47 protein-coding genes and 1 riboswitch are annotated in these 48,834 nt (G+C 65.3%); of the genes, 21 read left to right on the top strand and 26 right to left on the bottom strand.

The features are described from left to right. The first annotated feature begins 405 nt into the window (after window positions 1–405). Both CIK75_RS14915 and CIK75_RS14910 read left to right on the top strand, forming a co-directional pair. Window positions 406–1,425, top strand: a complete 1,020-nt coding sequence (locus tag CIK75_RS14915; RefSeq protein WP_086993926.1) for a nitronate monooxygenase — start codon at window positions 406–408, stop codon at window positions 1,423–1,425. 5 nt (window positions 1,426–1,430) lie between these two features. Continuing rightward, window positions 1,431–2,342: an aminoglycoside phosphotransferase family protein gene (locus CIK75_RS14910; protein ID WP_086993929.1), complete on the top strand. Its 912-nt coding sequence runs from the start codon at window positions 1,431–1,433 to the stop codon at window positions 2,340–2,342. Here CIK75_RS14910 and panC read toward each other — a convergent pair. The 14 genes from panC to dacB form a co-directional block, all read right to left on the bottom strand. Beyond that, entirely contained in the window at window positions 2,320–3,195 is an 876-nt protein-coding gene (panC, locus tag CIK75_RS14905) for a pantoate--beta-alanine ligase (protein WP_241895491.1), read from the bottom strand. The genes CIK75_RS14910 and panC overlap by 23 nt on opposite strands. A 125-nt stretch (window positions 3,196–3,320) precedes the next feature. Continuing rightward, on the bottom strand, window positions 3,321–4,196 hold the full coding sequence (locus CIK75_RS14900) for a DUF2520 domain-containing protein (RefSeq protein ID WP_086993935.1): 876 nt from the start codon (window positions 4,194–4,196) through the stop codon (window positions 3,321–3,323). Further along, window positions 4,189–5,691 (bottom strand): PH domain-containing protein, encoded by a 1,503-nt coding sequence (locus CIK75_RS14895; RefSeq protein WP_086993938.1) that lies wholly within the window; start codon window positions 5,689–5,691, stop codon window positions 4,189–4,191. Before CIK75_RS14895 ends, CIK75_RS14900 begins: the two co-directional genes overlap by 8 nt. Continuing rightward, window positions 5,688–6,200, bottom strand: a complete 513-nt coding sequence (locus CIK75_RS14890; protein WP_086993941.1) for a PH domain-containing protein — start codon at window positions 6,198–6,200, stop codon at window positions 5,688–5,690. Before CIK75_RS14890 ends, CIK75_RS14895 begins: the two co-directional genes overlap by 4 nt. Further along, complete coding sequence (locus CIK75_RS14885) at window positions 6,181–6,681, bottom strand: DUF3180 domain-containing protein (RefSeq protein WP_086993944.1); 501 nt, start codon at window positions 6,679–6,681, stop codon at window positions 6,181–6,183. The genes CIK75_RS14890 and CIK75_RS14885 overlap by 20 nt, the downstream gene beginning before the upstream one ends. Window positions 6,682–6,687: 6 nt before the next feature. After that, on the bottom strand, window positions 6,688–7,194 hold the full coding sequence (folK, locus tag CIK75_RS14880) for a 2-amino-4-hydroxy-6-hydroxymethyldihydropteridine diphosphokinase (RefSeq protein ID WP_086993947.1): 507 nt from the start codon (window positions 7,192–7,194) through the stop codon (window positions 6,688–6,690). Beyond that, window positions 7,191–7,595, bottom strand: coding sequence for a dihydroneopterin aldolase (folB, locus tag CIK75_RS14875; protein WP_241895479.1), 405 nt, complete (start codon window positions 7,593–7,595; stop codon window positions 7,191–7,193). Before folB ends, folK begins: the two co-directional genes overlap by 4 nt. Before the next feature lie 2 nt (window positions 7,596–7,597). Further along, a complete protein-coding gene (gene folP / locus CIK75_RS14870; RefSeq protein WP_086993950.1) occupies window positions 7,598–8,539 on the bottom strand; it encodes a dihydropteroate synthase in 942 nt (313 codons plus the stop codon). 6 nt (window positions 8,540–8,545) lie between these two features. After that, the gene (gene folE / locus CIK75_RS14865) at window positions 8,546–9,157 is read right to left on the bottom strand and encodes a GTP cyclohydrolase I FolE (RefSeq protein ID WP_342744333.1); all 612 of its coding nucleotides are present in this window, start codon (window positions 9,155–9,157) and stop codon (window positions 8,546–8,548) included. Window positions 9,158–9,182: 25 nt separating this feature from the next. After that, a complete protein-coding gene (ftsH, locus tag CIK75_RS14860; protein ID WP_086993956.1) occupies window positions 9,183–11,306 on the bottom strand; it encodes an ATP-dependent zinc metalloprotease FtsH in 2,124 nt (707 codons plus the stop codon). A gap of 150 nt (window positions 11,307–11,456) precedes the next feature. Continuing rightward, complete coding sequence (gene hpt / locus CIK75_RS14855) at window positions 11,457–12,008, bottom strand: hypoxanthine phosphoribosyltransferase (protein WP_086993959.1); 552 nt, start codon at window positions 12,006–12,008, stop codon at window positions 11,457–11,459. Between the two features lie 60 nt (window positions 12,009–12,068). Continuing rightward, entirely contained in the window at window positions 12,069–13,025 is a 957-nt protein-coding gene (gene tilS, locus CIK75_RS14850; protein ID WP_241895478.1) for a tRNA lysidine(34) synthetase TilS, read from the bottom strand. A gap of 131 nt (window positions 13,026–13,156) precedes the next feature. Continuing rightward, complete coding sequence (locus CIK75_RS14845; RefSeq protein ID WP_086993965.1) at window positions 13,157–14,302, bottom strand: zinc-dependent metalloprotease; 1,146 nt, start codon at window positions 14,300–14,302, stop codon at window positions 13,157–13,159. Between the two features lie 93 nt (window positions 14,303–14,395). Then, the gene (gene dacB / locus CIK75_RS14840) at window positions 14,396–15,967 is read right to left on the bottom strand and encodes a D-alanyl-D-alanine carboxypeptidase/D-alanyl-D-alanine-endopeptidase (protein ID WP_143269144.1); all 1,572 of its coding nucleotides are present in this window, start codon (window positions 15,965–15,967) and stop codon (window positions 14,396–14,398) included. Window positions 15,968–16,096: 129 nt separating this feature from the next. Between dacB and CIK75_RS14835 the strand changes: the two genes are divergently transcribed. The 3 genes from CIK75_RS14835 to CIK75_RS14825 are packed head-to-tail and all read left to right on the top strand — an operon-like array spanning window position 16,097 to window position 17,935. Beyond that, entirely contained in the window at window positions 16,097–16,585 is a 489-nt protein-coding gene (locus CIK75_RS14835) for an inorganic diphosphatase (protein ID WP_086994147.1), read from the top strand. Between the two features lie 13 nt (window positions 16,586–16,598). Beyond that, entirely contained in the window at window positions 16,599–17,276 is a 678-nt protein-coding gene (locus CIK75_RS14830) for a hypothetical protein (protein ID WP_086993971.1), read from the top strand. A 20-nt stretch (window positions 17,277–17,296) separates the two neighbouring features. Continuing rightward, the gene (locus tag CIK75_RS14825) at window positions 17,297–17,935 is read left to right on the top strand and encodes a hypothetical protein (RefSeq protein ID WP_086994151.1); all 639 of its coding nucleotides are present in this window, start codon (window positions 17,297–17,299) and stop codon (window positions 17,933–17,935) included. Between the two features lie 23 nt (window positions 17,936–17,958). Here CIK75_RS14825 and CIK75_RS14820 read toward each other — a convergent pair whose 3' ends face one another. Beyond that, a complete protein-coding gene (locus CIK75_RS14820) occupies window positions 17,959–18,795 on the bottom strand; it encodes an HAD family hydrolase (protein ID WP_086993974.1) in 837 nt (278 codons plus the stop codon). 149 nt (window positions 18,796–18,944) lie between these two features. Continuing rightward, a complete protein-coding gene (gene serS / locus CIK75_RS14815) occupies window positions 18,945–20,231 on the bottom strand; it encodes a serine--tRNA ligase (protein ID WP_179204192.1) in 1,287 nt (428 codons plus the stop codon). Window positions 20,232–20,271: 40 nt separating this feature from the next. Between serS and CIK75_RS14810 the strand changes: the two genes are divergently transcribed. Further along, window positions 20,272–21,324: a YegS/Rv2252/BmrU family lipid kinase gene (locus tag CIK75_RS14810; protein WP_086993980.1), complete on the top strand. Its 1,053-nt coding sequence runs from the start codon at window positions 20,272–20,274 to the stop codon at window positions 21,322–21,324. A 15-nt stretch (window positions 21,325–21,339) separates the two neighbouring features. Here the strand turns inward: CIK75_RS14810 and pheA are convergent, their stop codons facing one another. Further along, entirely contained in the window at window positions 21,340–22,275 is a 936-nt protein-coding gene (pheA, locus tag CIK75_RS14805; RefSeq protein WP_086993983.1) for a prephenate dehydratase, read from the bottom strand. After that, on the bottom strand, window positions 22,272–22,598 hold the full coding sequence (locus tag CIK75_RS14800; protein ID WP_086993987.1) for a rhodanese-like domain-containing protein: 327 nt from the start codon (window positions 22,596–22,598) through the stop codon (window positions 22,272–22,274). The genes pheA and CIK75_RS14800 overlap by 4 nt, the downstream gene beginning before the upstream one ends. Before the next feature lie 101 nt (window positions 22,599–22,699). On the opposite strand from CIK75_RS14800, the gene CIK75_RS14795 reads away from it, so the two are divergent. The 7 genes from CIK75_RS14795 to CIK75_RS14765 all read left to right on the top strand — a co-directional run bounded on the left by CIK75_RS14795 (window position 22,700) and on the right by CIK75_RS14765 (window position 32,857). Continuing rightward, window positions 22,700–24,733 (top strand): AarF/UbiB family protein, encoded by a 2,034-nt coding sequence (locus tag CIK75_RS14795; RefSeq protein WP_241895477.1) that lies wholly within the window; start codon window positions 22,700–22,702, stop codon window positions 24,731–24,733. Then, complete coding sequence (locus tag CIK75_RS14790; protein ID WP_086993992.1) at window positions 24,730–26,139, top strand: amidase; 1,410 nt, start codon at window positions 24,730–24,732, stop codon at window positions 26,137–26,139. The genes CIK75_RS14795 and CIK75_RS14790 overlap by 4 nt, the downstream gene beginning before the upstream one ends. A 63-nt stretch (window positions 26,140–26,202) precedes the next feature. Further along, on the top strand, window positions 26,203–27,657 hold the full coding sequence (locus CIK75_RS14785) for a peptide MFS transporter (RefSeq protein WP_086993995.1): 1,455 nt from the start codon (window positions 26,203–26,205) through the stop codon (window positions 27,655–27,657). 109 nt (window positions 27,658–27,766) lie between these two features. Further along, on the top strand, window positions 27,767–29,434 hold the full coding sequence (gene pgm / locus CIK75_RS14780; RefSeq protein ID WP_086993999.1) for a phosphoglucomutase (alpha-D-glucose-1,6-bisphosphate-dependent): 1,668 nt from the start codon (window positions 27,767–27,769) through the stop codon (window positions 29,432–29,434). Between the two features lie 316 nt (window positions 29,435–29,750). Beyond that, on the top strand, window positions 29,751–31,046 hold the full coding sequence (locus CIK75_RS14775; protein ID WP_086994002.1) for a glycine betaine/L-proline ABC transporter ATP-binding protein: 1,296 nt from the start codon (window positions 29,751–29,753) through the stop codon (window positions 31,044–31,046). Beyond that, on the top strand, window positions 31,047–31,898 hold the full coding sequence (locus CIK75_RS14770) for a proline/glycine betaine ABC transporter permease (protein ID WP_086994004.1): 852 nt from the start codon (window positions 31,047–31,049) through the stop codon (window positions 31,896–31,898). Between the two features lie 44 nt (window positions 31,899–31,942). After that, entirely contained in the window at window positions 31,943–32,857 is a 915-nt protein-coding gene (locus tag CIK75_RS14765) for a glycine betaine ABC transporter substrate-binding protein (protein ID WP_086994007.1), read from the top strand. A gap of 109 nt (window positions 32,858–32,966) precedes the next feature. Here CIK75_RS14765 and CIK75_RS14760 read toward each other — a convergent pair whose 3' ends face one another. Beyond that, window positions 32,967–34,406, bottom strand: coding sequence for an aldehyde dehydrogenase family protein (locus tag CIK75_RS14760; RefSeq protein WP_086994010.1), 1,440 nt, complete (start codon window positions 34,404–34,406; stop codon window positions 32,967–32,969). 79 nt (window positions 34,407–34,485) lie between these two features. Next, a riboswitch (TPP riboswitch) is annotated at window positions 34,486–34,586 on the top strand. Window positions 34,587–34,642: 56 nt separating this feature from the next. Between CIK75_RS14760 and thiE the strand changes: the two genes are divergently transcribed. From thiE to CIK75_RS14740, 4 genes are all read left to right on the top strand, one after another. Then, window positions 34,643–35,317: a thiamine phosphate synthase gene (gene thiE, locus CIK75_RS14755; protein WP_086994013.1), complete on the top strand. Its 675-nt coding sequence runs from the start codon at window positions 34,643–34,645 to the stop codon at window positions 35,315–35,317. Next, the gene (locus tag CIK75_RS14750) at window positions 35,314–36,813 is read left to right on the top strand and encodes a bifunctional hydroxymethylpyrimidine kinase/phosphomethylpyrimidine kinase (RefSeq protein WP_086994016.1); all 1,500 of its coding nucleotides are present in this window, start codon (window positions 35,314–35,316) and stop codon (window positions 36,811–36,813) included. Before thiE ends, CIK75_RS14750 begins: the two co-directional genes overlap by 4 nt. Window positions 36,814–36,937: 124 nt before the next feature. Then, window positions 36,938–38,254 carry a solute carrier family 23 protein gene (locus CIK75_RS14745; protein ID WP_086994020.1) on the top strand — a complete coding sequence of 439 codons (1,317 nt, stop codon included), beginning with the start codon at window positions 36,938–36,940 and terminating at the stop codon, window positions 38,252–38,254. Window positions 38,255–38,263: 9 nt separating this feature from the next. Next, on the top strand, window positions 38,264–39,262 hold the full coding sequence (locus CIK75_RS14740) for a phosphotransferase (protein ID WP_086994023.1): 999 nt from the start codon (window positions 38,264–38,266) through the stop codon (window positions 39,260–39,262). On the opposite strand, the gene CIK75_RS14735 is transcribed toward CIK75_RS14740, so the two are convergent. Continuing rightward, the gene (locus CIK75_RS14735; protein ID WP_086994026.1) at window positions 39,259–40,104 is read right to left on the bottom strand and encodes a glycerophosphodiester phosphodiesterase; all 846 of its coding nucleotides are present in this window, start codon (window positions 40,102–40,104) and stop codon (window positions 39,259–39,261) included. The genes CIK75_RS14740 and CIK75_RS14735 overlap by 4 nt on opposite strands. Before the next feature lie 32 nt (window positions 40,105–40,136). Here CIK75_RS14735 and CIK75_RS14730 point away from each other — a divergent pair, with 32 nt between their 5' ends. Then, a complete protein-coding gene (locus CIK75_RS14730; RefSeq protein ID WP_143269146.1) occupies window positions 40,137–40,820 on the top strand; it encodes a hypothetical protein in 684 nt (227 codons plus the stop codon). Window positions 40,821–40,860: 40 nt separating this feature from the next. On the opposite strand, the gene CIK75_RS14725 is transcribed toward CIK75_RS14730, so the two are convergent. From CIK75_RS14725 to CIK75_RS14705, 5 genes are all read right to left on the bottom strand, one after another. Then, a complete protein-coding gene (locus tag CIK75_RS14725; RefSeq protein ID WP_086994032.1) occupies window positions 40,861–41,670 on the bottom strand; it encodes a Cof-type HAD-IIB family hydrolase in 810 nt (269 codons plus the stop codon). Between the two features lie 27 nt (window positions 41,671–41,697). Then, window positions 41,698–42,612, bottom strand: a complete 915-nt coding sequence (locus CIK75_RS14720) for a carbohydrate kinase (RefSeq protein ID WP_086994034.1) — start codon at window positions 42,610–42,612, stop codon at window positions 41,698–41,700. Window positions 42,613–42,693: 81 nt separating this feature from the next. Further along, window positions 42,694–43,521, bottom strand: a complete 828-nt coding sequence (locus tag CIK75_RS14715; RefSeq protein WP_086994154.1) for an alpha/beta hydrolase — start codon at window positions 43,519–43,521, stop codon at window positions 42,694–42,696. 3 nt (window positions 43,522–43,524) lie between these two features. After that, entirely contained in the window at window positions 43,525–44,334 is an 810-nt protein-coding gene (locus CIK75_RS14710; protein WP_086994036.1) for an enoyl-CoA hydratase-related protein, read from the bottom strand. Window positions 44,335–44,391: 57 nt separating this feature from the next. Continuing rightward, a complete protein-coding gene (locus CIK75_RS14705) occupies window positions 44,392–45,657 on the bottom strand; it encodes a carbamoyl-phosphate synthase (RefSeq protein ID WP_086994039.1) in 1,266 nt (421 codons plus the stop codon). 179 nt (window positions 45,658–45,836) lie between these two features. Here CIK75_RS14705 and CIK75_RS14700 point away from each other — a divergent pair, with 179 nt between their 5' ends. Together CIK75_RS14700 and CIK75_RS16385 are read left to right on the top strand one after the other, a co-directional pair. Beyond that, on the top strand, window positions 45,837–47,228 hold the full coding sequence (locus CIK75_RS14700; protein ID WP_086994042.1) for an OFA family MFS transporter: 1,392 nt from the start codon (window positions 45,837–45,839) through the stop codon (window positions 47,226–47,228). Further along, window positions 47,225–47,371, top strand: coding sequence for a hypothetical protein (locus CIK75_RS16385; protein WP_179204193.1), 147 nt, complete (start codon window positions 47,225–47,227; stop codon window positions 47,369–47,371). The genes CIK75_RS14700 and CIK75_RS16385 overlap by 4 nt, the downstream gene beginning before the upstream one ends. Window positions 47,372–47,417: 46 nt before the next feature. Here CIK75_RS16385 and CIK75_RS14695 read toward each other — a convergent pair whose 3' ends face one another. Continuing rightward, the gene (locus CIK75_RS14695) at window positions 47,418–48,143 is read right to left on the bottom strand and encodes an FCD domain-containing protein (protein WP_086994044.1); all 726 of its coding nucleotides are present in this window, start codon (window positions 48,141–48,143) and stop codon (window positions 47,418–47,420) included. Window positions 48,144–48,271: 128 nt separating this feature from the next. Between CIK75_RS14695 and CIK75_RS14690 the strand changes: the two genes are divergently transcribed. Further along, window positions 48,272–48,814, top strand: a complete 543-nt coding sequence (locus CIK75_RS14690) for a gluconokinase (RefSeq protein WP_086994047.1) — start codon at window positions 48,272–48,274, stop codon at window positions 48,812–48,814. Window positions 48,815–48,834 lie beyond the last annotated feature (20 nt).

Below are 48,834 nucleotides of genomic sequence, written 5' to 3'. Positions count from 1 at the left end.
CGCTTCCAACTTCCACGATCCCACCTTCCGGCCAACCGCTTCGCTCTGGAGCAACTTGTCTAACTTACCTTACCGCGTGTCGCTCTGCAAATCCATCGTTTCCGGTGTTTCTGCAGTACGCTACGCAATCGATCCAAACTGGGTTCGGGACGCAAAAAATCCCGGTCCATTTCGGACTGATTTTGTTAGGTGGCCGCCTTCCGATCGTCTGCGTTTCCGCTGTACTCGTCTCGGCGACTCAGAAAACTTTACACGGATTCAGCCCCCTCACCAAATCGGAGGGGCTCTCCACCAAAAACCCCGCGATGACGCGGGATTCATGGCCATCCTTGCCCACAACGGTACGGATTCAACGAACCCGGAATTTGAGGCCTGCATCACACCGTTCCTCCTTAGACTGGGAGTATGCCCAGCGATCAAAACACCACGGACCAGCAGGCCCAGTTCACGGCTGCCACCTTTGACCTATCCCACCGGCTGGGTTTGGACCTGCCACTGATCAACGCCCCGATGGCCGGTGCCGCCGGCGGTGCCTTGGCCGCGGCCGTCAGCTCCGCCGGCGCACTGGGCATGATCGGCATTGGCTCCACCGCCAGTCCGGAGTGGATCTCCGAACAGGCCGCGTTGGCCCGGGCCCCCGGACGCGCGTGGGGGGCGGGTTTGATGGCCTGGGTCTTGGAACGTTCCCTCCAGCCCCTGCACGAGGTCCTCAGTCACGGACCGTCGCTGGTGTGTGTCAGTTTTGGCGATCCGGGCCCCGCAGCAATGCTGATCGGCGAAGCTGGAGCCCTGTGTGCGATGCAGGTAGGAAACGAGGCCGACCTGCAGCGGGCCCTCGAACCGGATATCGACGTCGTCGTTTGCCGTGGTGGGGAAGGTGGCGGTCACGGCCGCAATGACGTGGCCACCTTGCCCTTATTGCAGCAGGCACTCGCAGCGACCAATAAACCGGTGATTGCCGCCGGTGGCATCGCCGACTCCCGAGGAGTTGCCGCCGTCCTGGCTGCCGGTGCCCAAGCCGCCTGGGTCGGAACCCGCTTCGCGGCCTCCAGCGAATCCACCAGCCATGATCGGGTCAAAGAAGCGATTGCTGCAGCCGGTTTGGACGACACCGTCTTCACGCAGGTCTTCGATCTAGCCCAACGTATCCCCTGGCCCACCGAATTTGGCGGTCGCGCCCTCCGCAATGACTTCACCGAACAGTGGGCCCAGGATCGTGAAGGACTCATCAATGCCCTGGCCGAAGACCCGTCCCTGACCGAGAGCGTCAACGCGGCACGTGCCCGAGGCGATGTGTCGACGGCCCCTGTCTATGCGGGACAGTCGGCCGCCCTGACAGCCGGACAGGAGACCGCGGCCGATATCGTGGCCGAATTATCTGGTTTCCGTACCCATCTCGGTGCTGCCGCGGCTCGCTGGAGTTGAAGCCCATGACCAAGAGCTGGGGGCATCCTGGGCTTTCGGCCCGGCAACAGGCTCGCCTGGAGCAGCTCTACCCGGGAGCGGACGGCATCGCCGACCACAGTTGGCCCTACGGCATCACCGTCCTGGAATTCACCCATGCCGGACGCAGGCTGCTGCTGAAGGCCTCCCCAGACCGGCACCATCTCGACCGTGAGTCCCAGGCCCACCGCCACTGGCTGCAGCCCCTGGCCTCCGACGTACCGCTAATGCTCGGATACGAAGCCGAGGCCGGGCTCCTGGTGAAAACGTTCATCGACGGGGAATTGGCCCGGGGCACTGCCGACGAGTACAACCCTCTGGTCTTCGAGCAGGCCGGGAAACTGCTGGGGCGCCTGCATCGCGGGAGAGCCCCACGAGTGGATGGGCACTATGAACACTCGATTCTCTCCAAAACGCGTGCCTGGCTGGCCCGGGCTCCGGGACTCGCCCCGCCCGATCAGCTGCACCACGTGCAGGCTTGGTTGAATGCCTTCGTCCCCTCACCCGTCGAGGTGGTCCCCACCCACGGCGATTACCACCCCAGAAATTGGGTCATCCGGCCCGATGGTCGCGTCGCCGTCATTGATTTCGGCCGGGCCGAACTTCGGCCCTGGTACACGGATCTGGTCAGGATGGAACATCACGATTTCGTCAGGACCCCGGAACTGCAGGAGGCCTTCCTGCGGGGCTACCACCCGCAGGAGGCGGCGGGTCGTGATGAAACCGTCGACGCGGGACGCCGACTCGACGAACTCATGCAGGCATTGGGGACGATTGTCTGGGCGCACCAGATGGGCGACCGGTCCTTCGAGGAGCAGGGCAGGGGCATGCTGGGCCGAGCCGTGGACCGGGGCGAAGACCGCCCACCGGGCCATATCAGTCGCGGGCGTCGCCAATAAGCAGGTTGTCGATCAACCGCACCTCGCCCACCTGCGCGGCCACCAGGACCAGCGCGCCTCCGGTGAAGGGGGTTTCCCGGCAGTTGAAGGCCAACGGTTCCAACGTCTCAGGATCCACGATCTCCAGGTAGTCCAACGCCACCAGGGGCTGGCTGTCCACCAGCTCCTCCGCCTCGTCGATCATCAACGCCTCATGGGCCTCGGCACGATCGGCCAGCAGGAACAAGGCCCTGCTCAGGACGAGGGCCGCCTCGGCCTGTTCGGGGGTGAGGAACTGGTTCCGGCTGGATAACGCGAGCCCTTCGGCGGACCGCACGATCGGTACGGCCCGGATGTGCACCGGATAGGACAGGTCGGTGACCATGCGGCGCACGATGGCCAACTGTTGGGCGTCTTTCTGCCCGAAGTACGCGCTGTACTCCACCGGGACCGGGGTCAGGGAGGAGGGCTGGGCGATATGCAGCAATTTGGCGACGACGGCCAGCATGCCATCGAAGTGACCGGGCCGTGAGGCACCTTCGAACTTCTCCCCCAGTTTGCCACTGGACAGGCGCACTAGCGGGGCACCCCCGGGGTAGATTTCTGGTTCCTCGGGAGCAAAAACGATATCCGCTCCGGCCGCGGCCAATAGCGCACAGTCGGCCTCGAGGTCGCGCGGATAGCGTTCGAAGTCGGCAGGATCATCAAACTGCAGGCGGTTCACGAACACCGAGACGACCACGACGTCGTTTTGCGTACGGGCCGCACGCACCAGGTGCTCGTGTCCCGCATGGAGAGCACCCATCGTGGGGACCAGCCCCAAACGTCGGGGCCCGCCGGTGGAGGAAACTTCCGAGAGCAGTCGGGTACTCAGGGTGGCCAGTTCGGCGGCAGTTCGAACTAAAACCGGCCCAGTGGCGTCCGAGGCTCTCACGTCATGGTGGCGTGGTGCTGCAGTATTCACGCGATGAGTCTAACCCCGCGGGCCGGTAATCGGCCTCAGGACAAGGCGTCGAGGATCGTTGCCGCCTGCGTCTCGTTGAGCAGTCCCCGGTCCAGGGCACGCTGGGCGGTGGCCCGCCCCATCGCCAGGTAGGCGTCACGGATGTCGGAGGGGATCTCCCCACCGGCCAGGGCGGCCCGATGCGCGTTGATGGTCCCGGTATCGCCGCGGGCAACCGGCCCGGTCAGGGCTCCCTCCCCCGAGGCCAGCGCGTTTTCCAGCGAACCGCGCATCAGTGGTCCCAGAACGCGTTCGGGCGCCTCAACCCCGATGCGGCGCAGCAGCTCGGCTGATTGGCCGGCCAGGGTGACCAGATGGTTGGAGGCATGGGCGAGGGCAGCATGATAGGTCCCGCGGTCCTCCTCAGCGATCACCGTGGACTCGGCCCCCATCTCCACCACGAGGGCCTGGGCGATCGGTAGGACCATGGCCGCGGCGGTGACCCCGAACATGCATTCGTTCAAACGCACCAGGTCCAGGGACATCCCGGTGAAGCTCATGGCCGGGTGGATGGCCAACGGGATGGCACCTGCCGCCTGGGCGGGGGCGAGGATCCCGGTTCCATAACGCCCTGAGGTATGGACCACCAACTGTCCTGGCTGCCAGTGCCCGGCGTCGGCCAGGCCCTTGACCAACGGGGGCAAGGCATCGTCGGGCACAGCCAGCAACACCAGTTCAGAACGTCGGACGATCTCGGGGATCTCCAAGACGGGAACCCCCGGCAACAGGATGTCGGCTCGATCCCTCGAGGCTTCGGAGACCGCATGGACCCCCACGACGGCGTGTTCGGCCGACCTCAAGGCGGCACCCAGGACAGCACCTACCTTGCCGGCGCCGATAATGCCGACGCCCAAACGTCCGGGTTTACTCATGATTTTCCTCTTCCAGCCAGTGGTCGCGGTCCTTCAGACGGCGCGCGCGGGCCGCCCGGGATGCTTGGGACATGAACAGTTCGCGCCCGGTCTCCAATGACATTTGCTTCACCCTCGGTGAGATCGGTCCGTCGGTGGTGCAGAATTCTATTCCCGTCAGTCCCAGCGGGCGGTTCAGCGGCCCCTGGGTGAGGAAGATGCCCTGGATGCGTTCATGCGGAATGATCACCAGCGAATGGGTGAGCACACCGGCCCGGGAAAGCAGTGCCGTCTCGGTCACGGCGAAGCCCTGCCGGCGGTAGGCGAACGGCGAAAGCCAGCGGGCGCTGCGCGGGGAGGTGATGAAACCCTCCGAACTTCCTGAACCGCCGATTCCCGCCCCGACCAGTTCGGAGGGCCGGTCGGTTCCCGGTTCGGGCAGCACGATGGACAACACGTTGAGCACGTCCTGCCGGGTACCCACGGGCAACAGCGTCGAACGCAGCGAACCTTCCTGGTTGCCGTATCCGGCGACGTTGACGACGACCCGGTACCAACCGAAACGCCGCCAGATAATGCCTTGGGTGACCATGACCGCCTGGACCCTCCCCGGAGGCACCGTCTGGTGGCTGGTCTCCAGCAATCCGTAGCTGAGCCGCAGACCGTCCTCACTCATGGCCGCACGAAAGTTGTAGCCCTGGTTGAACTGTCCCCACAGAACGGGGACGACGCCGATCAGTCCCGGAATCAGGTAGAAAAGGCTGATCTGGCCGTCGGAAGCCACGGTGGCGACGATCATGCTGATAACGAACAGCAGCACAGCCGCCAGCCATGGGGAGAGCAGGGTCGCGGCGATCAGGCGTGGGGGCGGCACCACTGCCACGGTGCGTTCGGGGGCCTCAGGGGACGGTGGCACGGAGGCCACCGGTTCCGCGGCCACCTCCGGTGCTGGTCCTTCGGCGGCGGGGCCGGCCTCACGCTCTTGTTTCAGCCCGGCGGCGCGGGCCAGGATGTCATTGCGGAGGACCTTCGCAGCGGCGATCTTGATATAGGCCAGCCGCATGGCGGTGGATCCGGAGTCGGCGACCTCGAATTTCAGCTCGGCAAGGCCGAAGATGCGGGCCACCAGCGGCTGGACGATGTCGATGGCTTGGACCCTGTCGATCCGGGCCTGGCGTTGTTGGCGGAAGACGACCCCGGAATTCACCTGCACATGCCGATCGGTGACCTGATATTTGGTGAAGTACCACGACAGGAAGAAACCAACCATGATCACCACCAGGATGCCGATCCCGGCGGCGATGACCAGCAGCACGCTGGGGGTGAAGTCCCAGTCCTTTTCGGCCTCGGGAGGAAGTTCACCGGACCCGAAGATATTGTTCAATGCGTTCTGGCCGAAGAAGTAGAGGAACGCCACCACGACGAGCCAGCCCCTGACCATGGGGGAGACCGGGTGGACCCGCCGCCAGGGGGCCGACTCCTCCATCCCGGGCTGCGACGTCTGATCGCCGGTCACAGTCCGGCCAGCCTCGCCTCGCCGCGGGCCGAGAGACGCTCACGCAGGCGGGTCCCTTCGGAGGAGGGCAGGCCGGGAATCTCGGCTTTGGCTGCCGTGGAAGCGGTATGAAGTTGGACCTTGCACAGGCCCAGGGCCCGGTCGATAGGTCCCACCGCAACATCGACATACTGCATGCGCCCGTAGGGGACGACCAGAACCTGCTGGAACATCAGGCCGGAACGGATGAGTAGATCGTCGTCGCGTTCGGCATAGCCAATGGCCCTGACCTGTCGGGGAATAATGGCCATGCGGATCACATCGAAGACGACTGCCACACCGAGCAACCCCCACGCCAGCCAGGCAGGGTACCCGGCCCAGACGCCGGTCAGCATCAGGACCAGCGGCACGGCCAAAACCGCCCACGTCACCAACGCCGAGATGGCCCAGCCAACCAACCGCACCTTGGCATAGGCCGGTGAGACCCGCTGGAACACCAGGCCCTGCGGATCAATTGGTTCCTGCGGCATACCCCTCGTCTTCCTCCCGCTTCCGACTCCCCGACCCGGGGGCCGATGGGTCCTCGGGAGGCAGTTTGCAGAACTGCTCCACAACCCATCCCACGATAACCATCACGAGCGCCCCGACAATCATCACCAGGGATGAGATCACCACCTGGTTCCCCCAACCGGCGCCCAGCACATCCAGCAGCAAGCCGATATGCCAACCGCCGATCAACGAGCCAGCATAGGCGGTGGCCTGGGCCAGGACCAGGGTCCGGGCGGCCTGCAACGGATCGAGGCGGCGTTTGAGTTTGCCCTGGGTATAGCGTCTGACCCGCAGACCGAATCCGAAGGTGATCGCCATGCCGGCGACCATCGTGACCAGTGATGGCCACTGGAGCACCGGGGAGGTGAATCCGTTGGTGGTCAACAGCACCTGGGCGACCCAGCCGACCAGAGCGGATCCCAGACAGATCAGCAGCAACCACATCGGGCGGATGGCGTTCATCACCGCTCAGCCGTCCTCGTCGGCGGTGTAGAGGTCCAGTCCCTGCAGGTCGGCGGCTTCGGCTGCCAGTTCTGCCACCCGGCGGCCACCCAATGTTGCCTCGGGGTCCATCCAAGCCCAGGGCTGCAGGACGAACGCGCGTTCGGCGGCGCGGGGGTGGGGCAGGGTCAGGACTTCGTCGTCGGAGACCACATCGGCATAGGTAATCACGTCGACGTCCAGGGTACGGGCACCCCATCTGACTTCACGCGTACGGTGATGGTTCTGCTCCACCGACTGGCACCAGGCCAGCAGGTCCAGGGGCTCCAGGGTGGTTTCGATCTCCATGACCAGGTTCAGGAAATCGGGTTGTTCCCCGGGCCCACCGACGGGCTTGGTCTGCACGAGCCGCGATACGCGGCATAGCTTCACTGCAGGATCGGCAACCAGTTCGGCGACGGCTTCGGTCAGTGTTGCTGAGCGTTCGCCCAGGTTGCTGCCCAATGCCAACACGGCCCGAACGGGGGAACTCATGCGCGTTCCCGGTGGATGTGGATGCTCACGTCTCCGAAGGGAACCTCGATGGGGGCCTTCGGCTTATGCACGGTGATATCCACCGCGGCGACGTCGAACTCGGCCAACACCATGGTGGCTAGCTTGCCGGCCAGCTTCTCGATCAGGTTGTACGGGCCCGCAGTGATCTCGTCCTTGACCCGCTCGGCGAGCTCGCCGTAATGCGCGGTATCGGTGACCTCGTCCGAGGCTTCGGCGGCACTGATATCCGTATACAGCACCACGTCCACGACGAAGGGTTGGCCGTTGCGTTTCTCGTGTTCGAAGACCCCGTGGTGTCCGATCGCTGTGATCCCACTGAGGCAGATCCGGTCTCGCTGCTCGGCCGGCACCGCCGGCATCAGGGAAGGCCCGCCGCCCATGATCAGGCTCCCGCCGGGGCCGGAGTGGTTCCGGTGGAGGCGGGGTTCGTCCAGGCAGCGGCAACCTTCAACGCGTCCAGCGTCCCTTCGACGTCGTGCACCCTGACGCACCAGGCTCCGGCGGCAGCGGCCAGGGCACTGGTGGCCGCCGTGGCGACATCACGCTCGGCCGGGGGCGCCGGTTTGCCGGCCTCGGCCAGCAGTGCCCCGAGGAACCTCTTGCGTGAGGTCCCGATCAGGACCTTATGTCCCAAGGCCTTCAACTCGGGGATGGCCTGCAAGAGGGCCCAATTGTGCTCCGGGTCCTTGGCGAAGCCCAGTCCCGGATCGATGACGATGTGCTCCGGGGCCACCCCCGCGTCGGTGAACGTGGAGCGTACGGTCTTCAGCTCGTCCACGACCTCGGCGACGACGTCGTCGTAGTTCGCTTCTCCGGCCATCGTCTGCTGGTCCCCCCGGCGGTGCATCAGCACGTAGGGGACCTTGCGTTCGGCCACCAGGGCCGGCATATCGGTTTCGTGGGTCAGCCCGGAGACATCGTTGATGATTTGGGCCCCGGCGTCCAACGCCGCACGGGCCGTGGCGGTATGCATGGTGTCGACGGAGACGATCGCGCCGGCTTTGACCAGGGTGGCAATGACCGGGAGAATGCGCCCCTGTTCGGCGGAAGGGTCCACATAGTCGGCGCCGGGGCGGGTTGATTCCCCGCCGACGTCGATGATGTCAGCCCCTGCGTAGAGCATGCGCAGTCCGTGCTGGATCGCATCATCGGTTTTGAGATATTTGCCGCCATCGCTGAAGGAATCCTGCGTGACGTTGAGGATGCCCATGACCAGCGTGCGGTCCTTGGGAAGCTGGGAGACGTTCTTCGCTGACTTCACGGCACGGATGACCGGCAGCGGGGAGGTGGCGGGACCGGTTCCGGGGATTGCTCCGAGGGACATGGTGACCTACTTTCCGAGAATGAGGCTCATCGCCTCGGCGCGAGTAGCCGGATCGCGCAACTGCCCGCGCATGGCACTGGTGACGGTCTTCGCACCGGGTTTCTGCACACCCCGCATGGACATGCACATATGTTCGCATTCAATGACGACAATGGCACCCCGTGGCTGCAGATGATCCATCAAAGCCATCACGATCTGGGTGGTCAGTCGCTCTTGGACCTGGGGCCGGCGCGCATAGAGTTCGACCAGCCGGGCCAGCTTGCTCAGCCCGGTGACCTTGCCGTCGGGCCCCGGGATGTACCCGATATGGGCACTGCCATGGAAGGGAACCAGGTGGTGCTCGCAGGTGGAATAGAACGGGATGTCCTTGACCAGGACCAGTTCGTCGTGGTCGATGTCGAACGTGGTCGACAGCAGTTCCCCCGCATCACCGTGCAGTCCTGCGAAGAATTCCGTGTAGGCCTTGGCCACCCGTTTCGGGGTGTCCACCAAGCCGTCGCGGTCCGGGTCCTCCCCAATGGCAAAGAGGATCTCCCGCACCGCTCGGGCGATGCGTTCCTGGTCCACGGGGTTGGCGGTTTCGGACACGATGGTGCCTTCTTCCTCTAAGGTGCTCACGATGTCGATCCTAGCCTGAGTGGGCTCAGTCGAGGTTTCCGGGTCCATCCGAACCGGGCAGGCCGGGGGTGGTTCCACCACCGGTTCCGGGACCGAACCCGCCGCCCGCACCGGTGTCGGGGCCAGGGTTTCCGCCGGGCAGGGACGGGCCGGATCCGGGATCGACGACGGCGTCGGCATGCCCTTCATCGTCCTCGGGGCCAGATGACCCTTCATGACGTGTTGCGGCCTGCCGGCGTTCCCGCGGGGAGAGCACGGGACCCTCGGGGTGGACCGGTCGGCTGGACTTGGACAGCCACACCTCACGCTCGGGCTGCTTGACGATATCGGCGAAGACCTCGGCGAGCTCCTTCTGGTTCAGCGTCTCCTTCTCCAGCAGGGCCAACGCCAGACGATCCAGCACGTGGCGGTTCTCGGTGAGCGCCGCATACGCCTCATCGTGGGCTGTGTCGATCAGGGAACGGACCTCTTCGTCGATGACCCGCGCCATCGCATCCGAGTACCCGCGATCCTGGCCGGCATCGCGGCCCATGAACGGTTCCCCGCCCGCGGAACCGAGTTTCACGGCGCCGATGCGTTCGCTCATGCCGTATTCGGTGACCATCTTGCGGGCCGTTCCGGTGGCCTTCTCGATATCGTTCGAAGCACCAGTGGAGGGGTCATGGAAGATGATCTCCTCGGCGACCCGGCCACCCATGGCGTAGGCCATCTGGTCCAACAGCTCGTTGCGGGTGATCGAGTACTTATCGTCCTCGGGCACCACCATCGTGTAGCCCAGCGCCCGTCCACGCGGCAGGATCGTCACCTTCGTCACCGGGGCCGTCTGGCGCATGGCCGCGGCGACCAGGGCGTGACCGCCTTCGTGATAAGCGGTGATTTTGCGTTCATGTTCCTTCATGAGCCGGGAACGTTTCTGCGGTCCCGCCATGACCCGGTCGATCGCCTCGTCCAAGGCCCGGTCGTCGACCAGTTGGGCATTGGAGCGGGCGGTCAGCAGTGCCGCCTCATTGAGCACGTTGGCCAGATCGGCGCCCGTGTACCCGGGGGTCTTCTTCGCCACGGCCTTCAGATCGACGTTATCCGCCATGGGCTTGCCCTGGGCGTGGACGTTGAGGATCTGTTCGCGACCCACCAGGTCGGGGGCCTCCACCGGGATCTGCCGGTCGAAACGGCCAGGACGCAGCAGGGCCGGGTCCAGGACGTCGGGACGGTTGGTGGCGGCGATGAGGATGACGTTGGTGTTGGCGTCGAAGCCGTCCATTTCGACCAGCAACTGGTTCAGCGTCTGTTCGCGTTCGTCGTTGCCACCGCCCACGCCGGCGCCACGATGGCGGCCGACGGCGTCGATCTCGTCGACGAAGATGATGGCCGGTGAATTCGTCTTGGCCTGTTCGAAGAGGTCACGCACCCGGGAGGCGCCGACGCCGACGAACATTTCCACGAAATCCGAACCGGAGATCGAATAGAACGGGACGCCGGCCTCGCCGGCCACTGCCTTGGCCAGCAGCGTCTTACCGGTACCCGGAGGGCCATAGAGCAGCACGCCCTTGGGGATCTTGGCGCCGACCGCCTGGAACTTCGCGGGCTCCTCCAGGAACTCCTTGATTTCGTAGAGTTCCTCGACGGCTTCCTCCGCGCCGGCCACGTCCACGAAGGTCACCTGGGGCATGTCCTTGGTGATCAGTTTGGCCTTGGACTTGCCGAACTTCATGACCTTATTGCCGCCACCCTGCGCGCGGGAGAGCAGGAACCAGAACAGCAGGGCGATCAGCAGGAACGGGATGATGAACCCGAGCATGCTGACGAACCAGTTGTTTTCCACCGGTTGGTCGTTATAGCCCTTCAGCTGGGCATCATCCATGGCCTGAACCACGTCGGTGGCCCGGGCGGTGGAGTAGAAGAAGCTGACCTTCTTGCCCTTGTTGTCCCCGTCCAGGGTGAAGTCGTCCTTCAGGGACAGGTCAACCCGCTGGTCCCCGTCGTAGATCTTCGCCTCGGAGGCCTTATGGTCCTTAAGCAGTTCCAGCCCGACGCTGGTATCGACCCGGCCGGTGTTCCCTGCGGTGAGGGTCGGCAGGAAGATGAGCAGTGCCGCGACACCGATCAGGACCCAGACGGCCCAGCTGTTGAAGATCTTCTTGACGTTCATGCGTTGGGGGCCTGACCCCCATCCCTCCTGGTCGCGGACGACGTGTCGTCCGGAAAAGTTTTCGGTGCCTCTATCAGAGCACTCTCGTGACTATGCACGATTGAGCGCGCCGGGGAGTTCCCCTGACGGCGTAAGGACCCCGGCGTCGTCCTACTGGTAGACGTGCGGGGCCAACGTGCCGATGAAGTCCAGGTTGCGGTACTTCTCGTCGAAGTCCAGCCCATAGCCGACCACGAATTCGTTGGGGATCTCCATGCCGACGTACTTCACGTCGATCTCGACCTTGGCGCCCTCGGGCTTACGCAGCAGCGTGCAGATCTCCACCGACGCCGGGCCTCGGGAGTTCAGGTTCGCCTTGAGCCAGGACAGGGTCAGACCGGAATCGATGATGTCCTCGACGATGAGCACATGCTTGCCCAGCAGGTCGGTGTCCAGGTCCTTGAGGATCCGCACGACGCCGGAGGATTGGGTTCCCGAACCATAGGAGGAGACGGCCATCCAGTCCATGTTGACGTGGGAGTGCAGGGCCCTCACCAGGTCGGCCATGACCATGACCGCGCCCTTGAGGACGCCGACGACGAGGATGTCGCGGCCGACGTAATCCGCGTCGATCCGGGCAGCCAGCTCCGTGATCTTCTCCTGGATTTCTTCCTTGGTGTACAGAACGTGTGCCAGGTCGGCGGTGACGTCGTTCGAATCCACGAATGGCTCCTGTGATCGGTTGTGCCTGCGCAACGGCTTAAAGGGAGTGCGCCTTAGGGTTCAAGATTGCCACAGCCCGGGCGTCGGTGCAGAACCGGGTCCGGTGATCGCGATGACGGCGCGGACTGTTTCGGGGTGGGTTCCTGCCCGATGGCGTCTGGCTTCGGCGTGCCCATCCAATTGGATGGGGCCCGCGGACCCTCCACCACCGACAAGTTTCTCCAATGCTGCCACCCGTTCGAATCCTGGCGCCGGGGCGCCACAGTGCACGACGGCGGCACGTAATACCCGGCCCAGCAGCGCCGGGTCGAGCCCGCGCAGCAGGGACAGATCCAGCAGCACGCCGGACGGGTCGGGGCAGGGCAGCTCGATCCGGGCCGCTACCTCGGCGGTTTCGGCCTCGAGGTGGTCGGCGTCCCGACGGGTCAAGGTCGCGGTGCGGGCCAATGCCTCGGCCAGTCCGGGTCCCAGGGCGTCCTCGAGCAGCGGCAGAAGTTCGTGTCGGACCCGGTTGCGTAGCAGTGAGGTGTCGGCATTGGTGGGGTCGACCCAGTAGTCCAGACCCTCATGGGCGCAGATCGCCTCGGTATCGGCCCGACGCAACCCCAGCAGTGGGCGCACGTACGGGCCGCGGGCCGCGGGCATGCCGGCCAGCGAGCGGGTGCCCGATCCCCGGGCCAGGCCCAACAGCACCTGTTCTGCCTGATCGTCCAGGGTGTGGCCCAGCAGCACCGCGGTGGCCCCGGTATCGGCGAGCGCCTGTTCGAAGGCCGCGTATCTGGCGCTGCGGGCTTCCGCCTCCGTGGTCCCCGCGGGGGCGACCCGGCGCACCAGGACCGGTTCCAACCCCAGTCCACGCAGCTGGTTGGCCGCCGTGTGTGCGACGTCGGCGCTACCGGTTTGAAGCCCGTGGTCGACGATGATGGCCCCGACGCGCAGCTGCTGCTTTGCGGCCAGGAAGGAGGCCGCCGCCGCCAGGGCCAAGGAGTCCGCTCCCCCGCTGCACCCGATGAGCACGAATTCCGGATCCCGCCGTGGGCGCCTGGGAGGAGCGGATGCCGACGGTGGTGCTGCGCCCAGTGATCGCACACTGTCCAGGATCGCGCGGCGGGCCCCGGCCAGGGCCGGGGGCAGGTGGCCTCCCACGACTACCGTGAGGTGGTGACGGCCACGCGGTCGATCCACTCCTGCGGGTGGTGGATCTCGTGTTCTGTCGGCAAATTCTCCACGCGCTCCCAGACGACGTTGAATCCGTCCATCCCGATTTTCTGGACCACGGCCCCCACGAAGCGCTGGCCGTCCCGGTACTGGCGCATTTTGGCCTCCAGACCCAGGAACCTGCGCATCCACGTTTCGATGACCCCGCGGTTACCGCCACGGGCGTTGAAGCGTTGGCGGATGGTCTTCACGGTGGGCACGATCGAGGAGTCAACGGCGTCCATCACGACGTTCGCGTGGCCCTCTAGCAGCGACATGACCGCTGTGAGGTGGCTCATCAGGGCCCTGCCCTCCGGATCCTGCAGTGCCGAGAGCAACCCGGCCGAGGACTGGGCAGCTGCCGAGGATTCCGGCGTCGTTCCCGCGTTTTCGCTTTTTTGGGTGAGGGAGGACAGGGCATCCTGTCCGGCGGCCTTCAGCCGTTCGGCCAGGCCACCGGGCGAGTCCATCAGTCCACCGGTCATTTCCGCGATGGTTTCCTGTAGGTGGTCCCGCAGCCAGGGGGCGGCGGCGAACTGGACGCGGTGCGTTTGTTCGTGCAGGCACACCCAGAGCCTGAAGTCAGCAGGTTCCACCGAGAGTTCGCGTTCGATCTCCACGATATTGGGGGCCACGATGAGCAGCCGGCCGCCGGAGGGGCCCTCACCGAGCAGACCGGCGAAGGGATCGTATTGGCCCAGCACCTTGGAGGAGAGGAAGGCCAGGATGCCGCCGAGTTCGACCCCTGCGGTACGCCCACCCACCGCGATGGCCGCCGGGGACATCTTGTCTTCCTGGGAGGCGACCAGGCGTTCCATGGCCGGGGTCAGCAACCCTTCGAAGCTCTGCACGTTGGCCCGCGCCCAGGTCCCCCGGTCCACGATCAGGACCGTGGAGTCGCGCAGGTCACGGGCGGCCTCGAGCCCGGTGATCCGGTAGACATGCTCCACGGAGGCGTCGGCCTTCAACCGCAGGTCCTCCACCACGGTGTCGATCTGCCCGGCCTTCAATTTCGGGCCGGGCCGGACCAGGCGCTCGGCGGTGCTACCTGCTGCGTCCCAGTTGATGAGCTGCGTGTTCGTGGCGGAAGTTCCCATGCGTCCCATCTCATCACGGGCAGAGCCCTGCTGTCCGTCATTTCGTTTCAGGCGTAGCCACCCTCGGGCCCGGCGGTGTCTGCCGGGAGCCGACTATTTGGTGCAACCGCAGTCGGCCAGCACGCCGGCTGCCCGATCCAGTCCGTCGCGTGCCGGGCCCAACGAACCATCGAATCCGTGGCCGAAGAACGCGAAGGCCAGGACCCTGCCGTCCGCGGTCACGGCCGTGCCGCTCAGGGTGGCGACACCGGTCAGCGTCCCGGTTTTGGCACGGATCTGCCCGCGAGTGGCCTTCGAGGTCAGCCGGTCCTTCAACGTTCCGGTGGCCCCGGAGATCGGCAACAGGTAGGACACATCGCGCAGGTCGGGGTCCGTGGACGTCGCGGCGGCACGAATGATGTCGGTGAGCTGGTGCGGGGTCAGCCGGTTGCGGTCCGACAGGCCGGAGGTGTCCGACAGGGACATGCCCTTCACGTCCACGCCCAGGGATGCGGCGGCGGCGCGCAAGGTATCGGTGGCCCCACCGAAGGTGGCCTCCCGGCCTGCGGCGATGGCCGAAAGCCGGCCCATGGCCTCGGCAACATAGTTATCCGACTCCTCGCCCATGAAGGCCAGCTGTTCCAGCACCGAAGCCGAACGGACCTGTGCCAATTCGGTGGTCTCCGATCCCGCTTCACCGCGGACGACCTTCTTGCCGATGCTCAGCTTCGGTGCACCGGCTGCTGTCGAGGAGGGTTTCGCGGAGGAGGAGCCAGCGGCCGCGGAGCCGGTGCTGGCTGCCTTTTTCGCCGTGGCGTCCGCCTTTTTCTGTTCCGCGGCCACCGCCGTGGAGAGTGCGGAGCGGAACGTGGTGGCGGCGGTCATCGCCGGATCGGGCACCCGCACGCTCTTGGCCCCTGCGTCTTGGCGGGCACCGTACATGGCCACCGGTTGGACGGCAGTGATGTTCGAGGTGGTCATCAGCGATTCGTCCCAGACCGGGTTCAGCGCGTCACCGGTGAACAGGGTGTCATCCACCACGACGTCGAGTTTTGTTTTCTTTTCGGCGTCGAGCTTCCCCGAAGCGAACAGGGCCTTGGCGGTCTGCTGGGCCAGGGTCGCCAATCCGGCGCGGCTGACGGTGGCGTCGGGTTCGGAGGTGCCGGCGCCCAGGAGCACGTCACCACCGCCGACCAGTACCACCGTGTCATCGGCACCCAGGACCGCCGTGGTGGGCAGTGTCGTTTCCCCGCCCAACTGTTTCAGGGCGGTCACTGCGGTGAGGATTTTCAGGTTCGACGCCGGGGCGCTGGCCTGGTTTGCCTTGCGGCGGTACAGGACCTTGCCGGTGGCCAGGTCGGAGACTTCGGCGCTGAACGTGCCACCCGAGGTCTTCTTGAACGCAGCATCCAACGATTTCTTCAGCACGGCGGCATCGGGCCGCTCCGCCGCCCCGCCCAGGGGGGCCAGGGCGGTTGCCGTCGCCGGCGCCACACTGGGTTCCGCCACGGCGGGGTCGGCCTGCGGCGCGGTGGGCGCCGTGGACGATGACGGAATCGAGGGCAGGTTCACCGCCGAGGCGAGCGAGGGAAAGGCGGGCAGCAGGTTGAGCACCAGGACGCCCGTCAGGACGCCCAGAACCAGGACCAGCAGCAACGAGGTCAGCGTCCGCGTGGAGCGTTTCATCGGCTTCTTCCTCGAGTAGTGATTGCCCTTCGCCGCCCTATACTCTGGAGGCAGCAGCTTTAAGACTAGACGGCGCGCGGCCGAATCCTGTTTCCGGCCCGCCCCACCGCATGAAAGTCGAGGACCCCCATGAACCATGACGTCACCGTCGAGATCCCCACCGGATCCCGCGTCAAGTACGAGATCGACCATGAAACGCACCGGTTGCGCCTGGATCGCGTGCTGTTCACCCCCATGCAGTACCCGACCCATTACGGCTACTTCGAAGACACCCTCGGCGAAGACGGCGATCCGCTGGACGCGTTGATCTGGATGCCGGGTATCGACCTCGTTCCCGGCGTCCTGGTGGAATCACGTCCCATCGGCGTTTTCAACATGACCGACGACGGCGGCGGCGACGCCAAACTGATCTGCGTCCCGGCGGATAAGCGCTACGACCACATCCGTGAACTGGAGGATGTGGACCAGTGGCTGATCAAGGAAATCGAGCACTTCTTCCTGCACTATAAGGACCTGGAACCGGGCAAGTGGGTCAAGGCCGAGGGCTGGGAAGGCCGCGAAGCCGCAGAGGCCGAGCTGAAGCGTTCCATCGAGCGGTTCTCCTCCCCCGCCCAGTAGCCACTGCCCCTCCGTGCCCTCCGCTGCCCGCCCGGTCCTGCTGCCGCTGACGCCGCTGCAGCAGCTGCGTGCGGGTCGGCTGCCGTCCCGGTTCGTGCGCCTGTTCATCGGGCTCACCTTCTTCGGGGTGGCCATGGGTGCGTTTGTCCGGGCCGGGCTCGGGGTGGCCCCCTGGGATGTGCTGCACCTGGGTCTGGCACGGCATATCCCGTTGAGCCTGGGCACGATCATCATCATCGTCGGCCTGCTGGTGCTGCTGGCGTGGATCCCGCTGCGCCAATGGCCCGGCGTGGGGACGATCGCCAACGCCATCTGGATCGGTATTTCCGCTGACTTCACGCTCTGGCTGCTCCCGGAGATCCACGGCCTGGCGCTCCAGGTCGCCGTGATCGCCGTGGCCCTGCTCATCAACGGTCTTGGCGGGGCGCTGTATATCGGCAGCCAGTTCGGAGCCGGTCCGCGCGACGGGCTGATGACCGGGCTGCACCTGCGGACCGGCTGGAGCCTACGCCTGATCCGCACGGGTATCGAGGTGACCGTCCTGGTGATCGGCTGGCTACTGGGTGGGACCGTCGGGGTGGGCACCGTTGCCTATGCCCTGCTGATCGGGCCCTCGACCCAGTTCTTCCTGCGCTGGACCGTGGTCGATCTGGCCGACGGCACGGCCTTGGAATCAACCGTAAACGGTTGATCGTCGGGCAGACTGGTGCCATGTTCGTCCTCACCATCAACCAACGGGATTCCCGCGAGGTCGGGGACCGTGTCGAGGAACTGATCGATTCCCTCGTCCCGGTACCGACCCTGCTGCCCTTCCAACGGTCCTTCGGCGACGAAGCCATCGGGGTCCTCGCGGATCCTGCACACGCCCTCGACGCGGCGATGACCGCCTTGCGCCAACACCGTTGGCATGTAGGGATCGGGGTCGGTCCGGTCCAGGCGCCGTATCCGGCGGCGATCGTCGACGCCGAGGGCTTCGGGCTGGTCTACGCCCGGAGGGCCGTCAACAGGGCCCAAAAGACCGGTGAGCGTATCCCCCTGGCCGTCGCCGGCCCGGATTCCGAGGTGGCCGCCGAGGCGGAGGCCGTGGCCCGTCTGGTCGGTCAGATCGTCGCCACCCGCACCGAGGCCGAATGGTCGGTCCTGGACCTGATGATCCCCGGTGTCCGGGGGCAGCAGAAGGCGATTGCCGCGGAACTGGGGATCACCGCCCAGGCGGTCTCCAAGGCGGTGGTCCGTTCGAATTGGAACGAGGAGTGGGCCTGCCGCCCGGCGGTGGCCCGGCTCCTGTCCCTGGTGGCGGGCCCCACCCAGCTACCGGCGGCCACCTATCCCTATGATTCCGGCCGCTGAGCCCACCGTCTTGTGGCAGCGCCCTAGAGGAGGCTGCGCAACACGCGGGCCAAGCCGTCCTCATCGACGGTCGTCGTGACCTCGTCGGCGGCCGCCTTGACCTCGTCGGGGGCCTGCCCCATGGCGACGCCGCGCCCGGCCCAGCCGAGCATCTCGATATCATTGCGGCCATCGCCGACGGCCACGGTGTTCTGGATGTCGAAACCGAGTTCCCCGCGAAGCGCCTCGATGGCGCTGGCCTTCGTAATGCCTTCGGCGGCAATATCGAGCCAGGCCGTCCACCCCACGGAGTAGGCGACCCCCTGCAGGCCGATCGTCTGGACGGCTTCGACAAACTCTTCGGAGGAGTTGTCGCTGGAGAAGACGACCAGACGCACCGCGGTGGCTTCCATCATCTCTTCGAAGGTCACGGCCTTCGCCTGGACTCCGAAGCTGGCGTCCTGGAAACGTTCGGTGGCCAAGAAATCGCCCTGATCGCTTTCCAGCGCGTACTTGGCGGTCGGCAGGGCACTGCGCAGGGCCTGCAGGGCAGGCGCCGGGTCAAACGTCTGGCGATCGATCACTTCGTAGCCCACGGATAAGGAGGTGTCGATTCGCACGGTCAGGCCGCCGTTACTGCAGACGGCGTAGCCGGAGGTGATGCCCAGGAGCTGGACGATGGGCAAGGTGGCCCCCAGGGAACGTCCTGTGGAGACGATCACCTCATGTCCTGCCGCCACGATGTTGCGGGCGGTTTCCTTGACGGCGTCGGACATATGCCCGTAGTGGTCAACGAGGGTGCCGTCGACGTCCAGGCACACCATCTTCTGTTGGGTGGTCATTACCCGGTCTTCGATGCCGGTATTCATAATCATGGTCATGACTCTAGCCAATCATCGACCCCGGTGGTTGCACAGGGCCTCGGTCACAATCTCCGGTGAACATCCGGTGACGAACAGGGAACCGGCGACTAACCTGCCGGTGCCCCCGCCGTGGGGCCGGGGCACCGGTGGCTGCCGTCCGTTCCGTCTCAGAGGACGGGCAGAACTTCCAGTCCACCCAGGTAGGGCCGGAGGGCCGCCGGGACGGTGACCGAACCATCGGGATTCTGGTGGTGTTCGAGGATGGCCACAATCCACCGCGTGGTCGCCAGGGTGCCGTTCAGCGTGGCCACCGACCGGTTTTTGCCCGGTTTGCCGTCGGCGTCGGTGGTGCGTTCGCGGATGTTCAGACGGCGTGCCTGGAACGTGGTGCAGTTCGAGGTGGAGGTCAGTTCCCGGTAGTCATCCTGTGTCGGGACCCAGGCCTCGCAATCGAATTTACGTGCCGCGCTCATGCCCAGATCCCCTGCTGCGGTATCGATGACCCGGTAGGGAAGTTCTACCTTGGCCAGCATCTCCTCTTCCCAGGCCAGCAGCCGCTGGTGTTCTGCGGCCGCGTCCTCGATGGGGCAGTAGATGAACATCTCCAGCTTGTTGAACTGGTGCACCCGGATGATTCCGCGGGTGTCCTTGCCGGCGGAGCCTGCCTCACGGCGGTAGCAGGTGGACCATCCGGCATAGCGGGACGGCCCGGCCGACAGGTCGAGGATCTCGTCGGCGTGGTATCCGGCAAGCGCCACCTCAGAGGTGCCGGTCAGGTACAGGTCGTCGCGTTCGAGCCGGTAGATCTCGTCGTCGTGTTCGACGTCGAATCCGGTGCCCTGCATCGTTTCAGGGCGCACGAGCGTCGGAGTGATCATCGGGATGAAGCCGTTGGAGATGGCCTGGTCCAGCGCCATGTTCATCAACGCGATCTCCAGTCGGGCGCCCACTCCCTTGAGGAAGTAGAACCGTGAGCCGGAGACCTTGGCCCCCCGTTCCATGTCGATGGCCCCCAGCAGTTCACCGAGTTCCAGGTGATCCTTGGGGGCGAATCCCTCGGCCGCGAAGTCGCGGGGGGCTCCGACGGTTTTGATGACGCTGAAGTCATCTTCCCCACCTGCCGGGGCGCCGTCCTGGATGAGGTTGGGGACCGACCGTTGGAGGGATACCAGTTCCTGGGCCGCGGCGTCGGCGGTCGCCTGTTCTGCTTTGACCCGGGCCGCCAGCTCCTTGACCTCCGCCAACAGTGCGGCCTTCTCTTCGCCCTGTGCCGCGGCGACCTTCTTTCCGAAGGCCTTCTGCTCCGCGCGCAGGTTCTCGAAACTGGTGATCGCGTCGCGGCGGGACGAATCCGCGGCAATGATCCGGTCCACCACGGATTCGTCGGCCCCACGGAATCGTTGGGAGGCACGGAAGGCTACGGGATTCTCTACGAGCTCTTTAACATCGATCACCACTACAGGTTACCGAATCCCCGCTATCGTATGGAGCATCATGCCCATCGAATACCTTTCCCTCATCCTTGTCGTCATTGCCTTGCTCATCGCCGCCGCCAGTCTCGTCGCCGTGGGCCGTCTCAAGGTCAAGGTGCGGGGCATCGCCTCCACCCCCCTGGTCTCCGACGCACTGGCCCTGAATTCCCGCAGTGCCCTGGTGATCAACCCGACCAAAAACAACGCCGATTCGGTCCGTTCGGCCCTCATGCTGGCCTGGGCCTCGGCCGGTCTGGAGGAGCCCCTGGTCTTGGAAACGACTGCGGATGACCCGGGCTACGCCATGGCCCGGCAGGCTCTGGCGGCCGGATGTGACGTGGTCATCGTTGCCGGCGGTGACGGGACCGTCCGGGCCGTCGGTGAGGTTTTGGCCGGAAGCAGGGCCTCCCTGGCCATCCTGCCCTTGGGGACCGGTAACCTGTTGGCCCGCAACCTCGGTTTCGAGGTCGAGGACATCGGGTCTTGTGTTCATACCGCTTTGCAGGGCCGGACCCGCAGCATTGACGCAGCACGGATGGAGCTGGAACGGGCCGACGGCACCACCGACACGCATATTTTTCTGGTCATGGCCGGGGTCGGCAGCGACGCCGAGATGATGGCCGACACCCGGGCCGACCTCAAGGCCATGGTGGGTCCGCTGGCCTATGCCGAAGCCGGGATGCGACATCTGCCCGGCAAACGCCGACCGGTGACCATCACCCTGGACGACGACGAACCCATCCACCGGGAGATCCGGTCGCTGATCTTCGCCAATGTCGGCAAACTCCAAGCGGGCCTGGAACTCGTCCCGGATGCAAAAATTGACGACGGCGTCCTGGACTTGGTGGTCATGAGTCCGCGCTCCGCCGTGGGCTGGGCATGGATTGCAGCGAAAACCGCTTTTCGTCATCGCCGGGCCATCCCCGTCATCGAATATTTTCAGGCACGGCGGATCCACATCTCCGCAGCGGAGGAAATCGGCTCCCAACTTGATGGGGACACCACCGGAAACATCATCGCAGTCACCGTGACGAACATGCCGTTGGCGTTGAAGGTCAGGGTTCCGACCACCTAGGCCCGGTCCCCTGACCTACTGCTGGGGATCCAGCAGTTTCCCGACCCAGGCATGCGCCTGCCGGAAGGCCTGATCCGTATTATGTCGAGCCGGTGAGTGGGCTGGCTCGCTGACACCGTTGGCGTTGGCGTAGGAGCCGAGGAAACGAATCTGCGGGCTGATGCGGTGCAGGCCGGCCAAGGCATCCGCGACCCGTGCCTCGGAGAGATGTCCCTCGACGTCGATGGAGAAGAAGTAGGAGCCCAGCCCCTCACCCGTGGGACGGGATTCGATCCGGCTGAGGTTGACCCCGCGGGCGGCGAACTGTCCGAGAATCTCCATCAGGGCCCCCGGATGGTCTTCGGGCAGCGGGATGACCACCGTGGTCTTGTCATGGCCGGTGGGGCCCGGAACCGGCCCGGGCCGGGTGACCAGCACGAAACGGGTGACGGCACCGGTGTTGTCCTCGACCCCGCGGTGCATCAATTTCAGGTCGTTCTGTTCCAGCACCAGCGGCGAGCAGATCGCGGCGTCGTACCGGCAGTCAGGATCCAAGAGCCCCAATGCCCCGGCCGCCGTGGAGGAAGCCGGCACGAACTCAGCGTTCGGCAAGTGCTGCTGGACCCAGCCGCGACACTGGGCAATGGCGTGCCCATGGGTGGAAACGGTCCGGATCTGCTCCAGCGAGGTGATCCCTTCCCGGGCGACCAGGTCGAAGCTGATCGGCACCAGAACTTCGCGCACAATCTGCAGGGCACCACCACTGGCAATGGCGTCGAGGGTCGCGGAGACGCCTCCTTCGACGGAATTTTCGATGGGCACCATGGCCGCATCCGATTCCCCGTCCCTGACCCGCTGCAAGGCCAGGTTCACGCTCGTGGAGGACACCCGCTGACCCTCCTGGACCCCAGGGACCTGCAGGAGCGCCTGCTCGGTGAAGGTCCCCGCGGGGCCCAGGTAGGTGTAGTTCATCGGACCGTGGGATCCTGACCGTTCTCGCTCTTCATCGGCAAGCCCGCTTCGAGCCAGGCACCACTGCCTCCGGCGATGTTGAAGGCCGAATACCCCTGCCCGACGAGCCAACCGGCAATCTGGGCCGAACGCCCACCGGTGCGGCAGATGACATAGGTGTCCTCGTCCGGATCCAGTTCTTCCAGCCGCTGCGGAATGTCGCCCATCGGGATGTGCACGGCACCCGCAGCATGGCCCTCGGCCCATTCGTAGTCCTCGCGGACATCCAGGACTTTGGCTCCGGCCGGAACACCGGTGACTTCCACGGTTTCGAACTCGCTCATCGTTCATCCTTTCGACGGTTTCCTGCTTCGATCCCCAGCCTATAGTGGGGAGGGACCACCACCCCGAATCATGAAGGGCTGATATGGATCCGAATGCCGGCATGACAGCACTAGACGGCGTGGGATGGACGTTGACGGTCGTTTTGGGTGCTGTTTTCCTCATCCTTCAGGCCTGGATCGTCGCGGGGGTTTCCCGCAGGGTCTTGGGTGTCCCGGTGGGCTGGCCCCGTTCCATTGCCGTGGGACTGCTCATGTCCGTGGGCCTCAGCTTCGTGGTGAGGTACCTGTTTCGAGCGGCTTTCATCCCCGACGACACCCAGTTGCAGGTCTCCCCGGTGGTCGCCCTGATGTTTGCCGCGTTGGCTCTCATCTGGATCTTTGCCCTGGGTGTCGCCCTGCTGATGGTCCTGGAAATCACCTTCCCCACCGGGACCCTGCCTTCCCCGGTCCGCCTGTTTACCGGGTGGAAGACCCGCAGGTCGCACAGCGCACGCTATTTCCAGGTGATGCGGATCGCCGTGCGGCACGGCCTGCTCGCCCAGGCCCGCGGCCTGAACCGCCGCCACGCCGATGCCCGGCAGGAGCAGACGGCGCGTTCACTGCGCGAGGCGTTGAATGAGGCAGGGGTGACGTTCGTCAAGCTCGGTCAAATGCTCTCGACGCGGCGCGACCTGCTCTCCGAGCCCTATATCCGCGAACTCTCCCATCTGCAGACCCAGGCCACCCCCGAGCCGTGGCCGGTCATGGAAGCCGCGATGGCGCGGAGCCTGGGCCGTTCACCCGAGGAGGCCTTTGCCTCGATTGAGCACGAACCCCTGGCTTCGGCCTCTGTCGCCCAGGTTCATCGGGCGACCCTGCACGACGGCACGGCGGTGGTGGTCAAGGTCCAGCGGCCGTCGGCGCTCGCCCAGGTCGAACGTGACCGCGCCATCGTGGTGCAGATCGCCGGCTGGCTGGAACGCTCCGCACCCTGGGCGCGCCGGTTGGGCGTGGCCTCCCTAGCCCGTGGTTTCTCCGATTCCCTGAGCGAGGAATTGAACTACCGGATCGAAGCCGAGAACATGCAGGCCATCGAAGCCTCGCTGCACGGTTTCCGGATCACCGTCCCGCAGGTGCACACCGCATTCAGTGGCCCCCGGCTGCTGGTGATGGACGAGCTCCTGGGACAACCGGTGGGCTCCGCCGGCGCGGCATTGGCCACCCTGGATCCCGCACAACGCCGGGCCCTGGCCGAGGAACTCCTCAACGCCACCTTGCATCAGATCTCCGGGGACGGCGTCTTCCACGCCGACCTGCATCCCGGCAATATCTTCATCACCGGCGACGGCGGGTTGGCCCTGCTGGACTTTGGGGCGGTCGGGCGGCTGGACCCGTCCAGCCAGCAATCGCTGAACCTGCTGTTGTTCGCCGTCGACAAGAACGACAACCAGTTGGCCACCGATGCCCTGCTGGGGTTGCTGGACCGGCCCGAGGACTTCGATCACCGAGGCTTTGAACGCGCGTTGGGCCAACTCCTGGTGCGCTACCGTCACGGTTTCGGTGGCCAGGGCGGCTCGGAGATGTTCACTGCCCTGTTCTCGCTGATCGTCCGCAACGGCTTCTCCGTCCCCCCACAGGTTGCCGCGGCACTACGGGCCCTCGGGGCACTGGAGGGGACCTTGATGTTGATCGAGCCTGGTCTGAACGTGGTCGCTGCAGCCCGGAAATCCGGCCGCAAGATCATCGGCTCCCAGATCACACCGGGCTCCATCCGCGATCAGCTCGAAATCCAAGCGATGGCTTTGCTGCCGACGCTGCGCGAATGGCCCCGACGACTCAATCAGATCACCGAGGACATCGAACAGGGGCGCCTGTCGGTCAACGTCCGCGTGCTCGCCCACCCTGCCGACCGCGGGTTCCTGAACCGACTGGTCCAACAGGTGGTCGTGGCCCTCCTGGCCGGCGCCGCGACCCTGGCGGCGATCCTTCTGATCACCACCGAGTCGGGGCCCTTCCTGACCGAAAGCATCAGGATGCATGCGTTCTTCGGCTACATCCTGCTGTTCATGGGCTTCATCTTGGCCTTGCGCGCCGTGGTGCTGGTCTTCCAGCACGACCGCGACGACGAACACGACTCCCGGAAGGCAAAATCATGACCCACCCCGATGCCGGAGGCAACGAACTCCACGATCTCACCGCCGTCGAACTGGGCCAGTTGCTCACCAGCGGGGAACTCTCTGCCCGGGAGGCTGCCGAACACTTCCTGTCCCGCATCGAAGAGGCCAATCCACGTCTGGGCAGTTTCATCACCATCACTGCCGAGCAGGCGCTGGACGCCGCAGATGCCGCCGACACCGAGGGGACATGGGCCCGCACCCAGGGCCGGGCCCTACCGCCCTTGCACGGGATGCCGTTGGCCTATAAGGACCTCTGGGACGTCAAGGGGGTCGCCACCACCTTCGGCAGTGCTGCCGTCCCGTCCTCCCCCGCGGCACAAGACAGCCCTCTGGTGGCCCGCCTGCGTGCCGACGGCGCCCTGTCCCTGGGGAAAACCCAAATCCCCGAATTCGGGTTGAACTGCTATTCGGAGAACCACATCGCCGCCCCGGCCCGCAACCCCCTGGATCCATCGCTCTCCGCCGGAGGTTCCTCGGGCGGTAGTGCCGCAGCCGTCGCCGCCGGACTGCTCCCGGTGGCTCCGGGGAATGATGGCGGGGGCTCGGTCCGCATTCCTGCCTCGGCATGCGGGCTCATCGGTTTGAAACCGGGGTTCGGCACGGTCCCTTCCGACCTGGTCAACGGCCGGGTCGACAGGTTCGGTGCCCCACGTTTCGTGGTCTCCGGTCCCTTGGCCCGCACCGCCGAGGATGCCGGGCTCCTGATGGATTCGCTGACCGGATCCATCGGGTACCGCGAAGCCGCCCGGCGGGCAGAGCCTGCCCACGGACGACGGCTGCGGATCGGCGTGACACGCACCTCGCCCTTTGACCGCCGCTACGAGGTTGCCCTGGACCCGGAATCCGACATCGCTGTGCAGGCAGGTATTGCCCGGCTCGAAGCGGCAGGGCATCGGGTCGAGGAAGCGGATATCCGCTACGACAACCGATTCCCCGAGGCTTTCCAGGCCATCTGGACCGCAGGGCTGGCCGAATCCGATCTCCCCGAAGCGGCGGCCCCGGTGCTGACCGAACTCACCCGGACCTTCCGCGCCCGGGCGATCGGACGCAGCGATGCGCAGAAGGAGGCCGCCGCCGCCATCCTGGTCCGGATCGCCGAGGACTGCCGGGCCCAATGGGGCCGCTACGACGCAGTGCTCACACCGGCCATGGCCCTGACGCCGCGTCCGATCGGCTGGTTCACCGCCCACGATGCCGATCTCGATTACGAGCTCCAGTGCCGCTACACGCCCTATACCTCGATCGTGAATGTCTCCGGGGTTCCGGCCCTCACGGTACCCACCTCCTGGACGGCCTCCGGACTGTCGATGGGCGTCCAACTAATCAGCGCCCACGGGTCGGAAGCCGACCTGCTGGCCCTCGGTGCCCAGATCATGAACTCCTAGCCATCGAGTGACCTGGTTCACAGAACTAGGCGTTTTAGCCCACACAGGCGCAAAATATTGAAAATGACCACTCAATCTCCGCAGGAAACGGCCGAAAAGACCTTCTTCGGCCACCCACGGATGCTGTTCAACCTCTTCAGCGTCGAAATGTGGGAACGCTTCTCGTTCTACGGGATGCAAGGCATCCTGGCCTACTACATGTACTTCGAGGTCTCCAAGGGCGGCCTCGGACTGGACCAGGGCCTGTCCCTGAGCCTGGTCGGCGCCTACGGCGGCACCGTCTACCTCAGCACCATCTTCGGGGCTTGGATCGCCGACCGGCTCCTGGGTTCGGAGAAGGTGCTGTTCTACACCGGCATCATGATCATGCTCGGGCATATCGCCTTGGCCGCCTTGCCCGGAGTCGTCGGCTTGACCATCGGCCTGCTGCTGGTTGCTTTGGGTTCGGGTGGGCTGAAGGCCACCGCCAGTTCGCTGGTCGGGTCGCTGTACACGGAGAAGGACCCGCGCCGCGATGCCGGCTTCTCGATCTTCTACATGGGCGTGAACATCGGCGCCCTGGTGGGCCCGCTGCTCACCGGGCTGCTGCAGACCCGCCTGGGCTTCCACTACGGTTTCGGTCTCGCAGCCATCGGCATGGCCCTGGGCCTGACCATCTATGCCTTCGGCCGCAAGAACCTGCCCGAGGAAACCCACCATGTGACCGACCCGCTGCCGCCCAAGCAGCGCGTGCGCTACGGAATCGGCGCTCTCATCGGCCTGGCGGTCGTCGTCGTGCTGCTGACCACCGGTCTGGTGCATGCGGATAACCTGGCCACCATGATCGCCGTGATCGTGATCATCGCCAGCATCATCTACTTCGTGGTCATCCTGTCCTCCAAGAACGTCAATGCCATCGAGCGCCGCCGGGTGACCGCCTTCATCCCCCTCTACATCGCCTCGGCGGCCTTCTGGGCCCTGTTCCAGCAGCAGTTCACCTTCATCGCCGTGTATTCGGAGCAACGGCTGGACCGCAACCTGTTCGGCTGGGAGATGCCGGCCAGCTGGAGCCAGTCGATCAACCCGGTCTTCATCATCATCTTCGCCGCTGTCTTCGCGGCGATCTGGACGAAGATGGGTGATAAGCAACCCTCGACGGCTTTGAAGTTCAGTGGCGCACTGATCATCATGGGCATCGCCTTCCTGGTCTTCATCCCGCTGAATTCGCTGGAGAAGACCCCGCTGCTGGCCCTAGCGGGGATCCTCTTCCTGTTCACCATGGCCGAACTGCTGCTCAGTCCCATCGGACTCTCGGTGGCCACCAAGCTGGCGCCGGTCGTGTTCACCACCCAAATGGTGGCCTTGTTCTACCTCTCGGTGTCCCTGGGCACCACCCTGGCGGGCATCCTGGCCGGCTTCTACACCGAGGGCAATGAGGTCCCGTACTTCGCCACCCTGGGTGGAACCGCGATCGTGTTGGGCCTGGCCCTGATGCTTGCGGTCAAGCCGATCAAGAATCTGATGTCCGGGGTGAAGTAGCCGACGGAAATCCCGGCCGGCGGCCTCGAGCCCCGGCCCCGAGCCCCGGCCCCCGGATTCATTTCCGCGGGCCGGGGCTTTTCCGTGGTTCATCTGGTTAGCTGTATCCATGGCCGAAACCCGAGCGGGAACCACCGCGCTGCCCCAGGACCTGATCGATGTCGATGCCGTGCGGTCGGCCTATTTTGACCGGGTTCCCGATCTGGAGGATCCTGCCCAGCGGGTGGCCTTCGGTACCTCCGGCCACCGCGGCAGGTCCGTGGAGGGCTCCTTCAATGAACGCCATATCTTGGCCATCACCCAGGCCATCGTCGAATACCGCACCTCCCAGGGCATCTCCGGTCCGTTGTACTTGGGCAAGGACACCCATGCGCTCTCGGATCCCGCCCAGGACACCGCGGTGGAGGTTCTGGTCGCCAACGACGTCGACGTCCGGGTCGACGCGCGGGGCCGGTGGACGCCCACCCCGGCGCTGAGCCATGCGATCCTGACCCACAACCGGGCCCTGTCCGGCGGCAGCGCCGGAAGGGCCGACGGAATCGTCATCACCCCCTCGCATAACCCGCCCTCCGACGGCGGTTTCAAATACAACCCGCCCCACGGCGGACCCGCCGACTCGGACGCCACCTCCTGGATCGCCGGACGGGCCAACGAGCTGTTGGCCTCGAACCTGTCGGGGGTCAAACGGATCCCGTTGGCCAGGACCCGCGGGGCTGCAAATCTGGGCAGCCACGACTTCATGGCCGCCTATGTGGACGCGTTGCCTTCGGTGCTGGATCTGGAGGCCATCCGCGGCGCCAGCGTGCGCATCGGCGCCGATCCGATGGGCGGGGCCTCGGTCGACTATTGGGGGGCCATCGCCGAACGCCACCGGTTGGACCTGACCGTGATCAATCCCGACGTCGACCCCCGCTGGGCCTTCATGACCCTGGACTGGGACGAGAAGATCCGCATGGACTGCTCCTCCCCCTTTGCCATGGCCGGGCTCATCTCGGCAGTGCGCGACGGCGGCGCCGAGTTCGACATTGCCACCGGGAACGACGCCGACGCCGACCGCCACGGCATTGTCACCCCCGATGCCGGTCTGATGAACCCGAACCACTTCTTGGCCGTGGCCATCGATTACCTGTACCGTAACCGTCCCCAGTGGCCGGCGGGCGCCGGGGTCGGTAAGACCCTGGTCAGTTCCTCGATGATCGACCGGGTTGCCGCTTCGCTAGGACGCGAACTGGTCGAAGTACCGGTGGGCTTCAAATGGTTTGTTCCCGGACTCCTCGATGGAACAGGGGTCTTCGGCGGTGAGGAATCCGCCGGCGCCAGCTTCGTGCGTTTCGACGGGACCCCCTGGACCACCGATAAGGACGGGATCTTATTGGGGTTGCTGGCCTCCGAGATTCAGGCAGTGACCGGCTCCTCCCCCAGCACCCATTACCGGCGGCTGACCGAAGCCTTCGGCGCTCCGTCGTATGCGCGCATCGACGCACCGGCCACCCGCGAACAGAAGGCAGCCTTGGGCCGCCTGTCGGCCGCCGACGTCACCGCCGACACCCTCGCCGGTGAACCGATCACCGCCCGTTTGACCGAGGCGCCAGGAAACGGGGCAGCCATTGGCGGGCTCAAGGTGACCACCGAAAACGCCTGGTTCGCCGCCCGCCCTTCGGGGACCGAGGACGTCTACAAGATCTATGCCGAATCCTTTACCGGTGACGAGCACCTTCACCAGGTTCAGCAGGAGGCCAAGGCCCTCGTGGACTCGATCATCGGTTCGGCTTCTTGACCACCAAAATGACCAAATAACGCATTTGCGGAGATTTTGACAAGTGCCTCCGTTACAATGCCATAACTTCGCTAGAGCCCTTGTTTCATATGGGATGCACTTGACTCGCGAAGGGGTGTAACCCTGGTCAAACGTCAAAATTTCGCTGCAGGCGAACATCCGCTTGTTAGCGTTAAGGCTGAAAGCCAATTACTCGCCCTTTCATCAGGACCCGTGGGACTCCGCCGCTGAAGGCGCCTGCGGGATTTGTTGTCGGGGTCGGGTCGCCGAAAAAACGGTCTGCCTCCACCCGGACCCAGACCGTGGACGGGAAAACGTGAACACTACTGACACAGGGCAACCTGCGCTACGCGTCTCGAACGCGTACAAGGTCTTCGGCCGTCGGGGCAACGAGGCCGTCAAACTTCTGAAGAACGGGAAAACCCGCCAGGACGTGGCGTCCTTGGGAACCGCCGCCGTGATTGATGCGAGCTTCGAGGTCAAACCCGGGGAAATCTTCGTCGTCATGGGCCTCTCGGGTTCGGGCAAATCGACCCTGATCCGCATGCTCAACGGCCTCTGGCCGATGACCAGCGGGTCGGTGGTCATCGGCGACACCGATATCGCCAAGATCTCAGCGAAGAAGTTGCGCCAGGTCCGCCAGGAACATATTTCCATGGTCTTCCAGCACTTCGCCCTCCTGCCCCACCGCACCGTATTGCAGAACGCTGCGTACGCACTCGAGATCCAGGGTGTTTCCAAGGAGGAGCGCACCGCCCGCGCCAATAAGATTCTCGATGTCGTGGGCCTCAACGGGTGGGGCGATAAATACCCCAGCGAGCTCTCGGGCGGCATGCAACAGCGCGTGGGACTAGCCCGCGCGCTGGCCTCCGAAACCGATATCCTGCTCATGGATGAGGCCTTCTCAGCCCTTGACCCGCTGATCCGCCGCGATATGCAGGAACAGTTGGCCTCGCTGCAGGCAGAGCTGGGCAAGACGATCGTCTTCATCACCCACGACCTGAACGAGGCCATGTTCCTCGGTGACCGGATCGCCGTCATGCGTGATGGGGAGATCGTGCAGATCGGAACCCCCGACGACATCCTGACCCGCCCGGCCAACGAATACGTCTCGGCCTTCGTCCGCGACGTCGACAGGACCCGGGTGCTCACCGCAGGCACGGTCATGGAAACCCCACGCTCCGTCGTCAACCTCTCCGGCGGTGCCCGCAACGCCTTGCGGACCATGCGCGATCTCCAGACCTCGGCGGCCTTCGTCGTGGACCGGCAGCGCAAGCTCCTCGGGGCCGTCCGCGACCGCGAGGTCATGGCCCTGCTCGAACGCGGTGGCACCAACCTGGAAGAAATCATCACCGTGGGCAACGACCCGGTCACCGCCGACACGGCCCTGAACGACCTCTTTGGCCGTTCCGTCGAATCCCCGGTGCCACTGCCGGTGGTCGACGATGAGGGCCGGCTGATCGGGGCCATCGCGCGCGCCACCCTCCTCTCGGCGTTGGGCAACGTTCCCTCGACCACCAGCAGCGTCCCCGTGGTCGCCGCCGATCAAGCCACGGATGTCGAAGCCCCCGCCCAACCGACCGACCCGACCGCAGACGGAGGTGCCCTCTAAATGAGCGACAACCTATTCCGCATTCCCGTCGGCACATGGGCCGAAACGGGTCTGGACTGGATCACCGCGAACTTCGAACCCTTTTTCGATGTTCTGAAGACGGCTTTCCAGAACTTTTACGACGCCCTGGCCTGGGTCCTCACAGCACCGCCGTTCTGGGCGGTCATCCTGGTCTTGGCCCTCTTGGCATGGCTGGTCAAAAGCTGGAAGCTGGGCCTCGGCACGGTGATTGGGCTAGTGGCCATCTACGGGATGAACCAGTGGGAAAACTCGATGGAGACCTTGGCCTTGGTTCTGGTCGCCAGTCTCATCGCCGTCGTCATTTCCATCCCCTTGGGTGTGCTCACGGCGAAGTCCAAAATCGTTTCGGCTGTCGTCAAACCGATCTTGGACTTCCTGCAGACCATGCCGGCCTTCGTCTACCTGATTCCCGCGATCCTCTTGCTCGGCATCGGCGCCGTACCCGGAATCGTGGCCACGATCGTCTTCTCGCTGGCACCTGGTGCCCGCTTCACCGAGTTGGGCATCCGGAGCGTAGACACCGAGGTACTCGAAGCCGGCCAGGCCTTCGGCGCCTCCCCGGGGCGCATCCTGCGCCAGATCCAGTTCCCGTTGGCCCTGCCCACGATCATGGCCGGCATCAACCAAGTCATCATGCTCTCGCTGTCCATGGTGGTTATTGCCGGCATGGTCGGCGCCGGCGGTCTCGGCGCGGCTGTCTATAAGGCCCTGACGACCTTGAATACCCCCCTTGGCGTCGAATCGGGCCTCTCGGTGGTCGTTTTGGCCATCGTCCTGGACCGCATCACTGCCTCCTTCGGACAATCGAACGTGCCCTCCAAGAACGCCTAAAGACCCTACGCCCCGGATATGGGGCGCGAAGAAAGGAACAAGTAATGCAAAAGAAACTCGCATCGATGATGGGGCTGGCCGCAGTGGCCTCCCTCGCCCTGGCCGCCTGCGGTAGCGGCGACACCGGAAGCGACGGCTCCGCGGCCCCCGAATCGCCGGAAAACGGCGATAAGGCCGCACTGAACATCGGCGTCATGGCCGGTTGGGATGAAGGAGTGGCCGTTTCCAACCTCTGGAAGCAGATCCTCGACAAGAAGGGCTACGACGTCGAACTTACTGACGCCGACGCCGCTCCGGTCTTCTCGGGCGTTGCCTCGGGTGACCTGGACCTGACCATGGACGTCTGGATGCCGCTGACGCATAAGGACTACTTGGAAAAGTACGGCGACAAGATGACCAAGTTGGGCACCTGGTACGACGATGCCAAGCTGACCATCGCCGTTAACGAGGACGCCCCGATCGATTCGCTGGATCAGCTGGCGAAGAACGCCGATAAGTTCGGCAACACGATCTACGGCATCGACCCGGGCGCCGGCCTGACCAAGGCCACCCAGGAGAACGCCATCCCGGACTACGGTCTGGAGAAGATGGACTTCAAGACATCCTCTACCCCAGCCATGCTGAGCCAGCTGAAGAAGGCCACCAAGGCAGGCGACGATATCGTTGTTACCCTGTGGCGTCCGCACTGGGCCTACGATGAGTTCCCGATCAAGGACCTGAAGGACCCGAAGGGTGCCATGGGCAAGGCCGAAACCATCACCTCCTATGGCAATAAGGACTTCGAGGAAAACTACCCGGGACTGACCGAGTGGCTGAACGACTTCAAGATCGACGACGAGAAGCTGTTCTCCTTGGAGAATGCGATGTTCAACGACACCGACACCGACGATTATGCGCCGATCGTCGATAAGTGGATCTCCGAGAACCAGGAATACGTGGATTCACTCACCGAGAAGTAGTCACGATTAATCGGCAGGCGCCACGGCGCTTTCCGTAACGAAAGACCCGGCCCACGCGCAGTGTGGGCCGGGTCTTTCATGTGTTCTCGATGGACGTGGCCCGATCGATTCAGCCGATCGAACGCATGATCTTCCGTTTGGCCCAGCCGAACGGCGGGTAGATGGCCTTCAGGGTGTCGACCCGGGCAGTCTTGGATAGCACCGGACGCTGCTGGCTGAAGGTGTCGAACCCGAACTTGCCGTGGTAGTTCCCCGTCCCCGAGGCCCCGACACCCCCGAAGGGTAGCGCCGGAACGGCCAGATGCATGCTGCACACGTTATGGGCGATGGCGCCGGCCCGCACCTGATCCTCGAAAGACGTGTGCAGGCGGGGGCGCTCACTGAATAAGTACGCGGCCAGCGGCGAGGGCCGAGAGTTGATGAACCGCACGGCATCGTCGAAACGGTCGACCTGGATGATCGGCAGAATCGGACCGAAGATCTCCTCCGTCATCACCGGCGCCGCCGGATCGACGTCGGCCAGAACCGTGGGCGCGATGTACCTCGAGTCAGCATCGCTGGATCCACCGGCCACCACGCGTCCCTGCCCCAGGAAGGAGGCCAGCCGAGAGAAGTGCGAGGCGTTGATGATGCGTCCATAGTCCTTACTGCCGGAGGGATCCTTGCCATAGAAAGCGGCGATCGCCCGGGGCAGCTGCTTTTCCAGTTCGGCCGCCGCCGTGGCCCCAACCGCCAACACGTAGTCCGGGGCGACACAGGTCTGTCCGGCATTCATGAACTTCCCGTGGGCCAGCCGCCGGGCAATCGCGGCGAAGTTCCCGTCCGCTACCACCGCAGGACTCTTGCCACCCAGCTCGAGGGTCACCGGAGTCAATGTTTCGGCGGCGGCCCGGGCCACGATCTTCCCGACCCGCTCGCCTCCGGTATAGAAAATATGGTCGAAATCCATCTTCAGCAGTTCAGCTGTCGTCTCGGCTGCCCCCTCCAGGACGGCAACGGCACGCCGATCCAGATACTGCGGGATGAGGGAGGCCATCACCGCGGAGGTGGCCGGAGCCAGTTCGGAGGGTTTGAGAACCACGGTGTTCCCTGCCGCCAGGGCACCGACCAGCGGTCCCAACAGCAGCAGGACCGGGTAGTTCCATGGAGCGATGACCAGAACCATACCCAAGGGCCGTGCCTGCACACGAGCCGACGCCGGCTGCAAGGACAGCGGAACCTTCACCTGCTCATCGGCCATCCAGTCGCCCAGATATAACTGGGCATGATCGATTTCGGCTTTCACCCGGTCCACTTCGGTCAACCGCGATTCGGCCGCCGGTTTACCCAGATCCGACATCAACGCGTCACATAGGTCCTGCTCATGATCCTGGATGAGGCGTTCGAGGGCCTTGAGCTGGGCACTGCGGAACCTCCTCGGATGGGCCAGCCGAGAATCGGAGGCATCGCGGAGCCTGAGGGCCGCGGTGGCCGGGAGTTCGGCTTCGGGGCCCGCCTGCACGATAGGCGCGGCAACTGCTGAGGAACGGGAGCGTCGATTCGTGGCCATGGGTACGACACTAGCGCGGGGACGGTCCCTGGGGCATCCAACGGGTTTGCCGCCCCCGGCGGGGGACTGTAGGCTCACGATCACTGACACGGGGTGTCCGCCACCGGCGCGGACTGAGAACATACCCGGCAAGAACCTGATCTAGTTCGTACTAGCGGAGGGATGTCGCCCATGCACCAACATGCGCAAACCTTGACCTATTCACCTACCGACCCGTCTGTTTCGGCGGTGATCGCATGAGCACGCCGACTCCCGGGACCGGGATCTACCTCGTCGCCAACTCAGCCAGCACCGCGGGACGGCCACTAGCGGATATCGTGGCCGACGCCGTCGCCGCCGGTGTGGGGACCATCCAGCTGCGGTGCAAGGACCTGTCGGCCCGCGAGTTCCTGGCCGAGGCGACCGCCTGCGCCGAACACACAGCCGACCGAGCCCTGCTGCTCCTCAACGACCGGGTGGACGTCTACCTGGCGGGCCGCGCCGCAGGGATCCGGGTGGACGGGGTCCATATCGGACAGAAGGACCTACCGGTCGAACTCGTCAGGTCCCTCATCGGACCCGACGCCGTGCTGGGGCTCAGCGCCAGCACCGAGGAGCATTTCGCTGCAGTGTCCACACTGCCGGCGGGCACCATCGACTATCTGGGCACCGGCGCCGTGCGGGCCACCCCCACCAAGAAGGATCATCCGACTCCCCTGGGGTTCTCCGGCCTGACTTCGTTGATCTCCCAGGCCCCGCTGCCCTGCGTGGCGATCGGCGGGCTGGGTTCCGGCGATGCCGGTGAGGCCCACGCCGCCGGGGCCATCGGCATGGCCGTCGTGCGGGCCATCTGCTCCGCCGAGAACCCCCGGGATGCTGCTGCGGCGCTGGTGGATGAATGGACCCGGGCATCACGGACGGTGAACGCATGAGCGCCTCGAGAATCCCCAACATCCTCTCCATCGCCGGTGCCGACCCCTCCGGCGGGGCGGGCATCCAAGCCGACCTGAAATCGATCGCCGCCTGCGGCGGCTACGGTATGGCCGCCATCACCGCCCTGACCGCCCAAAACACCCGAGGAGTCACCGGGGTCCATACCCCGCCGGCGGAATTCCTCACCCAACAACTCGAGACGGTCTCCGCCGATGTCCGCATCGATGCGGTGAAGATCGGCATGCTGGCCACCGCCGAGGTCATCGAGGCCACCACCTCCTGGCTGGGCGCCCGCCCGGGCACCGCCGTCGTCGTGGACCCCGTGCTGATCTCCACCTCGGGAGACCGCTTATTGGAGCACGACGCCGAGGCGGCCTTGCGTCGGCTGCTCCCGTTGGCCGATGTCCTGACCCCGAACATCGCGGAGTTGGCGGTATTGCTCGGGGAACCGGCATCAACCCGGTGGGAAGACGTCGTGGACCAGGCGACCCGTCTGGCGGAACGCTATTCGGTCCTGGTCTTGGCCAAGGGGGGCCACCTCTCCGGCCATCGATGCCCGGATGCCCTGGTCGGCCCCGACGGCGTCCTCGCCGCTGTGGAGGGTGCGCGCATCGATACCCCGAACACCCACGGGACCGGTTGCTCGCTGTCCGCGGCGCTGGCCACCCTCTGGGCCGGCTGTGGGGACTGGGGAGATGCCCTGCGTCTGGCCCGTGGCTGGCTCGAAGGTGCCCTCTACCGTGCCGATGAACTCGAGGTCGGGGGCGGGCATGGTCCGGTGAACCACTTCGGTGCACTCTGGGACGGCGCAGCGGTACCAACGGCGGGGGCCTTGCTGACCACCTGGTGGAATGATCTGTCGGCACTGCGTTCGGGGATCGACGATCTGCCGTTCATCCGCTTACTCCGTGACGGAACCCTGCCCTCCGAGGATTTCCACTTCTATCTGGCCCAGGATTCGTTGTATCTGCGGACCTACTCGCGGGTCCTCTCCCGCGCTGCAGAATTGGCTCCAAACCGTGAGGAACAGCAGTTTTGGGCTTCCGGGGCCGTCGGGGCCCTCGAAGAAGAAGGGAATCTGCATGTGCTCCGGCTCGGTCATGCCCCCGATCCGGAACCGAGCCCCACCACGTCTTCCTACCTGAACCATCTGGTGGCCTCCGGCGATTCCTATCCCGAGCTCGTGGCGGCCATCCTGCCCTGCTATTGGCTGTACCAGGACATCGGCCAACGACTGGCCTCCTCCGCCTCTCCGGGCCACCCCTATGCCGACTGGCTCGCCGCCTATTCCTCCCCCGAGTTCGACGAAGCCACCAGCCGGGCCATCGCCCTGGTCCAGAAGGTGGCGTTGCGGGTCGGGTCGACGACCCTGGCCGGGATGCGCCGCGCCTTCGACGAATCGAGTCGGCAGGAACTGTCCTTCTTCGCCCAGACCCCCGAGGACACCGCCGGACGCCCCGCCTCCCTACCGATCCCCGTAGCGGCCATCGGCTGATACCGGGAACCCCCGAGAGGGGGCCCAACCCCGTGCGCCAAGGGTCGGGGCTGTAGGATTCCGTGGGGTCCCGCATCGACGAGGACCCCACCACCAACCTGCAGGGTCACGACGGAGGACATCCATGAGCAATCACCTCGGCTTCGGCTGGAAGATCCATGGCGACGGCACAACGATCCGTCCGGGCACCGTGGTGGCCCCGGACGAACGACTGAACTGGTTCCAGACCACCGGCATCGGCATCCAACACGTGATGGCGATGTTCGGGTCCACCGTCCTGGTGCCGGCCCTGACGGGTTTCCCGGTCACTTCCACCTTGTTCTTCTCAGGGGTCGGGACCATGCTGTTCCTGCTCATCACCGCTGGGCGGGTACCCAGCTACCTGGGGTCCTCCTTCGCGTTCATCGCCCCGGTGACCGCTGCCATGTCGGGGCACGGTTTTGCCGGCGCCCTGGGCGGCGTCGTCTTCTCCGGTGCCGCACTGTTCATCATTGGGCTGGTGGTGCAGAAGTCAGGGACCGGCTGGATCCACGCGCTCATGCCCCCGGTGGTGATGGGGACGATCGTTGCACTCATTGGGCTGAACCTGGCCGGGGCCACCACCGAAGCCATGGAAACGGTCCCGCTGACCACCTTCGCCACGGTGGCCGCCATCGTCCTCACCGCGGTCCTCTTCCGTGGCTTGCTGGGACGTCTGTCGATCCTGGTGGGCATCATCGTCGGCTATCTCGTCGCCCTGGCCCAACATCAGATCGACTTCACCGCAGTCAACGAGGCCGGATGGTTGGGCCTGCCGCCCTTCGCGTTCCCCGAGTTCCACCTCGACACCCTCGCCCTGTTCCTACCGGTCGTCTTCGTGCTGGTCGCCGAGAACATCGGGCATGTGAAAACCGTGGCACTGATGACCCGCAAGGATCTGGACGACGTCAACGGCCGGGCCCTGATGGGCGACGGCATCGCCAGCATGGTCGCCGGATTCGGTGGCGGCTCCGGGACGACGACCTATGCGGAGAACATCGGGGTGATGGCCTCCTCCCGCGTCTACTCCACGGCCGCCTACTGGGTCGCCGCAGCCTCAGCCATCCTGTTGGCCTTCCTCCCGAAATTTGGTGCCGCCATCTCCTCGATCCCCGCGGGGGTCAGCGGCGGTGCGGGAATCGTCCTGTACGGGATGATCGGCATCATCGGTGCCCGACTCTGGGTGCAAAACCAGGTCAACTTCTCCAACCCGATCAACCTCATGACCGCCGGCGCGGGGCTGATCATCGCCATCGCCGACCCAACCATCACGGTGGGAACCATGCAGTTCGGCGGTATCGCCCTGGGCACGATCGCCACCCTGGCCATCTACCACGGGATGCGCACCACCGCGAGGTTCCGTGGCACCGAACCCACCGATTCCCCCGAGTGCACCGGGGCGACTCCGAGCAAACTCGGCTAGGATCGGCCCGTGGCGCAGTGGAATGACTATTGGGGTACCCCGGACTGGCTCGAGGAGATCGAGGGCTGGGTCTCCATGGTGCTCGACGCCTACGATCTGCGAGGCACCGGCCCGTTGGAACGCGGGCCCATCCGGCTATGGTCCACCCAAGTCCTGGTCCCCACGGATCACGGCACCCTCTACGTCAAGGCGATCAATCCCGGCCAACAGGCAGAAGTTGCCGTCACCACGACGGCGGCCGGCATCGCCCCCGACCAGTTGGTCATGCCCCTGGCCGTGGAACCGATGCGTGGCTGGATGATCTCCCCCGACTACGGGGAGACGATGGCCAGAATCCCCAGCACCGACCACCAGCTGTGGGAGCGGATCCTACGCGATTTCGCCCGACTGCAGAAAACTCTCATCCCCCACGGTGACGAGCTCTTCGATGCGGGCCTGAACCAGTTCGATCCGCGGCATCTGCCCGCCTACATCGACGACCAGGTCATGTTCCACGCCACCCTGCCTTCCGAGCACCCGCTGCACCTTCCGGCCCGTGATGCGGAGGAACTCGATAGCCAGCTCGGTCCGGTGCGCACCATGTGCGAATTCTTGGCTGAAGCCGCGGTGCCGTTGTCCTTGGATCATAACGACCTGCACCGCGGCAACGCCTTTCTGCCGGCCTCCACGGACGAACCATTGCGTTTCCTTGACCTCGGCGACGCCTACTGGGCCCACCCGTTCTCCTCGCTGGCGGTTCCGCTGGCCACCATGTCCAAGGAGTTGAAGACGACGCCTGCGGATCCGCGCATCCGCCAAGCGGTGTCCGCCTACCTGCGGGAGTGGGAGGAATACGGCACACCGGCCGAACTCGGTCGTCTGATCGAACCTGCCCTACGTCTGGGCAAGCTGCAGTCGCACGGGACCTGGGTATCGATGCTGGCCGGGGCCAGCGACGCCGATATGGAGCGCTATGCCGTCCGGGCCCTGCGCCCGCTGGCAGAACTGGTCACCCCACTGACCCTCTAGGAGGCGGGGTGCGGCGGTAGCGGATCGGTCGCTTCGCGCTGCGGCCAGAGCCCCCGCGCGTTCATGACCGCGGCCAGAACATCGGCCCGGTCGGTCATCACCCCATCCACACCCAGATCCAGCAGCCGGTCCATATCCTGACGGTCGTTGACCACCCACACATGCACGTGGATTCCTGCCCGGTGGGCCTGGGCCAGGAAACGCGGGGTGATAACGCGTAGCGGGCCCTGACGTTCGGGAACCTGCAGGGCGGCGATCCCCCTGAGCCGGCATCGCAGCAAAGCGAATGAACCGACCTTGCTCATCAGCACAGCCAGCACGATGGTCACCAGGCCCGGGCTCGACGCCGTGGGGGCCTCCAGCAGGCGCAGCACCCGGTGGCGGCGTGCATCCGAGAAGGAGGCCACCAGCACCCGGTCGTGGGCCGCGTATTTGTTGATCAGGTTGGCGAACGGGGCCACGGAGGCTTCGTCCTTGATATCAACGTTCAGGCGGGCATCCGGCCAGGCGGCGAGCACTTCCTCGAAACGTGGGATCCGGCGTCCCGAGACCCTGACTGTGGCAAGCTCCGCATAGTCGTGGTCGGCGATCGCGCCCGTGCCGTCGCTCACCCGATCAAGTTCCTCATCATGGAAGACCACCACGACGCCATCCCGGGTGGTGTGCACATCCAGTTCCAGATATCCGAAGCCACGGTTGATCGCCGCGCCGAATGCCTCCATGGTGTTTTCACCACCGTCGAGTGACTCACCGCGGTGGGCAAAGGCCAATGGCCCATCGTCACGGGCGGGGCCACCAGTAGGATGCAGGTAAGGGAACCTGCTCGTTTGCCGAGTTCTCACAGTGCCGACTCTACCGCCCAAGGAGGTCCCCGGTGGGTGTAGCTACAGTGCACCACACGTTCGCCGCCCCGGGCCCTGACCCGCAGGCCAATGTCGAACGGATCCGCGCCTGGGCCGAGACCGCCAGCGACGCCGGCGCTTCCCTGCTGCTCACCCCGGAACTCTTCGTCACCGCCGAGCGGGCCACCGGGTCGGCGGCCCTCCGCGAGAGGCTCCGCACCATCGCGGTGGGCGCAGGGGTGGGGTTGATCGCCTCCACGGTGGAGACGTCCGGGCGGAAGGCCTTCATCGGGGCCCATTGGTGGGATGCCCACGGGGCCTTGGTGGCCCACACCCGCAAGCATCTTCTCGCCCACTGGCAACTGGCCCGCGGGTTCTCCTCGTGGGGCGGCACACCACCCATCATTCCCGAATCGGTATATTCCGTGTCGGGCCTACAGGGTCCGGTCGCCCTCGCCTTTTCCGCGGATGCCAGGGATCCCTCGATCGGCTATTACCTGCGCGATCACGGAGTCAGGACCATCCTCGCCCTCGATGACATCGGCACCCAGGAGCTGGCCTCGGTGAACACCGGCAGCTGGGCGCCGAAGAACACGGGGGTCCCGTTCCCGCAATCCGGCCTGCTGCCCGAGCCATTATTGCGCCCCCTGCCACGGGTTGCCGACTCCTGGTGGACGGGCCCGGGGCCTCGCCAGCCGACTGATTACGGTTCCTGAGCCGAGTCTCGGCAACCGCGAGGCGGGCGACGGACAGCGGTTAGAGGGGCTCTCCGGAGAGCAGGCGTTCAATCACCTGGGCGACACCATCATCCTGCAGTGACGCGGTGGTGCGCCCCGCGGCGGCCTTTGCCAGCGCATGCCCTGATTCCATGGCGTAGCCGCGTCCGGCCCAGGCCAGCATCTGCACGTCGTTGGGCATGTCCCCGAAGGCGATGACCTCGGCGGCGGTAACACCCAGTTCGAGCGCGTATTCGGCCAGCGTGACGGCCTTATTGACGCCCGGGTGCGACATTTCCAGGAGGGAGACGCCGGGGGCCGAATGGGTCACCGACACCAGATCCGCGACCTCGGGTTCCACGAGGGTTTGGAAGGCCTCTGCATCATATCGTGAGGTCTTGGCCAGCAGTTTCACGACGCCTTCGGCCTCCAGCCGGCCCACGTCGAACGGCGCTTCGGCCATCACCGGCAACCGGGAAGCCTCCTCGGCGTCGATGAAACCAGGTTCGAGCAGTAAACCGGAGAGGGTCTCCGCGGCGAACGTCGCCGCCGGCTCGAGGGTCTGGATGCGTCGGCGGACCTCGCCCACGGCGGGGCCCGGAACTTGGTGGCTGCCCAGGATCCGTTCGCCCTCAAGGTCGTAGACCAACGCGCCGTTGGAACAGATGACCGTTCCCAGATGGCCGAGCGCCCGTTGCACGGGGCTCAGCCAGCGAAAGGGGCGTCCGGTGACGAAGACCACGTGGATTCCTGCCGCACGGGCAGCGGCGAAAGCCCGAACCGTTCGCGGGGAAATCGTCTCGTCCGGGTGCAGGATGGTGCCGTCGAGGTCGCTGGCTATGAGTCGCATGGGTACCGGAGGCTCAGGGGTGCCCGGTCAGGAGATTTCGTCGCGCCGCGGCGGGTTGGCACCGGCCCGAGAAACGGTGATCGCGGCAGCCCGGGCGGCATAGTCGAGGATTTCCTCGAGCTGGGCAACCGAAAGCCCGCGCAGCGCCTCCCGGCGTGCCGCCCCGACCAGGCCGCGGTCCACGAGGGTGGACAGCAGGGCCGCCATGAACGAATCCCCGGCACCGACGGTATCGGCAACATCGACGACCGGTGCCTGGGTCCGCGCTTCGCCGGCAGCAACGACACCCCAGGGGCCGCCGGAGCCGTAGGTCGCCACGACCATGGCCGGGCCGAGTTCGAGCCAAGCGTGGGCCGTATCCTCGATGCTGCGTTCGGGGTAGAGCCAGGCCAGATCGGAGTCGCTGGCCCGCACCACATCGCTGAGGGCGACGAAGCGTTCGACATCTTCGATGGCCTGTGAATGATTGGTGACGAAGCTGGGACGCACATTCGGGTCGTAGGAGATCGTCGCATGTGGACGGGCGCGTTCCACGGCGGCCCTGACGGTGCCGGCACCGGGCTCCAGGACGGTGGCGATCGATCCGGTATGCAGCAGTTGGCTGTCGGCCAGGGCATCGGATGCTCCCGGGTCGAAGGCCGACAGATCCCAGACCATGTCGAACTCGTAGCTGGCCGCACCGACGGGGTCCAGGGTGCCGCGCGCCGTGGAGGTGGGCAGGGCATCGGGGGAGAGTACTTCCTGCACGTCGTTGGAGCGCAGGTGCTCGTGGATCATGGCCCCGTATTCGTCGTCGCCATAGCGTCCGACGAAGGAGACGGGATGGCCCAGTCGTGCCAGCCCGACCGCCACATTCATGGGGCTGCCCCCCACATAGGCCTGGGGCGCGGCGAGGCCGCCGGACAGCACGTCAACGAGGGCTTCGCCCATAACAGTCAGCACTACTCAACCTTACCTTTGCTCTCGGTGGATGCCTGAAGGCGCCCACCGGACGGTGTTCCCGTGCGCCGTCGCCCGACCCTGCTAGGCAGGAACGGCCAGTTCGGCCAAGGCCACCAGACAAGCATCCCATGCCGGGGTCCCGGGAGTGATCAACGCCTGGTGGTCACCGGTCGTGAAGACCATTCGTGCCGGGTCGCCTTGGGCCCGCGCCGCGTCCGTATAAGCCCGCGAAAGGGCCGAAGGAACATCTGCATCGGATTTACCGTGGACGGCGATGACCGGGACTCCGATGGGCAGCATCCGCACCGGGTCGGCCAGCTGCCAACGCCGCGGGTCCTCCTCCGAGGTGACTTCCATGAGCTTCACGGCCGCAGAGTGGCTGAGCTTGAGCCAATTCGCCATCCACAATTCCAGCACTCCTGCCTGGCTGACGACGCCGTCGACCTTCACTGCCGGTTCCGCTCCGGGAGCACCGGCGGGGAGTTTATGTCGGCCGGCGGCCCACGCCGCGAGATGCCCTCCTGCGGAATGGCCCAGAACGACGACGTGGCCCCGTTCCAGTCCTGCCTCGGCTAGCACCGGCCCGAGGGCGTCGATGCCTGCGGAAACATCCTCGAATGTTTCGGGCCATCCCCCCGTATCGGGGCCCCTGACCTCGGCATCGGTGGTCCGCCGATATTCCAGGTTCCAGACCACCCAGCCACGGCGGACCAGATCCGCGGCGAGCGGATGCCCCAGCGAGGCATCGTAGGTATCGCGCCAGAATCCACCGTGGATGATGACGATGACCCCCGGAAGCCGTCGCTCACTGGGTACATATAGTTCGGCGTATTGGCTCGGGTTCGGCCCATAGTGGTGGACCGAATCCGGTTGACGTCCGGGTGCCGCCGCGTCGTCCTGTGCTGCCATCACTCAGCGCCCCGGGAAGGCGGGGGTCTCCTTGGCCAGGAAGGCTGCCCGTCCGACCACCGAATCCTCGGTTGCGAAGGCCTCACGGAAGCTCTCCACTTCGGCTTCCAGGCCAGCGGCCACGGGGAGCCCGTTGATCCGGTTCAACGCCCGTTTGGTGTTGTCCACCGAGGTGGGTGCCTTGGTCGCGATTTCCTGAACAGTGGCCTTGGCCCCTGCCAGCAGGGCCTCGGCATCGTCGAAGAGCGCATTGGCCAAACCAATCCGCAGGGCCTCATCGGCCTTGATGCGGCGTCCGGTGTAGATCAGTTCGCGCGCCTGGCCCAGGCCGATGCGCTGCTGCAGGCGCACCGAGCCGCCAAATCCGGGAACCAACCCCAGGTTGACCTCCGGCTGGCCGAAGCTGCCACGGGCGCTGGTGTAGATGAAGTCGCAGGCCAGGGCGAGTTCGCACCCTCCACCGAGCGCAAATCCGTTGACCGCGGCGATCACCGGAACGGGCAGCGCCTCCAGCCGGGTGGTCACCGTATGCATCTGCCGGGCGTAGGCCTCGGCGGCGTCGGCGCTCATCGAGCTCATTTCGCGGATATCCGCACCGGCCACGAAGGCCTTATCGCCGGCACCGGTGAGGATGATCCCGCGGATGGGCCACTGGGCGTCAATGCCCACTGCTGATAGTTTCTCGGTCAAGGCCAAAAGGTCCTCGACCACGGCCGCTGCCAGGGCGTTCATGGCCTCCGGGCGGTTCACGGTCACCACCAAGGCGGAGCCGTCGGTTTCGAGAAGTAGCGTCTCGTAGCTACCGAAATCCATGTGTGCTTCCTTCCGGGTCGTCATTGACCAGCGCGGGGCGCCAGTCCCCCCAGCATGTCAGAGTCGCGGCGGGTGCTGGCGGAACTTGCGGAATTGGTTCAACGAGGTCAGCGCAATGTACCAGAGCCTACGGGGATGGCGTTCGGCGCGGTAGAGCAACGGGTTGGCCACGCGGCGGGTGCGCATCAGTTCGCGGGCCTTCTCCCCGACGGGGCCCCGCAGGTGACGGCGCAGCAGCGCCAGCGGGAGCACCGTGTAGAGCACGTGGGCATCGGCGACCAGCGGAGCAGCGTCGGGATCCGCGGCAGGCTGCTCACCGTCGTCGTACTCCGCTCCAAGGTACTCGCGGACGTAAAAGCGTGCCGCGTTATGGCCGGCAGCGCTCATGTAGTAGTGGTTTCGGCCCAGCCGCGGGTTCAGTTCGAAGAACTTCACCTGGCCGTCGCGCGGATCAAGTTTGGCGTCGAACATGGAGAATCCGGTCCACCCCAGGTGCTCGAGGATCCGTCGACCCTGATCGATGAACTCGTCGTTGACGCCGGTCACGATGGCCGCCGAATTCCCCAACACCAAGGGGGCGTGTTCCTCCACGACGACTTCCCCGTACGCGGCGAAACGGACGCGGGCGTCCCGGTCGGAGTAGAAGGTACACAGGCGCATGTTCGTGTCGCCGCCTTCGATGAGCTCCTGCAAAATGAAAGGGCTGGTATAGCCGGAGGCTCGGATGCGCGCGAGCAGATCGTCGAGTTCTTCGCGCGTGGCCAGGGTGTGGACCTTCTGCTTGCCGGCGAACTTCACATGGACCCAGGCACTGCTGTCTGCGGGCTTGCCGATCAGCGGGAACGGCAGATCCGCAGGCAACGGCTGCGGGGCGGCGGGTTCGTAGGTGATCGTCCGCGGATGCGGGATACCCAGCTCGGCGCACAGGGCATAGAAGTTCTGCTTCAGTGCCGCCCGTTCAATGGTCGCCGCCTCCGGATAAGGGATGGTGTACCAGGGTTCGAGTTCTGCGCGATGGGCGGTGATGGTCTCGACGTGCAGGTCCAACGAACCACAAAGCATGAGGGGCCGGGGGCGCTGCCCGTCGGCCGTGAGATCACGAGCCACCTGCACAAGATGTTCGACGACGCGGCCCGGGTCGGTCATGCTTCCCGCAGGTCGGACGTCGATGGCCACCGAATGCTCCAGCACCCCGTTGCTGCCCGCAGGAACTGCCACACTGACGACCCCGTAGGCCTCGTGGAACTCGCGGGCTAGCGAATAGGTGCCGATGTCCCCGCCGAGGATGACCGGGACGAACGGCTGTGAATCCAAAATGCGCATGGACTCCAATCTATCCGGATCCGGGCGCCTGTCCGAACCGGGCGCACGAGGCCACTAGGCAAAACACGTGAGCTGCAGCACAATAGCCTGAGGCAACCATCCGCAGGTTGTCCGCGCCTCTTTCACCGGAAACGTCGCGCATATTTTTCTGCGGTTTCACGGCAGGGAAGGCATATTCCATGGGGATTCTCGATCGATCGCATTCCATCGCCCCACCGGGGTTCAACCGGTGGCTCATCCCACCGGCGGCGCTGGCGGTGCACCTATGCATTGGGCAGGCCTACGCGACCAGCGTGTACAAAACAGCGCTGATCGGCCATTTCGAGGCCTCGCAAACGGCGATCGGGGTGATCTTCTCCATCGCCATCGTCATGTTGGGACTCTCGGCGGCCATCATGGGCACCTGGGTTGAACGCTCCGGACCCCGCAAATCGATGTTCGTTGCTGCCACGTTCTGGGCCTCCGGCTTCCTGATCGGGGCACTGGGGATCTTCTCCGGGCAGCTGTGGTTGGTCTACCTCGGCTACGGAATCTTCGGTGGTATCGGTCTGGGCATCGGCTATATTTCGCCCGTATCCACCTTGATCAAATGGTTTCCTGACCGCCCGGGCATGGCGACCGGCCTGGCGATTATGGGCTTCGGCGGCGGAGCGCTGATCGCCTCGCCGCTGTCCACGCAACTGCTCAAGGCCTTCGACCCCGCTTCGGGGACCGAAGGGTGGGTGGCCAGCGGCGACGCCGTGGGGCGACTGTTCGCCACCCTGGGCATCGTGTACTTCCTGGTCATGATGTACGGGGTGTTCAGCATTCGCGTTCCGGCCGATGGTTGGCGACCCAATGGTTGGGATCCGGCCCGGGTGAAGCATTCGCAATTGGTCACCCAGAACCATGTCTCGGCGGCCAACTCCATCAAGACCCGCCAGTTCTGGCTGATCTGGACGGCGTTGTTCCTCAACGTCACCGCGGGCATCGGCATCCTCGAGCAGGCCTCGCCGATGATCCAGGACTTCTTCCGGGCCGAGAACGGCATCTCGGCGGTTTCCGCCGGTGTGGCCGGAGGATTCGTGGGTTTGCTCTCCATCGGCAACATGGCGGGACGATTCCTCTGGTCGAGCACCTCGGATCTCATCGGCCGCAAGAACATCTACATGATCTACCTGGGTGTCGGGGCACTGCTGTACGTGATTCTGGCGTTCTTCGGCGGATCCAGCACCCTGCTTTTCATTCTGCTGGCCTTCGTGATCATCAGCTTCTACGGGGGTGGGTTCTCCACGGCACCCGCCTATCTGAAGGACCTCTTCGGCACCTTCCAGGTCGGGGCGATCCACGGACGCCTGCTGACTGCCTGGTCGGCAGCCGGGATCGCCGGCCCCCTCATCGTCAACGGCCTGTTGGATGCCCAAGGCAAGCCCGGCACGATGAATGCCCACAACTATTTGCCGGTGCTGCTGACCATGGTGGTCCTGCTCATCGCCGGATTCGTCGCGGCCGCACTGATCCGCCCCGTCGACCCGAGGTTTCATGAGCCGGAAAGAGAAACCGCCAGCACCACTGCCGAGGAGGCCCCATGAGCACCACAGGTTCCAGTACCCCCGAGCACATCCCGGTCAACGTCGCCCCGGCACGATTGGTCTTTGGGTGGATGCTGGTTGGTGTCCCTCTGCTCTACGGCGTGGTCACCACGCTCTCTCGCGTGGGCCAATTATTCCAATAGTCCCCGAAGCCGGGCCGGACCTTTCCTGAGGGCCAGCCCGATTCGATCAGTCGGGTAATTGTCCGTTATGCAACCGGTGCTCCAGGGCTGCACGAACCTCGTCGACGAGGACCTGCATATGCCGCTCCGCCCCGGGCCCGTCGGCGTCGGCCACCGCGGCAGCCACTGCCTCGTGTTCGGCCAAGGCCTCTTCACGAGGGTGGAAGGGCATCATGCCCTGATGGGTTCGACCGGAGAGTACTTCGGCGACCACACCGTCGAGTTCGGCGAACATCGAGTTGCCGCTGGCGCGCAGCAATAAGGAATGGAAGGCGATATCCACCGCCAGGAACTTTTCCAATTCACCCGCCTCCCCCAAGGAGCGCAGCTGCTGAGCGAGGGACGTGATCTCTTCGCGGGCCTGAGCCGTGGCACGCCGGGCGGCTCCGGCGGCCGCTAGGGGTTCGACGGCAACTCGCAGCTCGGTGAGTTCCGTGAATTGTCGTTCACGCCCCGGACCTGCCAGCCGCCAACGGATCACGCGGCGGTCATAGGCGTTCCAGAAGCGCGACTCCTGGACGACCAGCCCAATCCGTCGCTTCGGGTAGACCAGGCGCAAGGACTCCAGGACCCGCATGCAGTCACGCATCACGGTGCGGGAGACACCAAAGCGGGACTGCAGGGCCTCGAGCGTCAACCGGTCTCCCGGGGATAGCACCCCGTCAATGATTTCCCGGCCCAGGGTTTCGACAATCGGTTCCTGGAGCACTGTCGCGCCGGAGGGGATCTGCATACCCAACATCCTATGGTGCCCACCAGCCTGCGCGTCGTCGAACACTATCCCCGCCCCACCATAAGGTGTTATCTTTTATGCAGTCGGTCCACTGGACCGCGGCCAACGACGTCCTTCCAGGAGTAAACATGCCCCATCAGGCACCCCAGCCACCCCCCACCCACGTGGTGGTGATGGGCGTATCCGCTTCCGGCAAGACCACTCTGGCGAGCCTGTTGGCGACCCGCCTCGGCTGGCCTCTGGCCGAAGCCGATGATTTTCACCCCGCAACCAATGTCGCCAAAATGGCCTCCGGCACTCCGCTCACCGACGACGACCGCTGGCCCTGGCTGAGAACACTGCGCGACTGGATGGACAACATCCCGGGCCCGGGGACCGTGATGACCTGCTCGGCCCTGAAACGCAGCTATCGCGACCTGCTCCGCGAGGCAGACGGCGTCGTACGTTTCATTCACGTCGTGGTCGATCCCACCGTTCTGGCCGAGCGCATCAGCGTCCGGACCGGACATTTCATGCCAGGCACCCTCCTGCCCAGCCAACTCAGCACCCTCGAACCCCTCGCATCTGACGAGGACGGTTTCACCTTGCCCAACGACAGCACCGCCGAGGATCTCCTGACCCGCGCCTTGACCTCGCTGGATCTGGAACCGAAGAACTCGCCCCAGCAGTAAAAACCCACCCGACCGGAGAA

The sequence above is a fragment of the Glutamicibacter sp. BW78 genome (genome assembly GCF_002332245.1).
GTDB lineage: Bacteria > Actinomycetota > Actinomycetes > Actinomycetales > Micrococcaceae > Arthrobacter_H > Arthrobacter_H rhombi_A.
Note: the sequence above shows the minus strand (reverse complement) of the source record. Positions and strands in the feature narration are given on the sequence as shown.

Bases quoted from the DNA above. Each gene is read 5' to 3' on its own strand.
- CIK75_RS14825 (WP_086994151.1), top strand. From the start codon at position 17,297: ATGTTCGTCCTCACCATCAACCAACGGGATTCCCGCGAGGTCGGGGAC.
- CIK75_RS14900 (WP_086993935.1), bottom strand. From the start codon at position 4,196: ATGAGTAAACCCGGACGTTTGGGCGTCGGCATTATCGGCGCCGGCAAG.
- CIK75_RS14690 (WP_086994047.1), top strand. From the start codon at position 48,272: ATGCCCCATCAGGCACCCCAGCCACCCCCCACCCACGTGGTGGTGATG.
- folB (WP_241895479.1), bottom strand. From the start codon at position 7,595: ATGGGCGGCGGGCCTTCCCTGATGCCGGCGGTGCCGGCCGAGCAGCGA.
- CIK75_RS14890 (WP_086993941.1), bottom strand. From the start codon at position 6,200: ATGCCGCAGGAACCAATTGATCCGCAGGGCCTGGTGTTCCAGCGGGTC.
- CIK75_RS14820 (WP_086993974.1), bottom strand. From the start codon at position 18,795: ATGACCATGATTATGAATACCGGCATCGAAGACCGGGTAATGACCACC.
- dacB (WP_143269144.1), bottom strand. From the start codon at position 15,967: ATGAAACGCTCCACGCGGACGCTGACCTCGTTGCTGCTGGTCCTGGTT.
- ftsH (WP_086993956.1), bottom strand. From the start codon at position 11,306: ATGAACGTCAAGAAGATCTTCAACAGCTGGGCCGTCTGGGTCCTGATC.
- CIK75_RS14750 (WP_086994016.1), top strand. From the start codon at position 35,314: ATGAGCGCCTCGAGAATCCCCAACATCCTCTCCATCGCCGGTGCCGAC.
- CIK75_RS14795 (WP_241895477.1), top strand. From the start codon at position 22,700: ATGACAGCACTAGACGGCGTGGGATGGACGTTGACGGTCGTTTTGGGT.
- CIK75_RS14810 (WP_086993980.1), top strand. From the start codon at position 20,272: ATGCCCATCGAATACCTTTCCCTCATCCTTGTCGTCATTGCCTTGCTC.
- CIK75_RS14745 (WP_086994020.1), top strand. From the start codon at position 36,938: ATGAGCAATCACCTCGGCTTCGGCTGGAAGATCCATGGCGACGGCACA.
- CIK75_RS14800 (WP_086993987.1), bottom strand. From the start codon at position 22,598: ATGAGCGAGTTCGAAACCGTGGAAGTCACCGGTGTTCCGGCCGGAGCC.
- CIK75_RS14725 (WP_086994032.1), bottom strand. From the start codon at position 41,670: ATGCGACTCATAGCCAGCGACCTCGACGGCACCATCCTGCACCCGGAC.
- CIK75_RS14700 (WP_086994042.1), top strand. From the start codon at position 45,837: ATGGGGATTCTCGATCGATCGCATTCCATCGCCCCACCGGGGTTCAAC.
- folP (WP_086993950.1), bottom strand. From the start codon at position 8,539: ATGTCCCTCGGAGCAATCCCCGGAACCGGTCCCGCCACCTCCCCGCTG.
- CIK75_RS14705 (WP_086994039.1), bottom strand. From the start codon at position 45,657: ATGCGCATTTTGGATTCACAGCCGTTCGTCCCGGTCATCCTCGGCGGG.
- CIK75_RS14695 (WP_086994044.1), bottom strand. From the start codon at position 48,143: ATGCAGATCCCCTCCGGCGCGACAGTGCTCCAGGAACCGATTGTCGAA.
- CIK75_RS14770 (WP_086994004.1), top strand. From the start codon at position 31,047: ATGAGCGACAACCTATTCCGCATTCCCGTCGGCACATGGGCCGAAACG.
- CIK75_RS14835 (WP_086994147.1), top strand. From the start codon at position 16,097: ATGAACCATGACGTCACCGTCGAGATCCCCACCGGATCCCGCGTCAAG.
- CIK75_RS14785 (WP_086993995.1), top strand. From the start codon at position 26,203: ATGACCACTCAATCTCCGCAGGAAACGGCCGAAAAGACCTTCTTCGGC.
- CIK75_RS14715 (WP_086994154.1), bottom strand. From the start codon at position 43,521: ATGGCAGCACAGGACGACGCGGCGGCACCCGGACGTCAACCGGATTCG.
- CIK75_RS14845 (WP_086993965.1), bottom strand. From the start codon at position 14,302: ATGGGAACTTCCGCCACGAACACGCAGCTCATCAACTGGGACGCAGCA.
- CIK75_RS14765 (WP_086994007.1), top strand. From the start codon at position 31,943: ATGCAAAAGAAACTCGCATCGATGATGGGGCTGGCCGCAGTGGCCTCC.
- CIK75_RS14910 (WP_086993929.1), top strand. From the start codon at position 1,431: ATGACCAAGAGCTGGGGGCATCCTGGGCTTTCGGCCCGGCAACAGGCT.
- pgm (WP_086993999.1), top strand. From the start codon at position 27,767: ATGGCCGAAACCCGAGCGGGAACCACCGCGCTGCCCCAGGACCTGATC.
- CIK75_RS14790 (WP_086993992.1), top strand. From the start codon at position 24,730: ATGACCCACCCCGATGCCGGAGGCAACGAACTCCACGATCTCACCGCC.
- CIK75_RS14915 (WP_086993926.1), top strand. From the start codon at position 406: ATGCCCAGCGATCAAAACACCACGGACCAGCAGGCCCAGTTCACGGCT.
- folK (WP_086993947.1), bottom strand. From the start codon at position 7,194: ATGAGTTCCCCCGTTCGGGCCGTGTTGGCATTGGGCAGCAACCTGGGC.
- CIK75_RS14760 (WP_086994010.1), bottom strand. From the start codon at position 34,406: ATGGCCACGAATCGACGCTCCCGTTCCTCAGCAGTTGCCGCGCCTATC.
- CIK75_RS14710 (WP_086994036.1), bottom strand. From the start codon at position 44,334: ATGGATTTCGGTAGCTACGAGACGCTACTTCTCGAAACCGACGGCTCC.
- thiE (WP_086994013.1), top strand. From the start codon at position 34,643: ATGAGCACGCCGACTCCCGGGACCGGGATCTACCTCGTCGCCAACTCA.
- CIK75_RS14885 (WP_086993944.1), bottom strand. From the start codon at position 6,681: ATGAACGCCATCCGCCCGATGTGGTTGCTGCTGATCTGTCTGGGATCC.
- CIK75_RS16385 (WP_179204193.1), top strand. From the start codon at position 47,225: ATGAGCACCACAGGTTCCAGTACCCCCGAGCACATCCCGGTCAACGTC.
- pheA (WP_086993983.1), bottom strand. From the start codon at position 22,275: ATGAACTACACCTACCTGGGCCCCGCGGGGACCTTCACCGAGCAGGCG.